General features: G+C 66.2%; 40 protein-coding genes, 2 rRNA genes and 3 pseudogenes (2 of these 45 cut by a window edge). 18 read left to right on the top strand and 27 right to left on the bottom strand.

Features of this window, described 5'->3' with window-relative positions; genetic code table 11:
• Nucleotides 1–2,554, bottom strand: partial view of an RHS repeat domain-containing protein gene (locus tag FKV23_RS01245; RefSeq protein ID WP_167284874.1) — the 5' portion only. It extends 2,204 nt beyond the left edge of the window; the window shows 2,554 of its 4,758 coding nt (coding positions 1–2,554); its start codon is at nt 2,552–2,554; its stop codon lies off the left edge, out of view.
• A 399-nt stretch (nt 2,555–2,953) separates the two neighbouring features.
• On the opposite strand from FKV23_RS01245, the gene FKV23_RS01240 reads away from it, so the two are divergent.
• On the top strand, nt 2,954–4,204 hold the full coding sequence (locus tag FKV23_RS01240) for a multifunctional CCA addition/repair protein (RefSeq protein ID WP_141622220.1): 1,251 nt from the start codon (nt 2,954–2,956) through the stop codon (nt 4,202–4,204).
• Nucleotides 4,205–4,485: 281 nt separating this feature from the next.
• On the opposite strand, the gene FKV23_RS01235 is transcribed toward FKV23_RS01240, so the two are convergent.
• The 3 genes from FKV23_RS01235 to FKV23_RS01225 form a co-directional block, all read right to left on the bottom strand.
• Nucleotides 4,486–6,981: a TonB-dependent receptor plug domain-containing protein gene (locus tag FKV23_RS01235; RefSeq protein WP_141622219.1), complete on the bottom strand. Its 2,496-nt coding sequence runs from the start codon at nt 6,979–6,981 to the stop codon at nt 4,486–4,488.
• A gap of 161 nt (nt 6,982–7,142) precedes the next feature.
• Nucleotides 7,143–7,541: a VanZ family protein gene (locus FKV23_RS01230; RefSeq protein ID WP_141622218.1), complete on the bottom strand. Its 399-nt coding sequence runs from the start codon at nt 7,539–7,541 to the stop codon at nt 7,143–7,145.
• Nucleotides 7,542–7,552: 11 nt separating this feature from the next.
• A complete protein-coding gene (locus FKV23_RS01225) occupies nt 7,553–8,749 on the bottom strand; it encodes a class I SAM-dependent methyltransferase (RefSeq protein ID WP_141622217.1) in 1,197 nt (398 codons plus the stop codon).
• A gap of 152 nt (nt 8,750–8,901) precedes the next feature.
• Here FKV23_RS01225 and FKV23_RS01220 point away from each other — a divergent pair, with 152 nt between their 5' ends.
• Nucleotides 8,902–9,654: a pteridine reductase gene (locus tag FKV23_RS01220; protein ID WP_141622216.1), complete on the top strand. Its 753-nt coding sequence runs from the start codon at nt 8,902–8,904 to the stop codon at nt 9,652–9,654.
• Nucleotides 9,655–10,216: 562 nt separating this feature from the next.
• Here FKV23_RS01220 and FKV23_RS01215 read toward each other — a convergent pair.
• From FKV23_RS01215 to tsaD, 5 genes are all read right to left on the bottom strand, one after another.
• On the bottom strand, nt 10,217–11,047 hold the full coding sequence (locus FKV23_RS01215) for a DUF6159 family protein (RefSeq protein WP_141622215.1): 831 nt from the start codon (nt 11,045–11,047) through the stop codon (nt 10,217–10,219).
• Nucleotides 11,048–11,135: 88 nt separating this feature from the next.
• Nucleotides 11,136–11,618, bottom strand: coding sequence for a 2-amino-4-hydroxy-6-hydroxymethyldihydropteridine diphosphokinase (folK, locus tag FKV23_RS01210; protein ID WP_141622214.1), 483 nt, complete (start codon nt 11,616–11,618; stop codon nt 11,136–11,138).
• A complete protein-coding gene (locus tag FKV23_RS01205; protein ID WP_244244059.1) occupies nt 11,615–12,994 on the bottom strand; it encodes a mechanosensitive ion channel family protein in 1,380 nt (459 codons plus the stop codon). Before FKV23_RS01205 ends, folK begins: the two co-directional genes overlap by 4 nt.
• A 13-nt stretch (nt 12,995–13,007) precedes the next feature.
• The gene (folB, locus tag FKV23_RS01200) at nt 13,008–13,376 is read right to left on the bottom strand and encodes a dihydroneopterin aldolase (RefSeq protein WP_141622213.1); all 369 of its coding nucleotides are present in this window, start codon (nt 13,374–13,376) and stop codon (nt 13,008–13,010) included.
• A gap of 74 nt (nt 13,377–13,450) precedes the next feature.
• Nucleotides 13,451–14,503 (bottom strand): tRNA (adenosine(37)-N6)-threonylcarbamoyltransferase complex transferase subunit TsaD, encoded by a 1,053-nt coding sequence (gene tsaD / locus FKV23_RS01195; RefSeq protein ID WP_141624973.1) that lies wholly within the window; start codon nt 14,501–14,503, stop codon nt 13,451–13,453.
• 174 nt (nt 14,504–14,677) lie between these two features.
• Here tsaD and rpsU point away from each other — a divergent pair, with 174 nt between their 5' ends.
• From rpsU to dnaG, 4 genes are all read left to right on the top strand, one after another.
• On the top strand, nt 14,678–14,893 hold the full coding sequence (rpsU, locus tag FKV23_RS01190) for a 30S ribosomal protein S21 (RefSeq protein ID WP_111267721.1): 216 nt from the start codon (nt 14,678–14,680) through the stop codon (nt 14,891–14,893).
• Between the two features lie 158 nt (nt 14,894–15,051).
• Entirely contained in the window at nt 15,052–15,498 is a 447-nt protein-coding gene (locus FKV23_RS01185; protein ID WP_141622212.1) for a GatB/YqeY domain-containing protein, read from the top strand.
• Between the two features lie 179 nt (nt 15,499–15,677).
• Nucleotides 15,678–16,613, top strand: a complete 936-nt coding sequence (locus tag FKV23_RS01180) for a YihY/virulence factor BrkB family protein (RefSeq protein ID WP_141624972.1) — start codon at nt 15,678–15,680, stop codon at nt 16,611–16,613.
• A 101-nt stretch (nt 16,614–16,714) separates the two neighbouring features.
• The gene (dnaG, locus tag FKV23_RS01175; RefSeq protein ID WP_141622211.1) at nt 16,715–18,451 is read left to right on the top strand and encodes a DNA primase; all 1,737 of its coding nucleotides are present in this window, start codon (nt 16,715–16,717) and stop codon (nt 18,449–18,451) included.
• Between the two features lie 161 nt (nt 18,452–18,612).
• Here the strand turns inward: dnaG and FKV23_RS01170 are convergent, their stop codons facing one another.
• Nucleotides 18,613–19,755: a dipeptidase gene (locus tag FKV23_RS01170; protein ID WP_141622210.1), complete on the bottom strand. Its 1,143-nt coding sequence runs from the start codon at nt 19,753–19,755 to the stop codon at nt 18,613–18,615.
• Between the two features lie 110 nt (nt 19,756–19,865).
• Between FKV23_RS01170 and FKV23_RS01165 the strand changes: the two genes are divergently transcribed.
• The 4 genes from FKV23_RS01165 to FKV23_RS01150 all read left to right on the top strand — a co-directional run bounded on the left by FKV23_RS01165 (nt 19,866) and on the right by FKV23_RS01150 (nt 25,105).
• Complete coding sequence (locus tag FKV23_RS01165; RefSeq protein WP_141622209.1) at nt 19,866–21,875, top strand: S9 family peptidase; 2,010 nt, start codon at nt 19,866–19,868, stop codon at nt 21,873–21,875.
• Nucleotides 21,876–22,070: 195 nt separating this feature from the next.
• Nucleotides 22,071–22,847: an endonuclease/exonuclease/phosphatase family protein gene (locus tag FKV23_RS01160; protein ID WP_141622208.1), complete on the top strand. Its 777-nt coding sequence runs from the start codon at nt 22,071–22,073 to the stop codon at nt 22,845–22,847.
• Nucleotides 22,844–24,043 carry a cardiolipin synthase ClsB gene (clsB, locus tag FKV23_RS01155; RefSeq protein ID WP_141622207.1) on the top strand — a complete coding sequence of 400 codons (1,200 nt, stop codon included), beginning with the start codon at nt 22,844–22,846 and terminating at the stop codon, nt 24,041–24,043. Before FKV23_RS01160 ends, clsB begins: the two co-directional genes overlap by 4 nt.
• Before the next feature lie 252 nt (nt 24,044–24,295).
• Entirely contained in the window at nt 24,296–25,105 is an 810-nt protein-coding gene (locus tag FKV23_RS01150; RefSeq protein ID WP_141622206.1) for a putative bifunctional lysylphosphatidylglycerol flippase/synthetase, read from the top strand.
• Here the strand turns inward: FKV23_RS01150 and cyoE are convergent.
• From cyoE to FKV23_RS01130, 4 genes are all read right to left on the bottom strand, one after another.
• Nucleotides 25,009–25,950 carry a heme o synthase gene (cyoE, locus tag FKV23_RS01145; protein ID WP_244244057.1) on the bottom strand — a complete coding sequence of 314 codons (942 nt, stop codon included), beginning with the start codon at nt 25,948–25,950 and terminating at the stop codon, nt 25,009–25,011. The two genes, FKV23_RS01150 and cyoE, sit on opposite strands and share 97 nt — an antisense overlap.
• A gap of 2 nt (nt 25,951–25,952) precedes the next feature.
• On the bottom strand, nt 25,953–27,104 hold the full coding sequence (locus tag FKV23_RS01140) for a COX15/CtaA family protein (protein WP_141622205.1): 1,152 nt from the start codon (nt 27,102–27,104) through the stop codon (nt 25,953–25,955).
• Nucleotides 27,105–27,148: 44 nt separating this feature from the next.
• Nucleotides 27,149–27,673 (bottom strand): hypothetical protein, encoded by a 525-nt coding sequence (locus FKV23_RS01135; RefSeq protein WP_141624970.1) that lies wholly within the window; start codon nt 27,671–27,673, stop codon nt 27,149–27,151.
• A 110-nt stretch (nt 27,674–27,783) separates the two neighbouring features.
• Complete coding sequence (locus FKV23_RS01130; protein ID WP_141622204.1) at nt 27,784–28,512, bottom strand: SURF1 family protein; 729 nt, start codon at nt 28,510–28,512, stop codon at nt 27,784–27,786.
• Nucleotides 28,513–28,593: 81 nt separating this feature from the next.
• Here FKV23_RS01130 and FKV23_RS01125 point away from each other — a divergent pair, with 81 nt between their 5' ends.
• Nucleotides 28,594–28,818 (top strand): twin transmembrane helix small protein, encoded by a 225-nt coding sequence (locus FKV23_RS01125; RefSeq protein WP_141622203.1) that lies wholly within the window; start codon nt 28,594–28,596, stop codon nt 28,816–28,818.
• Between the two features lie 163 nt (nt 28,819–28,981).
• On the opposite strand, the gene FKV23_RS01120 is transcribed toward FKV23_RS01125, so the two are convergent.
• The 5 genes and pseudogenes from FKV23_RS01120 to coxB all read right to left on the bottom strand — a co-directional run bounded on the left by FKV23_RS01120 (nt 28,982) and on the right by coxB (nt 33,344).
• Nucleotides 28,982–29,860 (bottom strand): cytochrome c oxidase subunit 3, encoded by an 879-nt coding sequence (locus FKV23_RS01120; protein WP_141622202.1) that lies wholly within the window; start codon nt 29,858–29,860, stop codon nt 28,982–28,984.
• Nucleotides 29,861–29,886: 26 nt separating this feature from the next.
• Nucleotides 29,887–30,513 carry a cytochrome c oxidase assembly protein gene (locus FKV23_RS01115; RefSeq protein WP_141622201.1) on the bottom strand — a complete coding sequence of 209 codons (627 nt, stop codon included), beginning with the start codon at nt 30,511–30,513 and terminating at the stop codon, nt 29,887–29,889.
• On the bottom strand, nt 30,510–30,644 hold the full coding sequence (locus FKV23_RS17630) for a hypothetical protein (protein ID WP_279633022.1): 135 nt from the start codon (nt 30,642–30,644) through the stop codon (nt 30,510–30,512). Before FKV23_RS17630 ends, FKV23_RS01115 begins: the two co-directional genes overlap by 4 nt.
• Nucleotides 30,645–30,722: 78 nt before the next feature.
• Nucleotides 30,723–32,336 carry a cytochrome c oxidase subunit I gene (gene ctaD, locus FKV23_RS01110; protein ID WP_141622200.1) on the bottom strand — a complete coding sequence of 538 codons (1,614 nt, stop codon included), beginning with the start codon at nt 32,334–32,336 and terminating at the stop codon, nt 30,723–30,725.
• Between the two features lie 59 nt (nt 32,337–32,395).
• Nucleotides 32,396–33,344, bottom strand: a pseudogene (gene coxB, locus FKV23_RS01105) (cytochrome c oxidase subunit II).
• A gap of 433 nt (nt 33,345–33,777) precedes the next feature.
• Between coxB and putA the strand changes: the two are divergent.
• A pseudogene (gene putA / locus FKV23_RS01100) lies at nt 33,778–37,009 on the top strand (bifunctional proline dehydrogenase/L-glutamate gamma-semialdehyde dehydrogenase PutA).
• 104 nt (nt 37,010–37,113) lie between these two features.
• On the opposite strand, the gene FKV23_RS01095 reads toward putA, so the two are convergent.
• Nucleotides 37,114–40,080 (bottom strand): TonB-dependent receptor plug domain-containing protein, encoded by a 2,967-nt coding sequence (locus FKV23_RS01095; protein ID WP_244244056.1) that lies wholly within the window; start codon nt 40,078–40,080, stop codon nt 37,114–37,116.
• Nucleotides 40,081–40,762: 682 nt separating this feature from the next.
• Nucleotides 40,763–42,112: an OmpP1/FadL family transporter gene (locus FKV23_RS01090; RefSeq protein ID WP_167284871.1), complete on the bottom strand. Its 1,350-nt coding sequence runs from the start codon at nt 42,110–42,112 to the stop codon at nt 40,763–40,765.
• A 278-nt stretch (nt 42,113–42,390) separates the two neighbouring features.
• On the opposite strand from FKV23_RS01090, the gene FKV23_RS01085 reads away from it, so the two are divergent.
• Entirely contained in the window at nt 42,391–43,062 is a 672-nt protein-coding gene (locus tag FKV23_RS01085; RefSeq protein WP_141622198.1) for a rhomboid family intramembrane serine protease, read from the top strand.
• Nucleotides 43,063–43,257: 195 nt separating this feature from the next.
• Entirely contained in the window at nt 43,258–43,782 is a 525-nt protein-coding gene (locus tag FKV23_RS01080) for a CHRD domain-containing protein (RefSeq protein ID WP_141622197.1), read from the top strand.
• Between the two features lie 44 nt (nt 43,783–43,826).
• Here the strand turns inward: FKV23_RS01080 and FKV23_RS01075 are convergent, their stop codons facing one another.
• From FKV23_RS01075 to gpmI, 3 genes are all read right to left on the bottom strand, one after another.
• On the bottom strand, nt 43,827–45,203 hold the full coding sequence (locus FKV23_RS01075) for a S41 family peptidase (protein WP_141622196.1): 1,377 nt from the start codon (nt 45,201–45,203) through the stop codon (nt 43,827–43,829).
• Nucleotides 45,204–45,329: 126 nt separating this feature from the next.
• Nucleotides 45,330–46,544 (bottom strand): murein hydrolase activator EnvC family protein, encoded by a 1,215-nt coding sequence (locus FKV23_RS01070; RefSeq protein ID WP_141622195.1) that lies wholly within the window; start codon nt 46,542–46,544, stop codon nt 45,330–45,332.
• On the bottom strand, nt 46,544–48,085 hold the full coding sequence (gene gpmI / locus FKV23_RS01065) for a 2,3-bisphosphoglycerate-independent phosphoglycerate mutase (protein ID WP_141622194.1): 1,542 nt from the start codon (nt 48,083–48,085) through the stop codon (nt 46,544–46,546). The genes FKV23_RS01070 and gpmI overlap by 1 nt, the downstream gene beginning before the upstream one ends.
• Nucleotides 48,086–48,249: 164 nt before the next feature.
• On the opposite strand from gpmI, the gene FKV23_RS01060 reads away from it, so the two are divergent.
• From FKV23_RS01060 to FKV23_RS01050, 3 genes are all read left to right on the top strand, one after another.
• Nucleotides 48,250–48,933, top strand: coding sequence for a DUF4097 family beta strand repeat-containing protein (locus tag FKV23_RS01060; protein WP_141622193.1), 684 nt, complete (start codon nt 48,250–48,252; stop codon nt 48,931–48,933).
• A gap of 438 nt (nt 48,934–49,371) precedes the next feature.
• Entirely contained in the window at nt 49,372–51,090 is a 1,719-nt protein-coding gene (locus FKV23_RS01055; protein WP_141622192.1) for a M28 family metallopeptidase, read from the top strand.
• A 165-nt stretch (nt 51,091–51,255) separates the two neighbouring features.
• Complete coding sequence (locus tag FKV23_RS01050; protein WP_141622191.1) at nt 51,256–52,002, top strand: 2OG-Fe dioxygenase family protein; 747 nt, start codon at nt 51,256–51,258, stop codon at nt 52,000–52,002.
• A gap of 118 nt (nt 52,003–52,120) precedes the next feature.
• Here FKV23_RS01050 and FKV23_RS01045 read toward each other — a convergent pair.
• Nucleotides 52,121–53,086: pseudogene (locus FKV23_RS01045) on the bottom strand (LysR substrate-binding domain-containing protein); the annotation flags it as partial.
• Nucleotides 53,087–53,746: 660 nt separating this feature from the next.
• Here FKV23_RS01045 and FKV23_RS01040 point away from each other — a divergent pair.
• Nucleotides 53,747–55,630 (top strand): S8 family peptidase, encoded by a 1,884-nt coding sequence (locus FKV23_RS01040; RefSeq protein ID WP_208543213.1) that lies wholly within the window; start codon nt 53,747–53,749, stop codon nt 55,628–55,630.
• Between the two features lie 685 nt (nt 55,631–56,315).
• Here the strand turns inward: FKV23_RS01040 and rrf are convergent.
• Nucleotides 56,316–56,430: ribosomal RNA gene (rrf, locus tag FKV23_RS01035) — 5S ribosomal RNA — on the bottom strand.
• A 190-nt stretch (nt 56,431–56,620) separates the two neighbouring features.
• A 23S ribosomal RNA gene (locus FKV23_RS01030) occupies nt 56,621–57,671 on the bottom strand (it continues 1,828 nt past the right edge of the window).

Here is a 57,671-nt window from a genome sequence, read left to right as displayed (position 1 = left end):
TGCGGGCGCCGGCCGGGTGCCGGATGGTGACAGGGCTGTCGTAGCTCGGCTGGTCGAAGGCCTGGTACCAGGTCAGGGTCTGCTGACCGCGCGGGTTGGTCACCCGGGTGTAGTAGCCGTCGGCATTGCTGAGGTACTCGATGCGGGTAACCAGTTCATCTGGAATGCCGTCCTGGTTCAGGTCCAGCTCCGAGTCCTGCTTGACGTAAGTGACCCGGTCTAAGGCGTCATAGCTAGTCTTGATGCCCTTGAGCGAGGTATCTGTCCAGTTGCCCAGCGTTCGAACTGGATAGGATTGAAACGCGAGCCGTCCGGCGGCGTCGTAGCGCTTGACCACGATGCTACGAGTGCTGGCGGAATTGCCATTGTCGTAGCTTTCCTCCACGACGGGGCGCCACAGCGCGTCGTAGCGTGTGATTTTGTAACCGCTACCGGTACGTTCAAGCCGGCGCCAATGATTGGGCAGGCCGTACACTCCCGCCTTGACCGAGAAATCAAGCGTGGTCGCATTCCAGGTGGTGGCGTCGCAGACGCCGCTGGACGATTCCGATGGATAGGTGATATTGCTCAGCCGCCCCATCGCGTCGTAGGCGTAGCAGGTCTTGTAGCCGTTCTCGTCGGTGACCGAGGCGATCGTGCCGTCGTTGTTGACCACCGCCGACTGGGTCTTGCCGTCGGCGTAGGTGATCTTCTGTGGGATGCCGCGTTTCCAGTTCGCCAGAGTGGTGACATTGCCCAGACCGTCGGTGATGCTCTTGAGCATGCCGTCGGTGGTGCTATAGCTGAAGGTCTGCTTGAGGAGCGTGAACTCGTAGGCTTTCCACGGCAAAGACTTCCAATCATAGTCGGTCTGGCTGACAACCTTGCCGGTTTCGACATTGGTCACCGACTTGACCTGTCCAATAATCCATTCTGATGGACTATTGTGGTAATCGATCCTGTCGCTTCGGCTGTACCCGATCGAGCTGTTACGCGTGATAGACATCAACTGCCCATATGCATTGGGTGATGAGCCCACTCTGGTAAAGGCGTCCGAACCCAGCCGAGTAATCACCTTGCTCTGCCAGAGACGATCAGTGGAGAGTATGTGTTGATAGCCAATGGTCAGGCGGTAGTCCCCGGAATAGGAACTCGTTTTCCATTCGGTTTCCACATTGCGCAACAAGGTCGCGTAATTGCTGCCACCGAAGGTCTCGTGCTTTACAAGCGCGAGCTGCCTTGCGTCCACTCGATTCGTATCGCTTTTCCATACGTCATAGCAAACATGATGATAGACATCCTGGGCTTGAGGCCCCGTCACCCTGGTAACAATGTAATGCTTGCCCGACTCGTTGGCATCCTGATTCCACGACGTGGAATAATCCTGCGTCAACACATTGCTTGAGCCATCAGCCACGCTTCTCTTCAGAACCGCCGGATGTTTTTCGACATAGGGGGCTCCCGGCGAATTACTCCCAGGCCCAAGCCTTGTTCCGGACATAACCCCGATTATTTTTTTACATTCATCCGAGTTGAGTGACGCAAGCAACTCGTACTCATATGAAATTACAGCCCCTGAAGGAATAGTGACACTTCGAATAACATCCAGTCCATGCTCACTTCCCAACGGATAGTAGTTGTACTCCCAAAATCGGCCATCGGCATCGGTTACACGATGCAGTTGCGGCTGACCACTATCTCCAGATCTGTATGCGTAACTTACAGTCCTGTTTCCGGAAGTGATTGACTTCAGATGACGACCGCTCCCAGGCTTTCCCGTCTGTCCGTGATCGTCAACGTGATAGTCGAGCGTCACCCTGCGACCATCACTAGCACTGACCTCCTGCAAGCGCAGGACCCAGCCACGCCAGTTATCTGATCGCTTCTCGTAATGAAAAGTCAGGTGATTTCCAAAGCGATCCTCAATGTCCGTTACATAGTGAGAAGCCACCCTATCCACCACATTACCCCAACTCGGATCATCCGGATCCTTGGGCCCTGGTATGGACTTGGTTTCACTTGAAAAGTAGGCAAAGTGGTATTTGACTCCATCCGGAGAAACCAATGTAATGGCGCTATTTGTACTCTTGGGAAGCGGCTGACCCAACTCATCGATGCTGTTCGACCGAGTCGTCAGGCTCTGACCGCAGTACATCAGCCAATTATTATTGAATTGAGCATGCGGAGATTTTGATGAAAGCTTCGGGTAGTTGATCGAAGCATTCATGGCAATGGGCCTGAAATCACCCTCGCCATTGACCATTACATTGACTTGCTTCGCTGTTGTAATACAGCCAAGGGATTCGAGCTTGTGATCATTCAACCCGTAAATTGAGTGAGACATTGCAATCCTGGGAACACTCAACTCCCAGTTGTACATGTCCCCTCTCCAGTTATCGTACAAGCCGCCAACAGGTAGACGGTGACTGCGACTAACTTCAATAGGCAATCCATTTCCAGGAATCACCATGTCAGTCACATTCCATTGCACCTTGCGGTCCACGAGACTGATCGACTCGCCCGCAATTTCCATGGCCTTTACTGCAGAATTCTGCGTCACGATCTTGTAGGCCATCTTCGGATCATATTCCTGAGCCGCGGCGATACTCGATGCAAAATAATACGCGGACAGTAGCAGTACCCACCCTAGAAGCTTCGGCTTCGCGGAATACCGATAGCTCAAGGGTGAAAGGGGAACGGAGGTAATTAAGCCTCGCACACCTCTCTGAGGCGCTTCCCCAACTCCCCGGTCTGCGCGCCCAAGCTGAAAACCCGCGCCGCAGTCAGCACCGCGACAATCGTCCATCGGCCGGCTTGTTCCCATTGATCTTCTTCCTGTTGCCGCCCGTTGCGGGCCGCATTCCGTGAATGTCCTGTTCCCTTCCCCTGCCGCCCTATGTCTCCCCAGACCTGTAGACGACAGACAAGGGCGTGTTATATCCCCATTTCCTAGATGCCCGCAACGCTTCCCAGTATGTCGCCCAGTCCCAACCCTCCCACCCCCACCACCTACCTCGTCGGCGGCGCGGTCCGCGACCGCCTGCTCGGTTTGACGCCGGGTGATCGCGACTGGGTGGTGGTCGGCTCGACGCCGGAGGCGATGCGGGCCGCCGGCTTCCAGCAGGTCGGCCGCGATTTCCCGGTGTTCCTGCACCCGGACACCGGCGAGGAGCACGCACTCGCGCGCACCGAGCGCAAGAGCGGGCGCGGGCATGGCGGCTTCGTCGCCCACGCCGATCCGTCGGTGACGCTGGAGCAGGACCTGGCGCGGCGCGACTTCACCATCAATGCGATCGCCGAGGACGCGGACGGTCATCTGGTCGATCCGTTCGGCGGTGCGCGCGACATCGAGGCGCGGGTGCTGCGCCATGTCGGCCCGGCGTTCGCCGAGGATCCGCTGCGAGTGTTGCGCGCGGCGCGCTTCATGGCGCGGCTGGCGCCGCTGGGCTTCAACGTCGCGCCGGAAACCGTCCAGCTGATGCGCGAGATGGCAGCCAGTGGCGAGCTGGCCGAGCTGACCGCCGAGCGGGTGTGGCAGGAACTGCGTCGCGCACTGGTCGCGGCCATGCCGTCGGCGTTCCTGCGCACGCTGCACGACTGCGGTGCGCTGGCCGTGGTGCTGCCCGAGGTCGACGCTTTGTACGGCGTGCCGCAACGCGCCGAATACCACCCCGAGGTCGATACCGGCGTCCACATCGAACTGGTCTGCGACATGGCCGCGCGGCTTGCACCCGGCGACGACATGATCGGTTTCGCAGCGTTGACGCATGACCTGGGCAAGGCGCTGACGCCGGCCGGTAAACTGCCCGCCCACGTCGGTCACGAGCACGCCGGCCTGAAGCCGCTGCAGGCGCTGTGCGAACGGCTCAAGGTGCCGAACGAGCACCGTGCGCTGGCCGAAATCGCCTGCCGTGAGCACCTCAACGTGCATCGCTTCAACGAACTGCGCGCGACCACCGTGCACGACCTGATCGCGCGCTGTGATGGTTTCCGCAAGCCGGAACGCATTGGCCGCCTCGCCACCGTCTGCGAGGCCGACAAACGCGGCCGTGCCGGTCGTGGCGAAGACGCCTACCCGCAGGCCGACGCATTGCGTACCGCCCACGCCGCCGCGCTGGCGGTGAAGGCGCAGGACGTGGCGAAGGGACTCAACGGCCCCGCCATCGGCGAAGCGTTGCGCAAGGCACGGATCGCGGCAATAGCGGCAACAAGGCAAGACGGATAGCCGGTCCGACGGGGTCCAGAAAAAGCGATGCCGGGCGGTCTCCCCACCGCCCGGCATCTCTCCCCCCTGTCGCTTGAACGCAGCGCGGGCGATCCCCCAATCATTCCGTCAGCCGGCGTTCAGGCCGAAATGTAGCGTTTCCTGAACAAATTGCAATCCCCGTCCGGGGCATGGTGCGGTCCGGCTGCCGGATTCACGCACCGCGTCCCACTTCGACCGCGGTCGGCATGGCCGATCCGGAACGGGCACCGGACCGCGACGGCGATCCGATGCCCGCGCGCTCAGAACCGGTAATCGATCCGGGCGTAGTAGCTGCCGCCATTCATGCCGAACGGCATCGTCTCCCAGCCGTACTTGAAGCCCAGCTGCGGGAACGGGAAGCCGTCCTGCTCGTCCCACTTGTCCGGGTACTCGTCGAAGATGTTGTTGCCACCGACGGTGACCGAGAGCGCGTCGGAGAACGCGTAGCGCACGCTCAGGTCGAACAGGGTCTTGCCGCCCCAGGTCTGCTTGACCCCCGGGGTGAAGCCCTCGCCGGCGACCTTGCCGTAGTAGTTGGCGCGACCGGTGACCTGCCAGGCATCCTGGCGCCAGATCGCCTGCAAGGAGTGTTGCTGGCGCGGCTGGCCTTCCTCCAGAAGGGTCACCTGGGTGTCGTCGAACAGCGCTTCCGGCGACAGGATCGCCGACTGCGACCGGCGCGCGGTCACCTCGGTCTTGTTGAAGTGCAGCAGCGCGGTCAGGTCGAGGGTGGAGCCGCCGGCGAATTCGGTGCTGTGGTTGGCGACGACATCGACGCCGGTGGTGCGGGTGTCGATCGCGTTGGTGAAGAACAGCACCTGGCCGACGCCGACCGGATCGAGGATCGCGCGGATCGGGCAGTTGGCATTGTCGACCGCGCACGGGTTGCCGTCGGTCCCGACCGCCTCGGGCTGGATGTTGCTGGAGAAGATGATGCGGTCGTCGATGTCGACGCGGAACATGTCCACGGTCAGCGAGAAGCGCTCGTTGGGCCGGATCACCACGCCGAGCGAACCGCTCCTCGAGGTTTCCTCCTGCAGCGGCTCGATGCCGAACGCACGGGTCACCTCGCTGTCCTGGCGTGCGGTCAGGGTGTCGGTCAGCACGCCTTCGGCATTGAGGTTGGTCGAGCGCTGGCTGTAGAACAGCTGCTGCACGCCCGGTGCGCGGAAGCCGCTGGCAAGCGTGCCGCGCACCGCGAATGTCTCGGTCGCGTCGAAGCGCGCCGACAGCTTGCCGGTGGTGGTGTTGCCGAAGTCGGAGTAGTCCTCGAAACGGACCGCGGCACCGACCAGGAACTTCTCGCTCAGGTTGGTTTCCGCATCGAGATAGACGGCGATGTTGTGGCGGCCCTTGTCGACTGCCTCCATCGGCGAGAAGCCGGGGAAGCCCTGGATGCCCGGCTGCGCCGTCTCGCCGGCCTGGCCGATGATCTCGATGTCGCGGTTGTTGGTGCGGCCGTAGGTGTAGGACACCGGGTCGCCGGCGCGGATCGCGTAGTTCTCGCGGCGGTATTCCAGGCCGGTGCCGAGGTAGACCGGTTCGCCGTTGAAGCCGCCGACGCTGCCGCGGAAATCGAGGTTGAAGGTGGTCTGGTCGTATTCCAGGGTGCCGGTGTCGGCCGAGGTCGGCGAGGCGGCGTGGATGCCGGCGGCTGGATTGGCCGGATCGATCGGCTCGTACCACCAGCTGACGTTGACCGAATTGCTCTCCTCGAAGCCGAACTTGCTGCGGCCGTGGTTGACCGAGATGTCCCAGTCCCAGTTGTCGCCGATCGGCGCGCGGAAACCGACCGCGAGCGAGCCGTCCTCGACCGTGGTCAGGATGTTGGGCAGGAAGCCGTCCGGGTACAGCTCCGGCACGGTGCGGTTGTCGCCGGCACTGCGGAAGAAGCCCGACGAATCGCCCTCGCGCCGCGACAGGCCACCGAACGCGTACAGCTCGCCAGCGCCGGCCGGGATGCCACTGTTGAACCACAGGTAGTAGTCCTTGGCGTCGGCGTCGCCGAGCCGCTGGGTCACCCGCGGCGGGTCGACGCGCAGGCTGTCGGGACCGGCGCGGTTGGTCTCGTTGCGGTTGCGCGCTTCGGCCGACAGGTTGATGAAGCCGTCGCCGCCGAGCTTGAAGCCGGTGTTGACCGAGCCGTGCAGCATCTCGCCGTCGCCGGCGTAGTACTGCGAACCTTGAACCATGAGCTCGGTGTGGTCGGTCTGTTTCTTCAGGATGATGTTGATCACGCCGCTGATCGCGTCCGAGCCGTACTGCGCGGCGGCGCCGTCGCGCAGCACTTCGATGCGCTCGATCGCCGAGACCGGGATCGCGTTGATGTCGGTGCCGGCCGAGCCGCGGCCGATGGTCTGCTGCACGTTGACAAGCGCCTGCTGGTGGCGGCGCTTGCCGTTGACCAGCACCAGGACCTGGTCCGGACCCAGCGCGCGCAGGGTGGCCGGGCGCAGGATGTCGGTGCCGTCGGACACGAAGGTGCGCGAGAAATTGAACGAGGGCTCGAGCATCTGCAGGATCTGGCCGACCTCCATCGCGCCGGTGGCGGCGATCTCCTCGCGGCCGATGATGTCGACCGGGGCTGCGGTGTCCTCGGCGGTGCGGCCGGGCACGCGCGAGCCGACTACCTCGATGCGGTCGAGGGTGGTGGCGGACTCCTGGGCCTGGGCGGACCCGAACCCGACGGGCGTGACGCTGGCGGCGAGAGTGGCGGTTACGGCCAGGGCCAGGCGATGGTGACGAATAACGGACATGAACTCGATTCCTTGCGCAGTGACAGACGGGGCCCGCTACGATGGGGCCGGAATCGAGGCTTACCCTTTCTTAACTTTTTCGCAATCGGCGGGAATCTCTTGCTCAATCTGCCTTCGTGACACTGATCACGCAATTGCATTTTTGTTGCAATACCGCACGGTCAGGGCAGGCGCGCGTCGACCTTCTGCAACCAGAAGCGCAAGCGGGTCCACCCCAGTGCCCAGCCGGCCAGCACACCCAGCAGATTGGCCAGCGCGTCGGCCACCGAGGCCGTACGCGCCGCGGTCAGCGCACCCTGGGCGAACTCCAGACCGACGCCAAGCCCGATCAACGCGATCGCCAGCGCGGCATGCATCCCTCGCCGCTGGAACAGCATCACCGCCCCGGCCGCGAGCACGGCGTAGGCGAGGAAGTGTTCGATCTTGTCGACGTTCTCGAACGGCGCCGGCGGCAGATTGCCCGCCGGCATCAGCGAAGCCGCGACCACCAGCGCGACCAGCGCCAGCCAGCCGCCGAACCACAGCCACGGCCGGCGGAACGGCCGCAGTGCACGGCTCACGGATGGCCCCGTCAAAGCCTGAAACTCAGGTCGCCGGCCAGGAAGGCGGCGCCGAACTCGACATCCTTCTCGAACCCCATGACCTGGAAGCGTTCGCCCATCGCGCTGGGCAGGGTCAGCTTCTTGACCTCCTCGGTGCGACGCAGGCGCTCGCCGTCGTCGGCGATGCGCTCGATCCGTTCGAGCACGCCGGCAAGACCATTCCCCACCAGGAAACTGGCCTGCGAGCAGTAGCCGGCAAAGTCGAAGCCGGCGCCGACCCCGGCCTCGGCCAGGGCGGTGAAATCGACCGAGGCGGTGATGTCCTGCAGGCCCGGCCACAACAGCGGATCGGCGTGCATGTGCTGGCGATGGAACGCGCGCAGGGTTCCGTCGCTGCGTTCGGGCAGGTAGTACTCGCCGCGTGGATAGCCATAGTCGACGAACAGCATCGCGCCGCGCTTCATCCCGCCCGAAACCGCCTGGATCCAGTACGGCAGTTGCGGCAGCAGTTCGGAGCGGTAGCCATCGGGCAGTTTCCGTTCGAGTTTCTGTTCGATGTGGTGCACGGCGTTGGCCAGGAAGCCGTCGGCCGGGCGGGTGATGCGGGCGAAACCGTCGCCGCCAGCCACCGCCTCGCTGTCGACAACCACGAACTCCTCGTGCACTTCGCCGTCGACGATCGCGAAGCGCGGCGTCGGCAACGCATCGATCACCTCGTTGGCGAACAGCACGCCTTGCCAGTCATGCTGGAACGGCCCGTCCAGCCATTCGACCAGGTCGAACAGCGGCGGCGGCAGGCGCTCCTGCAAGCGTTCGCGCTGGCGCTGGCGCAGCTGCGCGCTGGGTTCGAGGATCGCGTAGCGGTCCGGCAGCGCATCGAGCTCGGTCAGCCGCTTGAGCACCACCTCGGCGAACGCGCCGGTGCCGCCGCCCAGCTCCAGGAACAGCCCGTCCGGCCCCACCTGCTGCATCACCGGCGCCAGCGCCTCGGCCACGCAGGCGGCGAATACCGGGCCGAGCTCGGGCGCGGTGACGAAGTCGCCGGCCTCGCCGAACTTGCTCGCGCCGGCGCTGTAGTAGCCCAGGCCGGGCGCGTACAGCGCCAGCTCCATGAAGCGCGAGAACGGGATCGCACCGTCGTTGTGCTCGATCTCGGCGCGCAGGTGGGCGCTCAGGCGGGCGCTGTGGGCGAGCGCATCGGTATCGGGGGCGGGGAGTGTCTGCATGCGCGGATTATCGCAGGCTCGGAACGCGTAGCCCGGAGATTCGAGACGCCCTCCCGGGTGCGGCTTCGCCTTACCCGGGCTACTTGTTGCACGATGGCGGAACAGCAGCTCCCTCGCTACGCTCGGGATGACGACTCCTACTGATGCCGACCATGCCCACCCAACGCCCCGTCGCCCTTGTCACCGGCGCCGCCCGCCGTATCGGTGCCGCCATCGTCCGCCGGCTGCACGCGGCCGGTCATGACATCGCCCTGCACTACCGCGGCTCGGCGACCGAGGCCGAAGCGCTGGCGGGCGAGCTCGAAGCCATGCGCGAAGGCAGCGTGCTGCTTCTGCAGGCCGACCTGGCCGAATTCGATCGCCTGCCCGAACTGGTCGCGCAGGCCATCGGCCGCTTCGGCCGCCTCGACGCACTGGTCAACAACGCTTCGGCTTTCGAACCGACGCCCATCGGCACCACCACGCCAGCGCAGTGGGACCGGCTGTTCGCGAGCAACGCGCACGCACCGTTCTTCCTCGCCCAGGCCGCGGCACCGCACCTCAAGGCCGCAGGCGGCGCGATCGTCAATCTGACCGACATCTACGCCGATCGCCCACTGCGTGAACACACTGTCTACTGCATGGCCAAGGCCGCGCTGCTGGCGATGACCCGTTCACTGGCGGTCGAATTGGCCCCGGAAGTGCGGGTCAACGCGGTCGCGCCGGGCGCGATCCTGTGGCCTGAGGCCCAGGACGGCGGCGACAGCTGCAGCACGGCGCAGGTGGCCATGCTCGCGCGCACTCCGCTCGGTCGCACCGGCACCCCGGAGGAAGTCGCCGAAGCGGTGCGCTGGCTGCTCATGGACGCCCGCTACTGCACCGGCCAGGTGCTGCATCTGGACGGTGGACGAATGCTGTCGACCTGAGGCGATGCCCGGGCTGTGGCCGGGCATTGCCAAAGTTTGGTTCTTCTCCCAAGTGAGGGGGCTCGCTTTCAGCGAAGGCGTGGACGCTGCCGCTTGCGTTCGATCGCCGGTTCTCGCCGCTGTCTGGCTGTCCCGACGCGACCTGCCGGCCTGGACGGCGAATGTCCCCCGGCCGACGCCCGTGGCGGCGGCCTCCTCCTTGATTTCGCCGTCCAGGCCGGCAGGTCGCGTCGGGATCGCGCGGCCACGCTGGAACGCGAAGCAGACCCTCCCTGGGAGTGCGCTTCTGGAGCCACCGGTCATGTCGGAACGCCGGGGGTGAAGGCCCTTGGGTGCGAAATCAAGGAGGAGGCGCCGGCCTTGGCCGGCGCCGGGGGACATTCGCATCCAAGGGCCTTCGCTCCCGGCGCCCCGGTCATCCAACAGATCCGGCGCTTTTCCCTCAATTGGGCGAAGAACCAAACATCTGGGCCTCGCCCTGCACCGCCACACCCCCATTCGCGCCTGCGACGCGAATCGCCCCCTGGCTCAGGGGCTGGGGTCCAGCAATCGCTGTTGCGGGTTACTTCGCGGCGAAGGCCTGCTCGAGATGGATGTTCTCGAAGCCTGCCGGCGTTTCGCCACGGGTGACGTACTGGTACAGCGCCGCCGAATACACCCCGCTCAGCGCGGCCTGGAAGATACCCAGCGTCAGAACCGCGAGCGCGAACAGCACCACCACCGCGACCATCAGCCCCGTCGACACCTGCGCGGCCAGGAAGGCGCACAGGAGGCCGACCAGGATCACGCCGAAAATGATCAGCCCGAATGCCATGCCGATGCCGACCTGGCCGATCGCGTTCTCGCCCCAGGTCCGCCTGAGCAGGTTGACACTGCTCTTGAGCGCATCGACCGGGCCGACGTCGGTGCTGACCAGCACCGGCACCACCAGGAAGGTCGCCAGCGTCCACATCGCGCCCAGGCCGCTGCCGATCAGGCGCACGATGAAATTGTTGTCGCGGTTCTTCAGCGCCTTGAGCAGCACGCCGACAGTGGCGGCGATGGCCGCATAGCCGAGGATCGCACCGAGCCTCGACTTCGCCGCGTTGAGACCATCGGCCAGAGTTGGATCGCCGCCTTCGAGCCGGATCAGCGCGGCACCGACCAGGGCGCAATTGAAAAAGATGATCACCGTGTACTGGCAGAAGTAGAACAGGAACGCCCAGAACGCGCCGATCACGCCGAAGCCGTCCTCGAATACGCGCAGCGCGAAGGTCGGTATCGCAAAGGTCGCCAGCACCAGCAGCGTCGCGGCGCCGGAAACCAGCGGAAACAGCATCAGTTCCTTGTCGGAGCGCAACACCGATGCGCTGGCCTTCACCAGCTGCCAACTGCGCGAGAACTTCTCGAACATGGTCGTCCGCCTCCCCGGGATCAGGGGCGGATTATGCCCGGAGTCGATGTCGCTTGCGCGACCGCAGTCGCATCATGCGAACGGGCTCTCAAAGCGGGACGACGTCCATCGGCAGATGCCGGTCCGGATGCGCATTCCACAGCTCGGCCAGGCTGCGGCCATCGCCGGGCACCACCATGTCAGGCACGATCTCGGCCAACGGCCGCAATACGAAGGCATGCCTGAGTTCGGGCCTGGGAATCCGCAGGTGACCGGGCCCGTCGAGGATGCGGTCGTCGAACAGCACGATATCGATGTCGAGGCTGCGGTCGCCGTAGCGCGGACCGCTGCGGTCGCGACCGTGCGCGTCCTCCAGCGCATGCAGCCAGGCATTGAGCGCATGTGGATCCATGTCGGTCTCGATCGCTGCGGCCGCATTGAGGAAGTCGTGTCCATCGAAGCCGACCGCGCGGGTGCGGTACGCCGACGACAACAGGATCTCGCCGAAGCGTTCGCGCAACGCCTCGATACCGCTGCGCAGGTTGGTCTCGGCGTCGAGATTGCTGCCCAGGCTCAGGCAGGCACGGCTCATGTTTCGGGCTGCCCGGCCGGCACGTCGCCACGCAGCGCCGACAGCCCGGCCATCAGGTCGGCTCCACCCGGCTGCTGGAACAGGCGCAGGCCGAACTCGGGCAGGATCGCCAGCAGGTGGTCGAAGATGTCGGCCTGGATGCCCTCGTAGGCGCCCCACTCGGTGGTCGCGGCGAAGCAATAGATCTCCAGCGGCAGTCCGGTCGGCCCCGGCGCCAACTGTCGCACCATCAGGGTCTTGCCGTGATCGATCTTCGGGTGCGACTCCAGGTAGGCGGTGACATAGGCGCGGAAACAACCGAGGTTGGTCAGCCGGCGGGTGTTGACCGGATCGGCATGGCGTTCGGTCATTTCCGCGTTCCACTCGCCCAGCTCTTCCCGCTTGCGCTTGAAGTGGCGCTCCAGCAGCACGAAGCGCTGCAGTCGCCGGTACTGGTCGTCATCGAGGAAACGCACCGCAGCCTGGTCGAGGTGCAGCGCGCGCTTGATCCGGCGCCCGCCCGACTCGCTCATGCCACGCCAGTTCTTGACGCTGTCCTCAATCAATCGGTGGGTCGGCACGGTGACGATGGTCTTGTCGAAGTTCTGCACCTTGACCGTGTGCAGGGCGACATCGACCACGTCGCCGTCCACCCCCTGCGAGGGCATCTCGATCCAGTCGCCGACCCGGACCATGTCGTTGGACGCGATCTGCACGCTGGCCACGAGCGACAGGATGGTGTCCTTGAACACCAGCATCAGCACCGCGCCCATCGCACCCAGGCCGGCCAGCATCGTCAACGGCGAACGGCTGATCAGCACCGAGACGATGATCACCAGCGCCACCGTGTAGACGACGATCTTGACCAGCTGGACATAGCCCTTGATCGGCCGGCTGTGCGCACGCGGACGGCGCTCGTAGAGGTCGTTGAGCGCGGACAGGAAGGCGCTGATCGCCATCGCGATGTTGAGCACGATGTAGACCTGCGCCGCCTTGCCGACCCACACCACCAGCGCGCTGTGGATGTTGGGAACGAGCGCGATGCCGTAATAGATCACCAGCGCCGGCACCACATGCGCGAGCCGTTTGAGCACGCCGCGCGCAAGGATCAGGTCATCGATCTGGGTCGGCGTGGCCTTGACCGCCCTGACCACCAGCGGCCGCAGGATGCGCTGGGTCAGCAAGTCGACGACCAGGGCGATGCCCAGCAGGATGCCGACGAACATCAGCGTATGGGTCCAGTCGCCGCTGGAACCGGCTTCGACCAGCGGATCGAGCACCGGATCGAGCATCTTCTGCAGCGACTCGGCGACGGGGCTGGCAGGCGGAGACGGAGATTCGGTAACGGACATGTTCTGGATGATGGAATTCTGGACGACGAACAACGGGGCAGGCATGCAGGGTTGGGGCTCAGGCCCCGTTGAGCGGCTGGCGCTCGCGCTCGATCACCACCCCGACCGCGCGCGCGCCGCGCACCGCGCCGGGCTTGCTGAGCTTGAGCCGCAGCCTGTGCACGCCGAACTCATCGAGGATGATCGCTGCGACCCGCTCGGCCAATGTCTCGACCAGACCGAAGTCGGATTGCCGCACGTACTCGATCACGCGCTTGCTGACCGCTTTGTAGTTGAGTGTGTCGGCGATGTCGTCGCTGGCCGCGGGCACGCGGTTGTCGAACGCCATCTCGATGTCGAACACCAGCGCCTGCCGCACCCGCCGCTCCCAATCGTAGATGCCGATCAGGGCGTCGATCTCGAGGCCTTCGATGAAAACGTGATCCATGGGGGGCGAGTGAGAGTGGAGAGGAGTGAGGAACGAGTAACAGCCAGGCATGCTAGTCCGCTTTCACTCTTTTCTCACGCCTCCGCACTCTGCACTGGCTGCAAAGCAGCCATGTCCCAGCGTGGCGCGACCCGCACCGATGCATCGTCATGCTGCCCGGCCTGCAGGCGCAGGGCACCGGCGAAGGCGATCATCGCGCCGTTGTCGGTGCAGAACTCCGGCCGCGGGAAGCTGACCCGGCCGCCGCGCTCGCGCGCCATCTCTTCCAGCCGCACGCGCAGGCGCTTGTTGGCGCCGACGCCACCGGCAACGACCAAGGTGCCGCAGCCGGCTGCATCGAGCGCGCGGCCGCACTTGATCGCCAGCGTCTCGACCACCGCGTCCTCGAAGCCGCGGGCGATGTCGGCGCGGGTTTCGTCGCTCTGGTCGCTGTTCCGCCAGGCCAGCAGCACCTGGGTCTTCAGTCCGCTGAAGCTGAAATCGAGCCCGGGCCGGTCGGTCATCGGTCGCGAGAACCTGAACGCGCCCGGGTGTCCCGGCAGCTTGTCGGACCGCTCCGCCAAGGCGGCCAGCTGCGGCCCGCCCGGGTACGGCAGGCCCATCAGCTTGGCGGTCTTGTCGAAGGCCTCGCCAGCGGCGTCGTCGAGGGTCTCGCCGAGCAGGCGGTAGCGGCCGATCGCCTCCACGTGGACCAGTTGGGTATGTCCGCCAGACACCAGCAGGGCCACGAACGGCGGCTCGGGCCGTCCTTGCGGGTCATTCTCCAGCAATGGCGCCAGCAGATGGCCCTCCATGTGATGGACGCCGATCGCCGGCACCTCCAGCGCCCAGGCCAGCGCCCGTGCCACCCCGGCCCCGACCAGCAGCGCCCCGACCAGGCCCGGACCGGCGGTGTAGGCGACGCCGTCCAGATCGCCGGTCGCCAGCCCGGCCTCGGCCAGGGTCTGGCGGATCAGTGGCAGCAGCTTGCGGACGTGGTCGCGGCTGGCCAGCTCGGGCACCACCCCGCCGTACTCGGCGTGCAGGGCGATCTGGCTGTACAGCGCGTGCGCGCGCAGCCCAGCGTCGGTGTCGTAGACCGCCACACCGGTTTCGTCGCAACTGGTTTCGATACCGAGGACTTTCATCGGGCGGACCTGGGCGGAGCGGCGGAAAGAGGAGTCCATGATGTCGGGGCGGCGGCCGGATTTCACCAGCCCGGGCGCCAGTTCAGGCGGCCGCTTGCATCGCCCCACAGGGGGCCGCTATCATACGCGGCTCTCCCGGCTCCAGCCGGGCCGGAACCCGAATAGAGATAACACATGCCCAGCGTCAAAGTCCGCGAAAACGAGCCTTTCGAGTTTGCCCTGCGCCGCTTCAAGCGCACCTGCGAGAAGGCCGGCGTCCTCGCCGAGACCCGCAAGCGCGAGTACTACGAGAAGCCGACCCAGGAGCGCAAGCGCAAGGCTGCCGCGGCGGTGAAGCGTCAGGCCCGTCGCGCTTCGCGCGATGTGACCAAGCGTCAGCGGTTGTACTGATCCGTTTTACTGATCGCACGTCCTGCGCAAGAGCCCGGCCATCCATGGCCGGACTTTTCTCAGGAAGGCATTCAGCAAGCCGCTCGCAGCAACAAGCCGGCCGCGCCTCTGCGCCGCCGGCTTTTTGTGTTCCTGAATGACGTTCCAGGAGTCCGCACATGACCCTCAAGCAACGACTGACCGATGACATGAAGACGGCCATGAAGGCCGGCGACAAGCACAGCCTCGGCGTGATCCGGCTGGTCAACGCCGCGATCAAGCAGAAGGAGGTCGACGAGCGCATCGAACTCGACGACACCGCGGTGATCGCCGTGCTCGACAAGATGGTCAAGCAGCGCAAGGACTCGGTCCAGCAGTACCAGGCCGCCGGCCGCGACGACCTGGCCGATATCGAGCAGGCCGAGATCGGGGTGATCGAGCGCTACCTGCCAGCCAAGCTGGGCGAGGCCGAGATCCTGGCCGCGATCGACACCGCCATCGCACAGACCGGCGCGACAGGCCCGGCCGACATCGGCAAGCTGATGGGCGCGCTGAAGCCGCAACTGGCCGGCCAGGCCGACATGGGTCTGGTCTCGAAGCTGGTCAAACAGCGGCTGGCGGGCTGACCGCCACTCGATCAGATCGAACGCCGCCCCCGGGCGGCGTTTTTCGTGGCGATCACCCCTGCAACGCGATACTGCAGGCAGTCCCGGTCGATGAAGAGCCCGGCTTGAGCGAACGCCAACCTCCAACCCGATCCCCCATCCAGCCGAACACCCCGGCATCCACGGGTGCCCGTCCCGACCTGCGGAGCCGCTGGAATGCCGTCCAGCAATATGTCTCCGACAGCGCCCCCGCCCGGTTCATCCGGCGCTTCTTCGAGTACGAGATTCTCGCGCTGTCCGCTGCGCTGTCCTTCTACACCCTGCTGTCGCTGGCGCCGCTGGTGATGCTGCTGCTGTGGCTGACCACGACCCTGTACCCGACAGCCCAGGGCGAATTCTTCCGCCAGATCGGGCTGCTCGCCGGCCCGCAGGTGGAATCGACTGCCCGCCTGATCATCGCCAACGCCGAGCGCGACCCGGGCACCGGGTCGATGGCCGCGTTGCTTGGCACCGGGGCCCTGCTGGCAGGGGCATCGGTGGTGTTCGGGCAGTTGCAGGTGGCGCTCAACCGGGTGTTCCATTCCGATGCAAGTCGGCTGGGCGGCAGGTTCGCATGGCTGCGCAAGCGGCTGCTGTCGTTCGGCATGGTGCTGGGGGTGGGGTTCCTGCTGGTGGTGTCGATGGCGGTACAGGCCGCGCTCTCGCTGCTGATGGCGTGGCTGCCCGAGCTGTTGCCGGTGTTCGCCGCCACCGTCTCGTTCCTGCTGTACAGCCTCGTGTTCGCGTTGATGTACCGATGGCTGCCGGACCGGCCGGTATCGCGCAGGCGCTCGCTGCTGGGTGGCGCACTGACCGCGGCGATGTTCATGCTGGGCCGCTGGGCGATCGGCCTGTACCTGGGCCAGGCCAGCCTGGGCAGCGCGTACGGACCTGCCGGTGGCCTGGTAGTGATGCTGGTATGGCTTTACTACTGTGCGGTGGTGTTCCTGGCCGGGGCACTGATCACCGCGATGCTGGATGAGGCGGCCCGCGCAAGGCGTCTGGCTAAGGCCCTGGCCAGACTTGGCGGCGCGCCTGCGATGGCGGTCTCCGCTCAGGCGGATGAACGCCGGGCCGGACCGGGATCTCCACGCTGAAAGGCCGGGTCGAAGAGCCCGCACCAGACCCCGTGTGGCGCTGCGCATGGCATCCTAGCGGACCGCTACTCCACTCCCGCTGTCCGTAGCGGACAGGACGCATGGCCCGCATCCCCGACGCATTCATCGACGACCTGCTCGCGCGCACCGACATTGTCGAGGTGATCAACGCGCGCGTGCCGCTCAAGCGCCAGGGCAAGGAGTACTCCGCGCGCTGCCCGTTCCACGACGAGCGCTCGCCCAGCTTCACCGTCTCGCCGAACAAGCAGTTCTATCACTGCTTCGGCTGCGGCGCGCACGGCACCGCGCTCAAGTTCCTGATGGAGTACGACCGGCTCGAATTCCTCGACGCGGTCGAGGAGCTGGCCCGCGCCGCGGGCATGGAAGTGCCGCGCGAGACCCGGCAACACAACATCAACCCGGACACCCAGGCCACCTACGACATCCTCGACGCCTCGGCGCGCTTCTTCCGCAAGCAGCTCGAAACGAGCCCGCAGGCGCAGGCCTACCTCGACGGCCGTGGGGTCGATGCCGGCACCCGCGAACGCTTCGGCATCGGCTACGCACCGGCCGGCTTCAATGCCCTGCGCGATGCGCTCGGCAGCGACGAGCGCCGGCTCAAGCTGCTCGAACGCGGCGGCATGATGTCGCGCAACGACAGCGGCCGGGTCTACGACAAGTTCCGCGACCGGGTGATGTTCCCGATCCTCGACCGCCGCGGCCGCACGATCGCCTTCGGCGGCCGGGTGATGGGCGCCGACGACGGGCCGAAGTACCTCAACTCGCCCGAAACCCCGCTGTTCCACAAGGGTCGCGAACTCTACGGCCTGTGGCAGGTGCGGCAGGCACACAACAAGATTCCGCACATCGTCGTGGTCGAGGGCTACATGGACGTGGTCGCGCTGTTCCAGCACGGCGTCGACACCGCGGTGGCGACCCTCGGCACCGCGACCACGCCCGACCACGCAGAACTGCTGTTCCGCAACGCGCCCGACGTGTACTTCTGCTTCGACGGCGACCGCGCCGGACGCGCCGCGGCGTGGAAGGCGGTCGAATCGGTGCTGCCGCGGATGAAGGACGGCCGCCAGGCCTTCTTCCTGTTCCTGCCCGACGGCGAGGATCCGGATTCACTGGTCCGCCAGGAAGGCGCCGACGGCTTCAACGCACGGCTGAAGGAGGCGACACCGCTGTCGCAGTTCCTGTTCGACTCGCTCGCTGTCGACGTCAACCTTGGCACGCTGGAAGGCAAGGGCCGGCTGGCCGAGCGCGCCAAGCCGCTGCTGGCGCAGATTCCCGACGGCGCCTTCGCCGACCTGATGCGCCAGCGCCTGACCGAGCTGACCGGCGTCGGCGCCCGTGCCAGCGCGCCCGATACGCACGTGCCCACCCAGCGCGCCCACACCCGCGGCGGCCAACATCCGGCCAAGCGCAGCCTGGTCCGCGGCGTGATCGCCCTGCTGCTGCAGTCGCCCGCGCTCGGCCTGGAACTGCTGCCGCCCTACCGCTTCGCCCAGCTGCGTCAGCCCGGCGTCGACCTGCTTTGCGAGCTGCTGCAACTCGTCTACGAGCGCCCCGGGATCGGCATCGGCAGCCTGATCGAGCATTTTGCGGGCCGCGAAGAGCAGGCCGCGTTGCAGAAACTCGCCGCACAGTCACTGCCCGGCGAGGAAGCCGCCTGGCGCACCGAGTTTCACGAAGCCATCGCCCGCCTTGAACACCAGACCCTGCTGCAGCGTGTCGAGGAGCTTCAACAGCGCCTGCGCGAAGGCGGCCATGCCGCGCTGACCGCGCAGGAGAGAACCGAGCTCGGCGAAACGCTGGCGAGTCTGCGCCGATAACTGCAGGCGGGCATTTCGTGTCCACCAGCGAGAATCGCACGCCTGCGAGACTGCGCGCCAACCCATTGTGTAGCCCGGGTAAGCGGAGCGCACCCGGGGCACCGCCAAACCCCGGGTGCGCTCCGCTTACCCGGGCTACGTGTTCGCTTGACGGTCGTCCGCTAGCCCCACACGTCCCGCATGACCCGGGCGAAATTGCCGCCGAGGATCCCGGCAATCCTGCGATCGGAATGTCCGCGTCGCGACAACAGCATCGCGAGCGTGTCGAAACGATCGGCGGTGTTGAGATCGGGGATGAAGGTGTAAAGATCGTCCGGCCGGTGTCGGGCGAAGATGCCCTGCTCCTTCATGCCTCGCATGAACTCGCGATTGTTGCGTTCGAACTCTTCCGTGCGCTCCACCGCCGCGATCGGAATGTCGGTGCCGATGCCCACGTGTTCTTCCCCACATACATTGACCGCGTGTTCGATGTGGTGGACCACGTCGATCGCCATCGGCTGGGTGTCGGTACGCAGGTAAGGCCAGAAGATGATGCCGGCCACGCCACCGCGCTCGGCCATGGCGCGCAGTTCCTCGTCCCCGGTGTTGCGCGGCAGGTCCGCCAGCGCACGACAGCCCGTGTGACTGATCAGCACTGGCGCCTGCGACGCTTCGATGCCTTCCCGCATGGTGCGCTGCGAACCGTGCGCGAGATCGACCACAATGCGCTCGGCATTGAGCCGCTCCACGACCTGCCGCCCATAGTTGCTCAGTCCCGCGTTGCCAGGCTCCATGCAGCCGTCGCCGACCAGGTTGCGTCGGTTGTGGGTCAACTGGATCACACGTACGCCCATGTCACGGAACAGGGGAATGCGGTCGACGTCCTCACCAAGCGGCTCGGTGCCCTGGAATCCGAAGATCACGCCCAGGCGACGCGAGGCCCGGGCCTGGACAAGGTCGTCATGCCTTCGCACCAGCGACAGATGATCGGGATACCGGTCGATGATGCCCTGCCACTTGCGGATGTTGGCCCGGGTCGCCTCAAAAGCCGCATCGTTCAACCAGAACCGGCCGGAAGGCGCCACCGTCAACAGGGTGGCGGTCAGGCCCGAGGCCCTGCCGGCCTGCAGTTCGGCTTCGATCGCCGGATCGCCCTCCTCCATGTAGACGATCTGCAATCCGGAAGCGCCATCGATCGCCATCGTATCGGCATACGGTGGCCATGCCGTCGAGGGGCCCGCCATTGCGCCGAGCAGGGGCGTCGCCGCGATCGGCGCCGCCGCACTCCAGGTCACCTGTTTCAGGAACTCGCGCCTGCCGCGCATGCATCCTCTCCGTGCGGGAGTTCCGCGCCACTGTATCCCAGCCCGCCCCTCGACTCACGCCAACCGTGATCCCCGGCTAAGCTTCGGGTTCGTCTCAAGGGGAGAACATCATGTCTCTGCGTCGTACCTGCCTGCTGGCCGTGCTTTCGCTGGCCTGGGCCGCCACTTCCGCCCAAACCCGCCCTGCCCCCGAGGTGACGAGGGAGGAACAGGGCAACCGCATCAGCGAGAACATCCCGGCGATTCCCGCCGCCTTGATCGAGCAGCTCAACCGCTACCAGAACACCCGCGGCGCGAATGTCGCCGGATGGAGCGGCGGCGACTGCCTGCTGGTCTCGACCCGCTTCGCCGAGACCGCGCAGGCGCACCGCGTCTGCGCACCGATGGGCATGCGCGAGCAGCTGACCTTCTACCCGGAGCCGATCGCCGGCATGGTGCCTTCACCAGCCGCCGCCTGGCGCAGCGGGTTCGTGTTTGCCAAGGACACCGGCGGCGACGAGTTCACCCAGTTGTACTGGTTCGATGACGAAACCCGTTCCACTACTTTGCTCACCGACGGCGGCCGCACCCAGAACAACGGCGTGGTGGTCAGCCGCGACGGCGGCCTGATGGCGTACAGCAGCACCGCCCGCAACGGCACCGACTACGACATTCTGGTCCGCGACACCCGTAGCGGCGAGTCGCGCACGGTGGTCGCCGAAGGTGGCCGCTGGCAGGCGCTGGACTTCTCGCCGGACGGCAAGCGCCTGCTGGTCAGCCGCTACGTCTCGATCGCCGAATCGTATCCAGGCGAGGTCGACCTGCAGACCGGCGAGCTGCGCCTGTTCCCGGTCGATGGCGGCACCGCCGCGTTCGGCCGCTTCGCCTATGCACCCGATGGCCGGTCGGTCTACTACGTATCCGATGAGCCGGTCGACGGCCAGGCCGAGCAGTTCCGTACCCTGCGCCACCACGATCCCGCCAGCGGCAAGGTCGAGATCCTCAGTCGCGCCATACCGTGGGACGTCAGCGACTTCATCCTTGCCGACGACGGCCGCCACCTCGCCTTCGTCACCAACGAGGACGGCATCGGCAAGCTGCATGTGCTGTCGCTGCCACGACATCGTCCGGTCGCGCTGCCGGAGTTGCCGGTCGGCCTGATCGGCGGCATCGCGTTCTCGCCCGACGGCAAGCGGCTGGCACTGACTCTCAACAGCGCGACCTCGCCCAGCGATGCCTACGTGATCGACCTGGCCGGCCGCAAGCTGGAACGCTGGACCCGCAGCGAAGTCGGCGGACTCGACGCCGACACCTTTGTCGCACCAACTCTCGTGCACTACCCGACCTTCGATCAGGTGGACGGCGACCCTGCGGGTGAAAGCCGACGGATGATCCCGGCGTTCTACTACCGCCCCGCCAACGTCCCGGCCGGCAAGAAACTGCCGGTGGTGATCCAGATCCACGGCGGCCCGGAAGCGCAGTCACGACCCGGCTTCAGCCCGTTCGCCCAGTTCCTGGTCAACGAGCTGGGTATCGCGCTGCTGGTGCCGAACGTGCGCGGTTCGGCCGGCTACGGCAAGACGTACCTGTCGCTCGACAACGCCGAAAAGCGCGAGGACTCGGTGCGCGACATCGGCGCCCTGCTCGACTGGATCGCCACCCAGCCGGACCTCGACTTAGACCGCGTCGGTGTCTACGGCGGCAGCTACGGCGGCTACATGGTGCTGGCGACGATGACGAACTACCCCGAGCGGATCCGCGCCGGCGTCGACATCGTCGGCATCTCCCACTTCGGCACCTTCCTCAAGAACACCGAGGACTATCGCCGCGACCTGCGCCGCGCCGAGTACGGCGACGAGCGCGACCCGGAGATGGCGGCGTTCTTCGACCGCATCTCGCCACTCAACAACGCCGCGAAGATCAGCGCGCCACTGTTCGTCGCGCAAGGCAAGAACGACCCGCGGGTGCCGTGGACCGAGGCCGAGCAGATCGTCGAGGCCGTGCGCGGCAACGGCCAACCAGTCTGGTACGTGCTGTTCAACGACGAAGGCCACGGCTTCCGCAAGAAAACCAACAGCGACTACTTCACCGCGGCGACGATGCTGTTCTGGCAGCAGCACCTGCTCGGCGCAGCTGAGTGAACCTGCTCCTGACATCGGTTCATCCAGGAGTAGCGCCCCGATTTTCCCGGAACGCCGGCTGGCGTTCCGGGACATGTCTCCCTGCCTGAAGGCCTCTCCGTATCCGGCGCTAAGGCCATGTGAACCGCTCCATCACCTTGTTTGAACCCGACCCCATGCGATGGTGGCCGCGTGGATGGCCGACACGGTCTTTGGATGCTCGCGCTCAATCTGCTCACCGCCAACATCCATATGGGTTTCAGCTTCTCGCGACGCCGGTTCGTGCTGCCCGAGTTGCGCGATGCGATACGCGAGGTCTCCGCCGACCTCGTGTTCCTCCAGGAAGTCCTGGGTGCGCACAGCGGACACTCGCAGCGCCAGGCACGGTGGCCTGAGGCGCCTCACTACGAGTTTCTCGCCGACAGCCTCTGGCCACAGTTCGCCTACGGCCGCAACGCGGCGTATCCGGCCGGACATCATGGCAACGCACTGCTTTCCAAGTTTCCGATCGTGCGGCAGCGGAACCGCGATGTGTCGATCGCCGGACACGAGAATCGCGGCCTGCTGCATTGCGTGCTCGAGATACCGGGCACCTCCACGGAGGTACACACGTTGTGCGTGCATCTCGGGCTGCGTGCGAGCCACCGCCACCGGCAACTGAACCTGCTGTGCGACATCGTCGATGAGGAGATCCCGCCCTCCGCACCGCTGGTGGTGGCGGGCGACTTCAACGATTGGACTTGCCGCGGCCATGCCCTGTTGTCGAGGTGCGGCCTGCACGAAGTCTTCCTCACCGGCCAGGGACGGCTTGCCCGTACCTTTCCTGCGCGATTCCCATTGCTGCCGCTCGACCGCATCTACCTGCGCAATGCGCATGCGCGCGAGATGTCGGTGCTGTCGTCGCGGCCCTGGTCGCACCTGTCCGATCATGCAGCCCTGTTCGCCCGCATCGAGGCGCAGGTCCCTGCCCCACCGTCCGGAGGGCAGTCATGAGCCGCGACGGCCCCTGGCGCGCGGCCAACCGCGTCACCTTGCTCGAGAACGGCGAGGCATTCTTCGCACGTGCGTTCAGTACGATCGCGGCGGCTGACCATGAGGTCCTGCTGGAGACTTTCATCTTCTTCGAGGACAAGGTGGGAATGGAGTTGAAACGCGAGCTGGTGAACGCGGCGCGCCGGGGAGTGCGTGTCGAAGTCACCGTCGACGGCTACGGGTCGCCCGCTTTCTCGCCCGAGTTCCTCGAGGACATGGCCGAAGCCGGGGTGACCTTCCGCGTCTTCGATCCCCATCGTCCGCTGCTCGGCCTGCGCCTGCACATCTTCCGACGCCTGCACCGCAAGTTGCTGGTGGTGGACGGAAAACGAGCGTTCGTCGGCGGCATCAACTTCGCTGCCGACCATCTCGGTGATTTCGGACCGTGCTCCAAGCAGGATTACGCGGTGGAGCTGGAGGGACCGATCGTGGCCGATATCCACGACTTCGTCGCCTCCGCCATGGGCAACGATGGCTCGCACTGGTCGCATCCACGCTCAGGCGAGGTCGGCACCGACGGGCCCGGCGATGCGGAGGCGCTTTTCCTGGTACGCGACAACGGCTCGCACTCGAACGACATCGAGCGCCGCTATCGCGCTGCCATACGCGCGGCGCAGCGCGAGATCATCATCGCCAACGCCTATTTCTTCCCGGGCTACGGCCTGTTGCGCGATCTGCGCCATGCCGCGCGGCGCGGGGTCCGGGTATCGCTGATCGTCCAGGGCGAGCCCGACATGCCGTTTGCGATGTTGGCGGCACGCACGCTGTACCGACACCTGATCGCCGACGGCGTGCTCATCCACGAATACTGCACGCGTCCGTTCCACGGCAAGGTCGCGGTGTTCGACGATGAGTGGGCCACGATCGGCTCCAGCAACCTCGACCCGCTCAGCCTTTCGCTGAACCTGGAAGCCAATGTCTTCATCCGGGACCGGGCCTTCAACAGCGAACTGCGCGAGCGGCTTCAGACCCTGCGTGACGAGCATTGCCAGGCGATCGATCCACGCAGCCTCCCCAGGCGCCGGATGTGGCACGTGCCGGCGCCCTTGCTGTACCACGCGCTGCGCCGCTTTCCCGCCTGGGCCGGCTTGTTGCCGGCGCATACTCCCCGCGTCGTGCAACTGGCACCGCCGGCCGAAGATTCGCTCGAGCAATGATGAATCGCCGCTTGCGCCATCGCCTCGTACACGGGATCACGCTGGCGCTCACGGCTCTGGTTGTCGCACTCCTTGCCCGCTATGCGCTGTCGGTGGACTGGCCGGCCGTCGGAGACGCCATGTCGGCATATCGCGGGCCTGCACTTGTCTGGTGCAGTGCATTGGCAGCGACCAGCTACCTGCTGTATTGCGGCTACGAACTGGCGGCACGTTGCTACACCGGGCACGATCTGCCGAAAACAAAAGTGATGCTTGTCGGCTTCACCAGCTACGCGCTCGGCTTCAACCTGGGGCGGGCTGCTCGGCGGCGGCGGCGCGCGCCTGCGCCTGTATTCACATGCCGGCCTTCGGCTCGGCACCATCAGCCGCATCGTCACGTTCGTGTTTGCCACAAATTGGCTGGGATATGGTGTTCTGGCCGGAACCCTGCTCGTCTCCGGGCTGGCGCCATTGCCAGGCGGAATGACGGCCACCGTGGGGCTGGTCGTGGGTCTTGCGATGCTGGCGACGGTGGTTTCCTACCTGTTGGCCACTGTCCGCTGGCGCCATCGCACATGGCAGCTGCGCGGACATACGTTCGAGCTGCCTTCCCCGCGCCTGGCGCTGCTGCAGCTGTCCCTGTCGGTGCCGAACTGGCTGGCGATCGCCGCGATCCTGTTCGTGCTTCTGCGCTATCAGGTCGACTATCCGACGCTGCTCGGGGTGGTCCTGCTCGGCGCCGTCGCAGCCGCCATCACGCATATTCCGGCCGGACTGGGTGCGCTGGAGGTCATCTTCCTGACCCTGCTGGGAGATCGCCTGTCGCAGGCGGAACTGCTCGCGGCGCTGTTGGCCTATCGCGCGATCTACTACCTCGCCCCCCCTGGCATTGGCCGTGGCCAGCTACTTTGCCCTCACCGTCGGCACCCGGGATGGGCGGCGCCAGTCCTGACCACACATGACCGGCATCGACTGGAGCAGCCCGGTCACCCCACCGGCTGCATTCCGATCCCGGCTGCCGGCCGCAGCCACGGCAACAGCCAATGGTCGACCAGCAGGAAGGCGAACAGCACCATCAGGTAGACGATGGAGTAGTTGAACACCTTCATCGCGTAGAGCTCGTCCGGCGGGTCCATCAGCCTCCAGGCGTACCCGAGGAACACCAGGCCGAGCACCAACGCGCCGCCGAGGTAGAACAGCCCGCTCATGCCGAACACCACCGGCAGCACGCTGACCACCACCAGCAGCACGGTGTAGAACAGGATCTGCCAGCGGGTGTATTCGACGCCATGCGTCACCGGCAGCATCGGCACCAGCGCGCGCGCGTAGTCCTCGCGGCGGAAGATCGCCAGCGCCCAGAAGTGCGGCGGCGTCCAGACGAAGATGATCAGCACCAGCAGCAAGGCATGCGGCCAGTCCCACTCGCCCTGCATGCCGGTCACCGCGGCCCAGCCCAGCAGCGGCGGCGCCGCGCCGGCGATGCCGCCGATGACGATGTTCTGCGGCGTCGCGCGCTTGAGGAACACGGTGTAGACGATCGCGTAGCCGATCAGCGAGGCGAAGGTCAGCACCGCGGTGATCGTGTTGACCCACAGCACCAGCACCGCCATCGACAATGCCGCCAGCGCCAGCGCGAATACCAGCGCCCTGGCCGGGGTGATCTGGCCGACCACGATCGGCCGCCACGCGGTGCGCGCCATCTTGGCGTCGATGCGCGAGTCGAGCAGCTGGTTGATCGCCGCCGCGCTCGACGCCGCCAGCCAGATGCCGAGGAAGCCGAGCACCGATTCGCGCAGCGGTGGCAAACCGGGCACGGCGAGGAACATGCCGACCAGCGCGGTGAACACGATCAACGCGACCACCCGCGGCTTGGTCAGGTCCCAGTACTGCTTCGCGACAATGGCGAAGCCTTGGCCGGCTGCGCCCACCGTCAGTGCTCCGGTGCCTTCAGCCGCGCCAGCAGCGATACCAGCACGAACAGCAGCAGCACCGCGCCGGCGTTGTGCAATACCGCCACCGAAAGCGGCAGGCCAAGCTTGACGTTGGCGATGCCGAGGCCGACCTGCAGCAGCAGCGCCACCAGCACGAACACGCCCCAGCCGCGCATGCCCGGCAACCTCATCAGCCGCAGCGCGCACGCGAGCAGCCAGGCGAACACGGCCACGGCCATGATCCGGTGCGCGAGCTGGATCGCGATGCGCGACTCGCCGTCGAGGATACCGCCTTCATAGTCGCCGCCGATCCCGCGCCAGAGCACGAAGCCTTCGCGGAAGTTGGTGCCAGGCCACCACTGGCCGACGCAGGTTGGAAAATCATTGCCACAGGCCAGCGCGGCATAGTTGGCACTGACCCAGCCGCCCAGCGCGATCTGCACGCCAACCAGGACCAGCGCCACGACCACCCAACGGTGCAACTGCGGCGCATCGGCCAGGCGGATCGGTGCGCCGGTCGCGCGCCAGGCCATCCACAACAGCAGCGAAAACGTGAGCAGGCCACCAAGCAGATGCCCCATCACCACGATCGGCTTGAGCAGCCAGGTGACCGTCCACATCCCGAGCAAGGCCTGGAAAATGATCACCGCGAGCGTGAACGCGGCTACCCGCGAAAGATCCTTGTTGCTCCAGCGCAGCGCAGCGAACAACAGGATCGCCTCGCCAGAGATCGCCAGCAGCGCAGCCGTCACGTGCTCGCCGTGCATGTAGAGCGGGATCGCGGCCGCGACCAGGCCGGACGCGGCCAGCACCTGTGTCATGCCGAGACGGCGCTTGCGCACCGCCAGCAGGGTCAGCGCGAGCACCAGCAGGCCGAGGATCGCGGCGAGGTGGCGGTGGACCTGCTCGCGCCAGGCCTTGTGGGATTCGAACGGGCGGATCGCACTCGCCGCATGGTCTGCCGCCTCCACGTGCGCGCCTGGCCAGGTCGCGCGGCCATAGCAGGTCGGCCAGTCGGGGCAGCTCAGGCCGGCATCGGACAGGCGAACGAAGGCGCCGAACACGATCACGCACGCCGTCAGCGCCACCGCCAGCCAGGCGATGCGGTGCAGATGCTTGGAAAAGGCCGCGGCCTTGAAAGGAGTATTCATCAGTGTTCTGGTTATGAGGGTTTCCGCATCCTGCCCTTGCCGGCTCAGCGGAGCTTGAGCAGCCTGGCCACGTCCTTGCGCAGACCGGCCGGATCGAAGCCCGGAGCGTAACGCAGAACCACGAAGCCGTTCGGGTCCAGCACGTAGACCGGGGTGCCGGCCGTCACGTCAGCCTGTGGCAGGCGCCCACGCAGGGCGTCGTCTGCCGCGATCTCGACCAGGCTGTCCGGACGCTTCACGCCATCCGGATATCCGCCCAGCCACAGCACGTCGACCCGGTCCGCATCCTTGCCGAACAGCTCCCAGACCACCTCGACATCGCGCGCGATCTGTCGGCATGCGTCATCGCACTGCGCCGGCGGCGCGGCGAGGATGCGCCAGGTCCGTTCGACCGGTCGCCAATGATATTCGTTGCCGTCCAGCATCCGTGGAACCACATCGCGCGTATCGATCGGCGGCTGCAACAACTCGCCATGATTCTGCATGCCCTGCGGACGCCAGCCCGAGAAGCGCAGCAGGCCGGCCACCAGCATGCTGCCGAGGAACAGCGCGGCGATCGCGACCAGCATGACGCGATTGCGATTGCGGCGGGCGGTATCGGACGTGGTTCTACCAAGCGAGGTGTTGTCGTTCATCGTCTTGACCTTCTGGTCATGTTGATCGGGCATGTACCGTCGATTCACTTGAACCGCCGGAACGTCAGCACCAGCGCGGTGGCCAGTACCGCCAGTGCCAGCGCGAACCATTGCACGGCATAGCCACGATGCTTGTCCGGCGGCAGCGTGTTGGGCAACAACTCCAGATCGCGCGCATGACCCAGTGGCAATGCCGGATCCAGCCGCAGCACCCGGGCTGCCGGAGGCGCCTGCAGTGCCAGAGATTCGGCGATCGTAGCCAACTCGACCCGGGTCAGCAGCCAGGCCTCACCATCGACGGTCGCCGTCCTTGCCATGGCCGGGCCAATCGCCAGCCCCGGCGAAGGCGGTGGCGCCAACAGTCCGCGCACCGCGATGCGTCCGTCCGCGCGCGGCACCGCCGGCATCCGGCGGTCGCCGGGCAACGGCAACCAGCCCAGGTCGACCAGCAGCAGGCCACCATCGTCGTCGGCGAACAGCCGGTAGGCCCGCACGCCGGCGCGCCCGTCATGTCGCTGGTTGTCGAGCAGCAGGGCTGGCGTATCGACGAATTCGCCCATCCCCTGCGCCCAGTCATACCCATGTGCCCGTGCCGGATCGGACGCAATCGCCAAGGCACGCGGACTGCGCTGCTCCAGCACCGCGTTCGCGGCATCGAGCATGGCCTGCTTCTCCACCGCCCGTCGCGACTGCCATAGGCCAAGGTTGGCAAACAGCACGATCGCCAGCAGCGCCAGCGTCCAGCCAGTCCACAGGGAGCGTCGACGGCTCACCACGCAAGCACCCGCGACGGCCACGCCCCGGCCTGCGATAATCGCCTATCTGTACCGTCCAGGCACAGGCCGGAGGCCACCATGAGCGACTCACTGAAGACCCTGCTGGTCATTGCCTTCCTGATCGTCATTCTCTGGAACCTCGGTGCCGGCCTCTACTACATGCTCGTCGACAAGGGCGGAAGCAAGCGCACCGTCAACGCACTGACCCGCCGCATCGCCCTGTCCATCGCCCTGATCCTGCTGGTCGTGCTGGCCAACTACATGGGCTGGATCCAGTTCCACGGGGTCGGGCGGAATCCCTGAAGCGGCCTGTCGCACGCTGTGAAACCGGCCGCCGTGCCCGCCTTTAAACGGTAAAGGGTGAAGGCGTCGGCGCTTCACCCTTTACCTTTCATCGCTACGATTTACGCAGCGGCTGGTCTCAGTCTTTCCCGACCGCGACCGCGCTGGCGGCGGGCTTCACCGCTTACAGCACGTACACGAACAGGAACAGGCCCAGCCAGACCACATCGACGAAGTGCCAGTACCAGGCCACTGCCTCGAACGCGAAGTGATCGTCCTTGCTGAAATGACCCTTCAGGCAACGGAACCAGATCACCGCCAGCATGATCGTGCCGAGGGTGACGTGCAGGCCGTGGAAGCCGGTCAACATGAAGAAGGTCGAGCCGTAGATGCCCGAACCCAGGGTCAGGTTCAGATCCCTGTAGGCGTGGATGTACTCTTCGGCCTGGAAGAACAGGAACACGCAGCCCAGCAGCACGGTCAGGCCCAGGAACAGCAGCAGCTGGCCACGGTGGTTGGCCTTGATCGCATGGTGGGCAATGGTGACGGTAACGCCCGAGGTCAGCAGGATCAGGGTGTTGAGCAACGGCAGACCCCAGGCGGGGATGGTCTCGAAGCTGCCACCGACCGCGCCCGGGCCGCTGGTCGGCCAGGCATTGCTGAAACTCTCCCACAGCAGGCTGTGGGTCATCATCCCGTCGCCCTCGCCACCCAGCCACGGCAGCGCGAACTGGCGGGCGTAGAACAGCGCGCCGAAGAAGGCCGCGAAGAACATCACCTCGGAGAAGATGAACCACACCATGCCCATCCGGAACGAGGTGTCGACCTGCTTGTTGTAGTGGCCGCCGATCGACTCGCGGATCACGTCGCCGAACCAGCCGAACAGCACGCCGATCATCAACGCGGCGCCGAACAGGAATACCGGGCCGCCCCAGCCGGCGTCGTTCATCCAGCTGGCGAGGCCGATCATGGTCACGAACAGCGCGATCGAGCCGAGGAACGGCCAGCGGCTGCTGTGCGGGACGAAGTAGACGTTGGCGTCTGGCGAGTGGGCTTGGGCCATGGTGGCGGTTCCGTTCAGAGCTTGTATCAGGGTGCCGAACGCGGAGCGGAGGCAGCGTTCCCGTGGGGGGAGGCTGCCAGCTGCTGCGTGGTCGGCACGTCATTGTTGGAGAGAGCCAGACGTTCCGTAAGAACGTCGTTCTTGAAAAACGTGTACGACAGCGTGACCGTGCTGACATCGGCCGGCAGCGCCGGATCGATGATGAAACGCACCGGCATGTCGCGGGTCTCGCCGGCATGCAGGGTCTGCGCGGTGAAGCAGAAGCACTCTGTCTTGTTGAAGTAGCCCGAGGCCCGCGCCGGCGCCACCGACGGCACCGCACTGCCGACGATGATGCGATCGCTGTCGTTGTGCGCGTAGTAGGTGGTGTCGTAGGGCTGGCCGACCTGGACCCGCATCGTGGTCTGGTTGGGCCTGAACGACCACGGCAGCTTGGAGTTGACGCCGCCGTCGAACTCGACCGTGACCCAACGCTCCTCGACCGGAAGAGCTGCGACCTGCCCCTCGACGGCGGAACGCTCCAGGCGGATGCCGAACACTTTCTCGCAGGCGATCCGGTACAGCGGCACCAGCGCGAACGAGAACGCGAACGCGCACAGGCCGACACCGACCATGATCACGGTCATGCGGCCGGTCGAGCCGGAAGCGCTCATCGCCCGATCACCCCGCTGAGCAGGAACGCCACGTAGACCCCCACCGCGATCAGCGCCACCCACACGGCCGTGCGACGCGCCGCCTTGCGGCGGGCGTCGAGGTCGTTACGCGGGTCAGTGGATGCGGCCATGTTGAATGGAGAAGCGCCTTCTTCAGTTAACGGTCCGCACACGGATGTGCGGGGGTTTGCGAACGGACTCGCGAAAACTTAATGCGTGACGTCGCCGTGGGCGAGGTCGCCATCCTTGATCTTCGGCGGGGTGCTGAAGGTATGGTGCGGGGCCGGGCTCGGCACGGTCCACTCCAGGCCCTTCGCGCTGCCCCAGGCACGCGCCTCGGCCCTGGCGCCGGCCTTCAGCGAGCGCCACAGGATGAAGCCCATCATGAATGGCGTGACGAACATGCCGAACGCGCCGATCGAGCTGATCAGGTTCCAGTCGGCAAACACCACGTTGTAGTCCGGGATGCGGCGCGGCATGCCGGCCAGGCCCAGGAAGTGCTGCGGGAAGAACAGCAGGTTGACGAAGATCATCGTCCACCAGAAGTGGAACTTGGCCATGCCCTCGTTGTACATGCGGCCGGTCCACTTCGGCCACCAGTAGTAGACCGCGGCGATGATCGCGAACAGCGCGCCGGTCACCAGCACGTAGTGGAAATGCGCGACCACGAAATAGGTGTCGTGGTACTGGAAGTCGGCCGGGACGATCGCCAGCATCAGCCCCGAGAAACCGCCGATGGTGAACAGGATCACGAACGAGATGGCCCACAGCATCGGCGCCTCGAAGCTGATCGAGCCGCGCCACATGGTGGTGACCCAGTTGAACACCTTCACCCCGGTCGGCACCGCGATCAGCATGGTCGCGAACATGAAGTAGATCTCGCCACCAAGCGGCATGCCGACGGTGAACATGTGGTGCGCCCACACGATGAACGAGAGGAACGCGATCGACGCGGTCGCATACACCATGGCCTGGTAGCCGAACAGCGGCTTGCGGCTGAAGGTCGGGATGATCTCCGACACGATGCCGAACGCCGGCAGGATCATGATGTAGACCTCGGGATGGCCGAAGAACCAGAAGATGTGCTGGTACATCACCGGATCGCCGCCGCCGGCCGCGTTGAAGAACGAGGTCATGAAGAACTTGTCGGTCAGCAGCATGGTGACCGCACCGGCGAGCACCGGCATCACCGCGATCAGCAGGAAGGCGGTGATCAGCCAGGTCCAGCAGAAGATCGGCATCTTGAGCAGGTCGATGCCCGGCGCGCGCATGTTGAGGATGGTGGCGATGACGTTGATCGCGCCCATGATCGAACTGATGCCCATCATGTGGATCGCGAAGATCACGAACGCCACGCTGTTGCCGCCCTGCAGCGACAGCGGCGGGTACAGGGTCCAGCCGCTGGCCGGGCCGCCGCCTTCCATGAACAGCGTCATCAGCAGCAGGGTGAAGGCGAACGGCAGGATCCAGAACGACCAGTTGTTCATGCGCGGCAGCGCCATGTCCGGCGCGCCGATCTGCAGCGGGATCATCCAGTTGGCCAGGCCGACGAAGGCCGGCATCACGCCACCGAAGATCATGACCAGCGCATGCATGGTGGTCATGGTGTTGAAGAACTCGGGACTGACATGCTGCAGGCCCGGCTGCGCCAGCTCGGTGCGGATGACCACGCTCATCGCCGCGCCGATGATGAACATGATGAAGCTGAACACCAGGTACAGCGTTCCGATGTCCTTGTGGTTGGTCGAGAAGAACCAACGCTCGATGAAGCCCTGCTTGTGGGCGTGGTCGTCGTGGTGGTGATCAACTTGGGTGACGGCCATGGCCTAACCTCGAAGGAACGTGTTTCCGGAAACCAGGTTTTCGGAAAGCAAGGGAATGGTCAGCCGGCGACTGCCGCGTCGGCGACGTCGGCAGCGGCGGTGGCTTCGGTATCGTGTGCATCGGCATCGGCCGGTGCGGCTTCATCGGCAGGCGCGGCTTCTGCAGGCACGGCTTCAACCGGAGCGGGTGCCGGCTTCTGCGCGGCCAGCCACTGCTGGTACTCGTCCTTCGGCACCGCCTTGACCACGATCGGCATGAAGCCGTGGTCCTTGCCGCACAACTCGGCGCACTGGCCGCGGTAGATGCCCGGCTCGTCGATCTTGGTCCAGGCCTCGTTGACGATGCCCGGGATCGCGTCCTGCTTCCAGCCCAGTGCCGGCACCCACCAGGCGTGGATGACGTCGTCGGCGGTGATCACGAAGCGGATCTTGGTGTCGGTCGGCAGCACCAGGACGTTGTCGACGTCGAGCAGGTAGTGCTCATGCGCGTACAACTCTTCCTGGGTCGCCTTGCGGTTCTGGCGCAGCGCCTCCGCTGCGGCGGTCCAGGCGGCTGGTGAACTCCACGCCTTCGCCCAGGTACTCGTACTTCCACATCCACTGGAAGCCGGTGACCTTGACGGTCATCTCCGACTCGGTGGTGTCGTACATGTTGATCAGCTTGCTGGTGGCCGGGAACGCCATCAGCACCAGCAACGCGACCGGGACCACGGTCCACAGGATCTCGAGCTTGGTGCTGTGGGTGAATTCGGTATCCGGCTTGGCGCCCTTGGAGTGGCGGAAGCGGACCATCGCCACCGCCATCGCGCCGAACACCAGGATGCCGATGGCGACGCAGATCCACAGCGCCAGCATGTGGGCCTCGTAGGCATTCTGCGACAGGTGGGTCACGCCACGGCCCATGTTGAGCTGCCACGGCTTGGGATCCGCCGCCTGCGCTTGTGCAAGCATCGGCAGCGCCATCACGGCGATGCCTGTTGCCCACTGCTTGAAACAACCGGCTTTCATCCAGTTTCGAGCCCCAGAAATCGAATCGTTCATTGGTGTATGGGTTGCTCCGCGGGCTGCCCGGCCCGGCCCGGTTCGCGCATGCGTGCCAGGGGCAAGCCGCGCGGAAGTCGGTCCGATTACAGGTGGCTGGCGAGCCCATCCCGCCATGCGGGGGCCCATCACGCCGCGTCCGGCGCTACGGAAAAACCGGGAAATGGTAGCGAGCGGGGGGCTCTGCGACAAGCTGCCCGCACCGGACGGGCACGCGGATGGGCCGGCAAGCAACTGAAAACGCTCGGGTTTAGCCCGATCCTTGCAGTTCCTCGCCAGACCCCACAATGCGGCTCGTCGTCTGTCGACGCGCGTACTCCGCGACAAGTCGCACCCGTACGGGTGCGATCCGGCGCAAGGCCCTACACTAACGGGCTTTCCCGGCCGTCCAGTGGTCCAGATGCCCGTCAACTCCCCCGTCCCCGCCGTCGACCCCGACGGCCCGCTGTCTTCCCGCCCGATCCTGTCCCCCGAACTGCCACCGGCTCCGGCCTCCCCACGCGCCGCGATCACCGCCGGCTGGGATCGGGACGAGGCCGCCCACGTCCGCGACCTGCTCGAAGCCGCGCGCCTGCCCGAGGCCGATTGCGCCGCCGCCCCAGACCGTCGCCGCCGACCTGGTCACCCGGGTTCGCGCCCGCGTCCACGACCAGGGCGCGATCGAGGCCTTCATGCGCCAGTACGACCTCGGCAGCGAGGAAGGCGTACTGCTGATGTGCGTGGCCGAGGCGCTGCTGCGCATTCCCGACCAGGACACCGCCGACAAGCTGATCCGCGACAAGCTCGGCGAAGCCGACTGGAAGCGCCACATGGGCCAGTCCGAGTCGGTGCTGGTCAATGCCTCGACCTGGGGCCTGATGCTGACCGGCCACCTGGTCGACCTGAACGACGACACCAAGCGCGACGTGCACGGCGCGTTCAAGCGCCTGGTCGGCCGCCTCGGCGAACCGGTGATCCGGCTCGCGGTGCGCCAGGCGATGCGGATCATGGGCCACCAGTTCGTGATGGGTCGGACCATCGGCGAAGCTCTTTCCCGCTCGCGGAAGGGCGCCAATGCCGCTTACCGCTATTCGTTCGACATGCTCGGCGAGGGCGCGCTGACGACCAAGGACGCGCTGCGCTACCTGCAGGCCTACCGCGATGCGATCCATGCGATCGGCAAGAGCGTCAAGCCCGGCGACTTCAGCGGCAGCGACGTCTTTTCCGCTCCCAGCATCTCGGTCAAGCTGTCCGCACTGCACCCGCGCTACGAGCACGCCAAGCGCGCGCGGGTGATGGGCGAGCTGGTGCCGCGGGTGCTGGAACTGGCGCAGCTGGCGAAGTCGTATTCGATCGGCTTCACCATCGATGCCGAGGAGGCCGACCGGCTCGAACTCTCGCTCGACGTGATCGCCGCCGCCTACGCCGACCCGTCGCTGGATGGCTGGGAGGGCTATGGCCTTGCGATCCAGGCCTACCAGAAGCGCGCGCCGGAGGTGATCGACTTCATCGCCGACCTCGCCCGTCGCCACGGCCGCCGCATCCCGGTACGACTGGTCAAGGGCGCCTACTGGGACAGCGAGGTCAAGAAGGCCCAGGTCGACGGCCACCCCGGCTTCCCGGTGTTCACCCGCAAGCCGAACACCGACGTCAGCTATCTGGCCAATGCGCGTCGCATGCTCGAGGCCGGCGATGCGATCTACCCGATGTTCGCCACCCACAACGCGCAGACCATCGCCGCGGTGTGGCAGCGCGCGAAGCTGCTCGGCCAGGAGAAGCAGTTCGAATTCCAGAAGCTGCACGGCATGGGCGATGACCTTTACGCCGAGGTGATCCCGGCCGACCGCCTCGACGTGCCGTGCCGCATGTACGCGCCGGTCGGCTCGCACGAGGACCTGCTTCCGTACCTGGTCCGTCGCCTGCTCGAGAATGGCGCCAACTCCAGCTTCGTCAACCGCATCACCGACGAGGACATCGCAATCGACGACCTGGTCGCCGACCCGATCGAAACGGTGTCCGCGTTCGATCCCATTCCCCACCCCCGCATTCCGCTGCCGGTCGACCTGTACCGCAGCTACAGTCTCGAAAGGAGCAACTCCATGGGCGTCAACCTGGCCAACGACGATCAGCTGCGCGCGCTCGCCGAACAGGTCAACGCCGCCACGCAATCCTGGCGCGCCACCCCGTTGGTGCCGGGCGCGAAGCCGACCGGCGCGGACGTCGCCGTGACCAGTCCGGCCGACCGCCGTGAGGTCGTCGGCCACTGGCAGGCCGCCGACAGCGATACCGTCGAGCAGGCGCTGGCCAATGCCGTCGCCGCTCATGACGGCTGGAACGAGACCCCGGCCGCCGGCCGCGCGGCGATCCTCGAACACGCCGCCGATCTGCTGGAGGCGCGCATGCCGCAGTACATCGCGCTGTGCACGAAGGAAGCCGGCAAGACGATTCCCGACGGCGTCGCCGAGGTGCGCGAGGCGGTCGATTTCCTGCGCTACTACGCCGGCCAGGCGCGCCAACTGTTCACGCCCGAGGCCCTGCCCGGCCCGACCGGCGAGTCCAACACCCTGCAGCTGTCCGGCCGCGGCGTGTTCGTCTGCATCAGCCCGTGGAACTTCCCGCTGGCGATCTTCACCGGCCAGGTCGCCGCGGCGCTGGCCGCCGGCAACAGCGTGATCGCCAAGCCAGCCGAGCAGACCAGCCTGATCGGCTACTACGCGGTCAAGCTGCTGCACGAGGCCGGCGTGCCCGAGGCGGCGCTGCAACTCCTGCCTGGCGATGGCGCCACCGTCGGTGCGGCACTGACCCGCGATCCGCGCGTGGCCGGCGTCGCCTTCACCGGCTCGACCGAGACCGCGCGCGCGATCAATCGCGCACTGGCCGCGCGCGATGCCGCCATCGGTGTGCTGATCGCCGAGACCGGCGGCCAGAACGCGCTGATCGCCGACTCCTCCTCGCTGCCCGAGCAGCTGGTCAAGGATGCGATCGGTTCGGCGTTCACCTCCGCCGGCCAGCGCTGCTCGGCCGCGCGCGTGCTGTTCGTGCAGGAAGACATCGCCGACAAGGTGATCGCCATGCTGGCCGGTGCGATGGCCGAGCTGAAGGTCGGCGATCCCGGCCTGCTGTCGACCGACGTCGGCCCGGTGATCGATGAGGACGCGCACCGGATCCTCGTCGAGCACGCCGCGCGCATGGACAAGGAAGCAGTGAGGATCGCCGAGGTGTCGCTCGATACCGATACCGCAAACGGCTGCTTCTTCGCTCCGCGCGCCTACGAACTCAAGTCGCTCGACCAGTTGCACCGCGAGGTGTTCGGCCCTGTCCTGCACGTGATCCGCTGGAAGGCCAGCCAGCTCGACGCGGTGATCGACGCGATCAACGCCACCGGCTACGGCCTGACCCTCGGCATCCATTCGCGCATCGACGAGACGGTCGAGAAGATCGTGGCCCGGGCGAAAGTCGGCAACTGCTACGTCAACCGCAACCAGATCGGCGCGGTGGTCGGGGTGCAGCCCTTCGGCGGCCAGAACCTGTCGGGCACCGGTCCCAAGGCCGGCGGCCCGCACTACCTGCCACGCTTCACCACCGAGAAGACGGTCACCATCAACACGACCGCTGCCGGCGGCAACGCCTCGCTGCTGACACTGGGGGACTGAGGCCGCGACCAATCGCAGCCCACAGAAAAATGGGGCTTCTCCCAAGTGAGGGGGAGCCCCACCTTCAGCGAAGGCGGGGGGCTGCCGCTTGCCGGTTCTCGCCGCTACCTGGCTGTCCCGACGCGACCTGCCGGCCTTGACGGCGAATGTCCCCCGGCCGCCGCCCGTGGCGGCGGCCTCCTCCTTGATTTCGCCGTCAAGGCCGGCAGGCCACGTCGGGTCGCGCGGTTAGGCTGGAACGCGAAGCAAGCCCATCCCAGGAGTGCGCTTCCAGGACCATCAGTCATGTCGGAACGTCGGGAGCGAAGGCCCTTGGGTGCGAAATCAAGGCGGAGGCGCCGGCCCTGGCCGGTGCCGGGGGACATTCGCATCCAAGGGCCTTCGCTCCCGGTGCCCCGGTCATCCAACAGGTCTGGTGCTTTCCCCTCAGCTGGACGAACAACCAAAAAACCCCGCTTCCGCGGGGTTTTTTGTGGCTCCGTGCAGGCCGGGCTCAGAAATTGAAACCCACCCGCGCGTAGTAGAAGCCGCCGTTGAAGCCGTACGGCGTGTGCACCGGATACTTCGCGCCCGCGACCGGGGCGCCCCACGGATTCTCGTCCGGGGTCTTGTCGAGCAGGTTCTGCGCGCCAACGTTGAAAGTAGAAGCCGGAGGCGAACTTCCAGCCCACGTCCACGTCCACCGTGAGCGCGCTGCCGCCGTAGATCGGCAGATCGCCTTCACCGTCCAAGTGATCCTCGTAGAACGAGCTGTAGTAGTTCAGGCGCAGGTTGGCGCTCCAGATCTCGCGCTGGTGGTTGAGGGTGAGGTAGCCCTTGGTCTTCGGCAGCGAGTCCTCCAGCTTCTTCACCCTCGCTTCGCTGATGATGCCTGGAGTGAAGTCGTCGACCTTGGTGCGGTTCCAGTTGGCCGCCAGCGAGTAGGTGGTCTCGCCGCCGAAGTGATCGCTCTTGTAGCTGGTCACCAGGTCCACACCGGTGGTGGTGGTATCGAAATCGTTGACGAAGAAGGCGACCTGGTTCAGCGAGGGCGACACCGAATGCCCCGCCGCGATCAGCGCCGCACGGTCCTCGGCGGTGATCTCGAAGTCCGCGCTGCGCGCGATGCGGTCCTTCACCTTGATCCGGTACCAGTCCAGCGTGGTCAGCCAGTCGCCGGTGTTCCATACCAGGCCCATCGAGGCGTTGCGCGACTTCTCTGGCGTCAGCGCCCGGGCGCCGTAGAACTCGGCGACGGGATCGGTCGGCGGCAACGTGGCGGTGTCCTGCAGACGACCGTCGATGAAGGCGGTGGTGATCTGGCTGACGTTGGCCTGACCCGGCGTCGGCGCACGGAAGCCGGTGCTGTACGCCGCGCGCGCGGCGAAAGTGTCGGTGAAGTCGAAGCGGCCGGTCAGCTTCCAGTTGGTGGTGCCGCCGAAGTCGTCGAAATCCTCATGGCGCACCGCCGCCGCCAGCAGCAGCTGTTCGGTGAAGTTCGCCTCGGCATCCACGTACACCGCCCAGTTGTCGCGGTCATGCTTGCCGGCGGTGTCGGGGTGGAAACCGGGGAAGCCGTTCGAGCCGATGCTGAAGCCCTGCTCGGTCAGCGGTCCGATGGCCGTCGAAGCGGCATCGCCGGCGACGATCTCGAAGCTTTCGCGACGCCATTCCACGCCCGTCGCCACGTTCATCGGCCCATGGGTGAAGCCGGTATCGAAACCCTTGCTCAGATCGAAGTTGAAGCTGTACTCGGTCTGCGTGTTGCCACCCGGGGAGAAACGGAATCCGGCGGGCTGGTTGGCGCCCAACGAGGCGTTGACCGTGTTGTACATGTAGAAGTCGATCTCGTTGCGCCCGTAGGTGGCGCTCAGATCCCAGTACAGGTTGTCGGCCCACACGCCCTTCACCCCGGCCGTGATCCCGCTGTCCTCCATCTCGCCGCCAAAGCGCGGAGTGAAACCACCCGGGAACAACGACAGGAAGGTGAAGCAATCACCGGGCAGGGCCGCGAGCTGGGCGTTGACCGTGGCGTACGGCAGCAGGTTGCCGTCGGCGTCGCGCAGCAGGATCGGGAGGCCGCAATCGGCGCCGCTCGGCGAACCGACCAGCAGCGTCTCGCCGCCATCGTTGGAAAACACGCCGCCGCGCGTGGTCGAGTTGCGGTAGTAGAAACCGCCGTCGACATCGCGTTTGGCATAGTTGCCGAACAGGTAGAAGTCGGCGCTCTCGCCGGAGATGCCGAGGTTGGCGACGAACTTGAAGTCCTCCTTGACCTCGGGCGAACCCCAGATCTGCGCCGGATCGGGCACGCCGGGATAGCCGGCGGCCGCCACTTCCGCCGCGTCGTCGCGCTGCACGCTGCGCGAGGTCGGGTCGGCCGAGCGCCACTCCGCGGTGAAGGTGGCAAAGCCCCTTTCGGTCAGCGGCAGGCCGATCTGCGCGGCGTACTGCTGGGTAAAGCCATCGCCCTTGTAGTACTCGCCGGCGAACGCCTCGACGGCGCCGCCCTCGCGCGACCGCTTCAGGCCGAAGTTGATCACGCCGGCGATGGCGTCGGAGCCGTACTGGGCCGCCGCGCCGTCGCGCAGCACTTCCACCTGTTCCAGCGCCAGCGACGGGTAGACCGACACGTCGGGACCCTGCGCGCCGTCCGAGAGGCCGTGGCCGAGGAAGGTGATGACCGCGGCGCGGTGGCGACGCTTGCCGTTGACCAGGATCAGGGTGTTGTCCGGCGGCAGGCCGCGCAGGTTGGCCGGGCGCACCAGGGTCGCGCCGTCATCGATCGGGATGGTGCTGACGTTGAACGAGGGGACCAGCACGCGCAGCTGGTCGAGCACGTCGGTGGCGCCCTGGTTGTGGAATTCCTCGCCGCTGATGATGTCGATCGGCACCGCCGAATAGGCCTCCGAGCGCGGCTGGCTGCGCGTGCCCAGCACCGAGACCGTGTCGAGGGTGGTGGCCTGCTCTTCCGCGGTCTGCGCCGCCGCCACACCGCCGGTGGCGAGGAGGGTCGCCACCAGGGCCGCCTTCACCCCGGATGCCAGCGGGTTGGCCACAAACTCACGGTGGATCTTTCGCTGTCTGCTCATCTGGAACTCGCTCATTTGAAGCACGCCTCGTTCGTATCTGTGGATGGGTGGAAGGCATCCGTTCCAGGTCTGCCGGTGCACGACTCGTCGAGAGCCTGTGCACAACTTTTAACGACAAATGAACGAGTTGACAACAAACAAGGCAAATAATTACGACTAAAGGTGCAAACACGTTATTTCCCGTGCCTTGGAAGAAGAGCCAAGAAAGAAGGTTCTTCGCTCAATCGAGGCGAAAGCGCCGGGTCTGTTCGGTGACCGGGGCGCCGGGGGCGAAGGCCCTTGGATGCGAATGTCCCCCGGCACCGGCCAGGGCCGGTGCCTCCGCCTTGATTTCGCACCCAAGGGCCTTCGCCCCCGGCGTTCGGACATGACTGGTGGTTCCAGAAGCGGAATCCCGGGGAGGACCGGCTTCGCATTCCACAGCGTGGCCGCGCGATCCGGCGTGGCCTGCCGGCCTTGACGGCGAAATCAAGGAGGAGGCCGCCGCCGCGGGCGGCGGCCGGGGGACATTCGCCGTCAAGGCCGGCAGGTCGCGTCGGGACAGCCAGGTAGCGACAAAACCAGAGATCGAGCGCAAGCGGAAACGCTTTCGCTGAAGGCGAGCGCCCCTCACTTGGGAGAAGAACCAGAAAAAACCCCGCCAGCGGCGGGGTTTTTCGTCAAACATCGGGCGGGATCGCGGTCAGAAGCGGTACTGACCCGAAACGCCGAACAGATGGGCGTCACCCTTGAAGTCGCCGAACAGACGATGGCCGCCTTCCTGCGGCGGAGTGATCAGGCCGATCTTCGGAGTGTCCGGATCGATGTAGGTGTAGGCGAAGTTCACCTCGAGCGCATCGCTGAGGGTCCAGGTCGCGCCCAGCGAGTACCAGCGGCGATCCTCGTCCGGCAGGCGCGGGGTGCGGGTCGCGAACGTGGTCGGGGTCTCGTCGTAGGCATAGCCGGCACGCAGGGTCCACGCCTCGTTGAGCTTGTAATCGACGCCGACCGACCAGAACCGGGTGTCGCCCCAGTTGAAGTCTTCGACCGAATCCGCATCCGGACCGTCGAAGTTGATGCGCACTTCGCGCAGCGAGCTCCAGTCGGTCTCGGTGTAGCTGGCACCGATCGACAGTGCGTCGGTGGCCTGGTAGCGCACGTCCAGCGCCATGATCGACGGCGTGGTCAGCTTGGCGTTGACGCCGCCGTCCTGGAACAGCGCGGCGGCACCCACCGCGTCGAAGGTCGCGCGCACATTGCCCGGCACGGTCCAGTCCACGCTGCCGGTCAGCTCGTAGTCGATCTCCGAGCGGTACGACAGACCGATGGCCAGCTTGTCGGTCGGGCGGAGGTTCGCGCCGATCAGCCAGCCGAAGCTGGTGTCGTCGCCCTGCACCTTGGCGAAGCCGTCGGCGGCCTGCGGCTGCGCGAACGGCAGCGGCACGCCCTGGCCCATCAGGATGGTGCCGAAGTCGACCGCCTTGGACAGGGTCACGTCGGCATGCGAGAAGATCGCGCCGATGCCGACCGAGAAGTGGTCGGTGATGTCGACCGCGCCGGACAGGGTCAGGTCGACGATCTTCACGTCCGAGGTGGCGGCGTAGTAGCGGCCGACCCAGTCGCGGTCGTATTCGGTCTTCAGGCCGAACGGCGCGCTGATCATGGCGCCGATCGCGGTGCCGTTGTCGAACTTGTGCACGACCGAGAAAGCCGGCACCGGGGTCACGTCGCCGGCCTGGCCGCCATCGCCGCCGGTCAGCGGTCGGCCGAGGACGTCGTAGCCTTCCAGATCGCCGGCCTTGTAGTTCAGGTCGATGACGGTGACGTCGGCCTGCACAGTGGTGCCCGAGAACTGGGTCATGGTGGCCGGGTTGTTGACGACCACCGAAGCATCGTCGGTGCGGACACCGGCGCCTGCGAATGCGCTGCCCATCGACTTGACGCTGTTTTCCTTCAGCTGGAAGCCCGAAGCATGGGCCTGGCCGAGAGCCAGCGCGCCGGTAATGCCCAGCGCGAGCGCCGACAGGCGCGTGATGCGGTGTACGTGTTGCATGCGTGTAGTCTCCATTGGAGTGTTATTAGGTCTTCCGGGTCGTGCGCGGCACCGTTGACAGTTCCACATGCCGGAAACCCCTCCCGACATACGACGCCGTATGCACTATAACGCGGGGATTAACCGGGCGCTAACAATCCTCCGCCACATTTCGCCCCACGGAGGCGAACAGCACCGCCACGGATGCCTTATCGTCCACAGGCCGGCCGGCCCCCAGTCCCACAGGTCATGGCCGCCCGGCAATCCGTCCCAGAGCCCGCATCCGACCCGCCACACCGATGTTCATTGCCGTCCCTTCCCGCAAGAAACAGCCATTGCGCTGGGCCACGCCCCTGCTGCTGGCGAGCCTGTGGCTGTGCTTCGCCTGGGTGACCCTGCAGCCGGCCAGCGACCAGCACCATCTGCTGCTGGAATGGGGGGCGTTGTCGGGCGGGCTGGCGGCATCCTCCGGCGGCGGCTGGCAGCGCCTGTTCACGGCCCTGTTCCTGCATGCGGACTGGGTCCATCTGCTCGGCAACCTGGTGTTCCTGCTGATTTTCGGGTTGCCGGCCGAACGCAGCATGGGAGCGTGGCGACTGCTGCTGGTGTTCTTCCTCGGCGGTGCGGTCGCCAACCTGGCCGCGACGATCGCGATCCACACGCCGGACGGGCTGATCATCGGCGCCAGTGGCGCGGTCTCGGCCCTGATCGGCGCCTATCTGGCGCTGTTCCCGAACGCCAAGCTCGGAGTGGTGCTGCCGCTCGGCCTGTATCTGCAATTCGTACGGGTGCCGGCGCCGCTGCTGATCGGCATCTGGGCGGTGATGCAGATCCTGTTCACCTGGTTCGGCCCGGCCTTCGGCGCGGTGGCGTGGTCGGCGCACCTGGCCGGCTTCGCCTTCGGCGGCGTGTTCGCGCTGGTCAGCCGGGCCGGAATCGCCCGGCGGATGCGGCGACGCAGCGGTTACTGATCAAGCCTCCACTTGTCGCGAACTCCCGCCATCCCGACAGCCGGATGGTCGGGCCGTGTTTTTTCACTGCCTTGCAACGGCCGTAGCGCTAAGGTCACGGGCCTTCGCTTCGAGCCTGCTCGCGGGCTGCGCGATGACAACCTGAGCAGGCTCTGGGTTCCCGCGGCCGCAAGGCCACTTCCTGGAGGCCATGCCATGAAACATGTCACCTGTTGCCTGCCCATCCTGCTGGCGGGCGCGCTGTACGGGCTGCCCGTACAGGCGCAAACCGTACATACCGACCTGCGCGGTTATGAGGAAGTCCCGACCCTCTCCACCTCCGCGAGCGGTGCGTTCCGCGCGCATATCGACGTGAAGGGCCAGCAGATCCATTTCGAGCTGAGCTATGACGGCCTGACCGGCGAGGTGCGCCAGGCCCATATCCACCTGGGCATGCGCGGAGTCAATGGCGGGGTGATGGTGTTCCTGTGCCAGACCGCCGCCAACCCCGACCCGACCGGGTTGTCACCGATGTGTCCGGCCTCGGGCACGGTCAGCGGCACGATCACGTCAGCCGGCGTGCTCGGGCCGGCCGGCCAGGGCGTACCAGCCGGCGGATTCGACGACCTGGTCGCCGCAATCCGGGCCAGCGCGGCCTATGTCAACGTGCACACCAGCGCCTACCCGGCTGGTGAATTGCGCGGACAGCTGGGCGATCCACGCAATCCGCGCGGGTTCTGAGTGGACCCGGCAGAGCCTGTCGATGCGGAGGGCGGGACAGGCTCTCAGCGCCGGGCCGGCTGCGCCGGCACCGGCGACACCGCAACGTTCTTCTTCAGCTCGGCCAGCGCGGAGTCGATATGGCGGTCGCCCTCCAGCACCTCGCTGGGGCGGTCTTCGTCTGCGACTTCCTCGTCGCTGCCGGACAGGTGGCCCGGCAGGGTCGCTTCGACATAGCGGGCGCGGCCGCCGTTGGTCGCGCCCGCGTCCGGATGCAGCAGCACGTCAGGAACGATGCCGGCGGCCTGGATCGAGCGTCCGCTCGGGGTGTAGTAGCGCGCGGTGGTCAGCTTGACCGAATCGCCGTTGTCCAGCGGCAACAAGGTCTGCACCGAACCCTTGCCGAAGGTCCGGCTGCCGACCACACGGGCACGGCCGTTGTCGCGCAGGGCACCGGCCAGCACCTCGGAAGCACTGGCCGAACCGGCATCGACCAGCACCACCACCGGTGCGCCGTCGAGGCGGTCGCCCGGAGTGGCGGAGAACTCGGCATCGCTGATCGCCAGCCGCCCGCGGGTGCTGACGATCACGCCCTCTTCGAGCAGATCGTCGGCGATCTGCACCGCCGAGGTCAGCAGCCCGCCCGGATTGCTGCGCAGGTCGATGACCAGACCGCGCAGGCGTCCGCCGGCCTGCTCCTTGAGTTCACCCAGCTGCTTTTCGAAGTCGGCCGCGGTGCTGGCCTGGAAAGCGCTGATGCGGACGTAGCCGTAGCCCGGTTCGAGCATGTTTCCGCGCACGCTGGTGATGCGGATGACCTCGCGCTGGAGTGTCACGTCGAACGGTTTGTCGCGGCCTTCGCGGACGATGGTGAGGGTCAGTTCGCTGCCCGCCGGCCCGCGCAGCGGCGCCGAGGTGTCGCCCTCGTCGGGCTTGAAGCTCTTGCCGTCGATGGCGGTGATCAGATCGCCCGAACGCAGGCCGGCACGCTGGGCCGGGGTGTCGTCGATCGGTGCGATCACCTGCAAGGTGCCGTCGGGCAGCCGCATCAACTCGACGCCAATCCCCTCGTAGGCGCCGCGCGACTGCTCGTCGAAGTCCTCGGCCCGGCTCTTCTCGAAATAGACGCTGTGCGGATCCAGGTCGAACAGCAGACCGCGGATCGCCGACTGCATCAGGTCGCCGTCCTTGACCGGCTCGACATAGGCCTGCTTGATCGCGCTGTATACGGCGACATAGCGGCGGATCTCGTCAAGCGGGATGGCCGAGCTTGCCGCTTCACCGGCGTCAGCCTCGCTGGCGGCCTCGTCGCTGACACCATCCTCGGCTTCCTGTTCCTCGATCGTGGGCGGCGCCTCCGTGTCCTGGGCGTGGACGGCGCCAAGACACTGCGCGATGACGAGCAGGAGGGCAGCAAGCGGGATTGGAAAACGAACCTTCATGCACGGACCTCGGGTGCGATTGCGATCTGGCCGCTGCCGATGCCGGCAACGCCGTCTTGAATATGAACACGTTAGGCGGTGGCAGCGGAAGCTTTCGTTAACGCTGCCGATGATGCGAGCACGTGTTCAGCGCTTCAACCACACGCTCGGATTGACCGGCTGGCCGTTGCGGCGCAGCTCGAAATACAGCGCCGGGCGACCGTGGCCGCCGGAGTTGCCGACGGTGGCCACCGTGTCGCCGCGCCTGATGCGGTCGCCGGCCTCCTTGAGCAGTGCATCGTTGTGGGCGTACAGGCTCATGTAGCCGCTGCCGTGGTCGACGATCAGCAACAGGCCGTAGCCGGTCATCCATTCGGCATAGACGACCTGGCCATCGGCCACTGCCTTGACCGCGGTACCGGCGTTGGCGCCGAGCAGCAGACCATCGCTCTTGCGGCCATCGGGCATCCGCGCACCGTAGCCGGCAAGCAGGGCGCCAGTGAGCGGCCAGCCGACACCGCCGACCTGCGGCCCGCCCAGCGCGACGGTGGCCGGTGTCGGTGCCGGCCTGCCATCGGCACGTGCGGCGCGTTCGGCGGCGGCGCGGCGCTCGGCCTCGGCACGGGCCGCGGCAGCGCGCAACCGGGTCAACAACTGTTCCAGTCCCTTGGCATCACGCCCGAGCGCCTGCTCGCGCGCGCGGCGGTCGCGGTAGCGCGAATCGAGACCGGCCACCAGTTCGGCGCGCTGTCTGCGGTCGGCCTGCAACTGCACGAGCTGTTTGTCCAATGCCTCCCGCGAGGCCTGCAACTGCTGCTGGCGCGCGGTGATATCGCGCTCCACCGCGTCCAGTTCCTCCAGCCCGGCAGTCAGTTCGCGCACCCGCGCGACCCGGTCCTGCTGCAGGTAGCGATGCCAGGTCAGCACCCGCTGGGCCTCGGCCACGCTGTCCTGCGACAGCAGCACCTTCAACGGCGCCTCGCCGCCCTGGGCATGGGCTGCGCGCAGCAGCACGGCCAATTCCTCGCGCTGTCCCTGCATCGCCTGCTGCATGTCGGCCCGGCGCGCATGCAGGGATTCCAGCGAGGCCTGTTCGTCGGCCAGCTGCAACTCGATCTCGCGCAGGCGGCGACTGGACGCGGCGACCTTCTCGTCGGCCGCACGCAATTCGCGATTGGCCGCGCCGCGCTCGCCCTCGATCTTGCGGCGCTCAGCGGCAACCGATTGCAGTTCACGCTTGATCTGCTGCAGCTTGCGCTCGGTTTCGCGGCTGTTCTGCGCGGCGGCCGGCAGCACGCCGGCCAGCTGCGTCGCGCATGCGAGCGCGATCGCCACCAGCACCATCGCGCAGGGCCGGCGCATCAGCCCTCCAGCAGGCTCTGCCCGCTCATCTCGTCCGGTTTCGGCAGGCCGAGCAGGTCGAGGATGGTCGGGGCAACGTCGCGCAGGGCGCCGCCGCTGCGCAGCGTGGCCTTGCGCGGGCCGTCATAGGCGAACGGCACCGGGCCGACCGTATGCGCGGTGTGCGGTTGACCGGTCTCGGGGTCGCGCATCATTTCCAGATTGCCGTGGTCGGCGGTAACCAGCAGTGCGCCGCCGGCCTCGTGCACCGCCGCGCGAATCGAGCCGATCGCGGTGTCGACCGCCTCGGCGGCCTTGACCGCGGCCTCGAATACGCCGGTGTGGCCGACCATGTCGGGGTTGGCGATGTTGCAGATGACGATGTCGAAACGGCTGGAGCGGATCGCATCGACCAGCTTCGCGGTCAGCTCCGGGCAGCTCATCTCCGGCTGCAGGTCGTAGGTGGCGACCTGCGGGCTCGGGATCAGGATCCGCTCTTCGCCCGCGTACGGCAGCTCGCGGCCACCGCTGAAGAAGAAGGTCACGTGCGCGTATTTCTCGGTCTCGGCAATGCGCAGCTGGGCCATGCCGTTCTTCTCCAGCACCTCGCCAAGGGTATTGCGCAGGTCCTCGGGCGGGAATGCGACCGGTGCCGGCAGGCTGGCGTCGTACTCGCTCAGGCAGACGAAGCGCGAAAGCGCGGGGCGACGGACATCGAAGCCGTCGAAACCAGGCGCGACGAAGGCCGCGCTCAGCTGGCGTGCGCGGTCGGCGCGGAAGTTCATGAACACCACCGCATCGCCATCATGCACCGGAGCACCGTCGCCAATCACGGTCGGGGTGACGAACTCGTCGTTCTCATCGCGTGCGTAGGCCTCGGCCAGGGCGGCGGCCGCATCCGGCGCACGGTATTGACCGGTCGCCTCGACGATCGCATCCCATGCCTTGCGCACGCGGTCCCATCGCTTGTCGCGGTCCATCGCGTAGTAGCGGCCGCCAAGGCTGGCGATGCGCGCGTTGCCTGCGGCCTCGCAGGCGGCCTGCAGGGCCCGGATGCTGGCTGCGGCCGAGCGTGGCGGCGTGTCGCGGCCATCCAGGAAACCGTGCACGGCGACCTTCGGCACGCCCTCGCGGCGGGCGAGCTCGATCATCGCAAGAAGATGCAACTCGTGACTGTGCACGCCGCCGGGCGAGAGCAGGCCCATCAAGTGCAGGGTGCCGCCGCCGGCCTTGGCCGCGGCACAGGCCGCCAGCAGCTCCGCGTTCTTCTCGAAGCTGCCGTCCTCGATCGCGGCATCGATCCGGGTCAGGTCCTGGTAGACGATGCGGCCGGCGCCGAGGTTCATGTGGCCGACCTCTGAATTGCCCATCTGCCCGTCCGGCAGGCCGACATGCCGGCCTTCGGTATGGATCAGGGTGTGCGGCGCCGCCGCGAGCAGGGCGTCCCAGTTCGGCAGATGGGCCGCGGCCAGCGCGTTGTCGGCCGGATCGTCGCGATGTCCCCAGCCATCGAGGATCAGCAGCACGACCGGGCGGATGGCGGAGGCAGGATTTTCGGGCACGTCGATGGTCCTAGTGACTTAGGGCAGAGGGCCGGAAGGCATGAGAATGCGATTGTATCGGAGGGTCGGCAGCCACCGTGGATGAAGTTTCCCCGGCAACCACTAAACCCTTGCCTGCGCCGCCGCATCCCAGCAGTCAGCCCCAACACAGGACGGACACCGCCATGACAACACGCCACCGCTTCCACGCCCTTCCACTGGCCCTGATCCTCGCCCTTGCCCCGGCTTCGGCGGCATTCGCCCAGCAGAGCATCAGCAAGGTCAACGGCAGCATCACCGCCGAGGCCGGGCAGGAATACGGCTCACTGGAAACGGTCAACGGCAGCATCCGGATCGGCGCCGGTGCCCGGGTCCGCAACGCCGAAACCGTCAACGGCAGCATCAAGGCTGGAAACTCGGCCCGTACCGGCAGCCTGGAAACCGTCAACGGCAGCATCAGGCTGGAGGAGCAGGTCGAGGTCGACGGTGACCTGGAAACCGTCAACGGCAGCATCTTCGTCGGCCGTGACGGCCGCATCGCCGAAGGCATCGAAACCGTGAATGGCGCCATCGGCCTGGTCGCCGCGCGTGTCGGCGGCGACATCGAAACCGTCACCGGCGACCTCACCGTCGGCGCCGGCTCGCACGTGCGCGGCGGCATCCGCTACCACAAGCCGAGCATGGTCCGGTTCAACGTCGGCAAGAAGCAGCGACCGCCGCGGGTCATCATCGGCCCGAACGCGGTGGTCGAGGGTCCGCTGGTATTCGAACGCGAGGTCAAGCTGTACGTGCATACGAGCGCCCGCATCGGCGCGATCACCGGCGCCACCGCGATCCGCTACGACACCGACCGCGCACCAGCCGAATAACAAAAGCAATCCAGAACCCAATAACCGCAGCCCCCTGAGTCAGGGGGCGATTCGCGCCACAGGCGCGAATGGGGGTGTGGAAGCGCATTGACGGGGCCCATAATCTGCGTAGCAGGTTTTGGGGTTTACCAAGCACAGCTTGGTGAACGTCCCCCCTGAGTCAGGGGGCGATTCGCGCCACAGGCGCGAATGGGGGTGTGGAAGTGCATTGACGGGGCCCAAAATCTGCGTAGCAGGTTCTGGGGTTTACCAAGCACAGCTTGGTGAACGTCCCCCCTGAGTCAGGGGGCGATTCGCGCCACAGGCGCGAATGGGGGTGTGGAAGTGCATTGACGGGGCCCAAAACCTGCTCAGCAGGTTTTGGGGTTTACCAAGCAGGGCTTGGTAAACGTCGTATCATCGAGCCTTCGTCCTGCAATTTCGCACCACGGAGGCTCCATGTCCCGAACTCCCCTTTCCGCCGCGACCTCCCTGGTCGCCGCCGCGCTGGTGCTGTCGGCGTGCAGCCCGACGCCCCCGGAAACCTCCACCGACATCGCAACGGCCGCCGACAGCAGCCCGCACGCATTCAGCGCCGACATCAACGTCGCCGACTTCGCCGAGCGGGTGAAGACGCTGGCTTCCGACGAATTCGAGGGCCGTGCCCCGGGCAGCATCGGCGAGTCGCGCACCCTGGCCTACCTCAAGGGCCAGTTCGAGGCGATGGGCCTGCAGCCCGGCCATGACGGCAGCTGGTTCCAGACCGTGCCGATGGTCGAGACCACCGCCGACGAGGCGCAGACCACGCTCACCCTCGACGTGAAGGGCGAGAGCCGCGCGCTGGCGTTCGGCGACGACATGGTCATCGGCACCCGCAGTGGCCAGCCGGAAGTGAAGATCGACGCCAGCGACCTGGTCTTCGTCGGCTACGGCGTGAACGCCCCCGAACGCGACTGGAACGACTACGAAGGCATCGACGTCACCGGCAAGACCGTGGTCATGTTCGTCAACGATCCCGGCTTCCATGCCAACGACGAGTCGCTGTTCGATGGCAAGCGGATGACCTACTACGGCCGCTGGACCTACAAGTACGAGGAAGCCGCGCGCCAGGGCGCCGCCGCCGCGATCATCATCCACGACGACGCCGGCGCTTCCTACGGCTGGGGCGTGGTCAAGAACTCCTGGTCGGGGGCGCAATTCGACCTCAAGGCCGAGGATGACCCGGAACCGCGCCTGGCCGCCCAGGGCTGGATCACCGGCGACGTCGCCCGCAGCCTGCTGGCCGATCTCGACCATGACCTCGACGCGCTGTACACCGCGGCCAACAAGCCCGGCTTCAGGCCGATCCCGCTCGACGCCCGCATGTCGCTGGAGCTGAAGAGCACGATCGCCGAGAAGGAGTCGAAGAACGTGGTCGCGATGCTGCCCGGCAGCAGCCGTCCCGACGAGGCGGTCGTCTACATGGCGCACTGGGACCACCTCGGCAACCATGCCGACAGCGCGACCGGAGGCGAGGATCACATCTACAACGGCGCGGTCGACAACGCGACCGGCGTGGCCGGCATCATGGAGATCGCCGAGGCCTTCGCCGCCCAGGAGCCGGCACCGGAACGCTCGCTGCTGTTCATCGCGGTGACCCTGGAGGAGTCCGGCCTGCTCGGCTCCAAGTACTACGTCGCCCACCCGAGCATCCCGCTGGCCAACACCGTCGGGGTGATCAATCTCGACGCGATGCCGGTGATCGGCCCCTCGCGCGACATGAGCGTGGTCGGCCTGGGCAACTCCGAGCTGGAGGACATCCTCAAGACCCACGCCGATGCCCAGGGCCGCGTGCTCGTGCCCGAAGGCGCGGTGGAGGCCGGCTACTACTTCCGCTCCGACCACTTCAACTTCGCCAAGGCCGGCGTGCCGGCGCTGTACGCCAAGGGTGGCGACGACCTGGTCGACGGCGGCGTCGAAGCCGGTCAGGCCGCCCAGCGCGACTATCGCGACAACCGTTATCACAAGCCGGCCGACGAGTTCAGCGCTGACTGGAACATGGACGGCGTGATGCAGGACCTGGAGGCGTTGTACGGCGTCGGCCGCGACCTTGCCGGCAGCGACCGCTGGCCGCGCTGGTACGAGGGCAATGCCTTCCGTGCGGCGCAGGACAAGCTGATCGAAGTCCGCTCCCGGTAGGCGTTCCGTCCCCGCTCCATGCACGACGGCGCCCAGGTGGCGCCGTCGTTGTTTTCGAGTCATCGCTTTCAGTACGACAACGCGCAGGCACCTGCTTTTCAGCTACGCTGCGCTGCTCCCGGTATGTCCCGACACCGGGCTTGGCCAACTGCCCATCCCGCGCCCATGACGTCTTCCACAGATCCCGGCACCCGGCACGCGGACCGCCTCCGCCAGCAGGGCTTCGACTTCATCGAGTCCGGTGCGATGCGCGACTGGCTGGCCGCGACCGGTCCGCTCGACGACTGGCCGCGTTTCGCGGCGAGCTGGGGTGACCTGGCCCCCGACACCTACCTCGCGAAACTGGGCCGGCATCGCCGCCGGCGGCATGCGGTGTTCTCGCTCGATGGCATTGGCCATCCCGCTCCGGCGATCCGTCGCGAACCCCACCAGCCGCACTACCAGAGCCTCGACTACAACCCGCTGCAGGGCGACATCGAGCGCTGGTTCGAACCGATCGAGGCCGCGGCGGGCGATAGTCGCAGCCTGCACACCGTGCTCCGCTGCTGCCAGCAGTTCTTCGGCGCACTGTCGCCACAGGTCCCGCGCTGGCATGCCGAGGTTCACCAGTTCCGCATCGAAGCCCGCGCCGACGCGCCGGGACAGCCGACGCCGGAAGGCATGCACCGCGACGGCGTCGACCACGTACTGGTGCTGCTGATCGAGCGCCAGAACATCGCCAGCGGCACCACCCGCATCCACGCGTTGGACGGTCGCGAGCTCGGTCACTTCACCCTGACCGCCCCGTTCGATGCCGCCCTGGTCGACGACCACCGCGTTCTCCACGGCGTCACCGCAGTCGAACCGCTCGACCCCGCGCAGCCGGCCCATCGCGACGTCCTCGTCGTCACCCTGCGCGCCGCAGCGGTGTAGACCGCGAGTCCATCAGCGCATCATGCGCGCGCTATGACAGGCAGGCCGGCGGTATCCTCGCGCCGTCGGTCCCGCGCATCGTCACCTTGGCCACGGTCTCCGGCGCCGGCCAGGCATCGAGGCCCCACCAGGGTCGCGGCCGTGGCCACGCCGGCCGCGCCGTGCCGTCCAGAGCCTGGCGAATTTCGCCCAGGTCCAGCTGCGGCGCCAGCAGCTTGATCAAGTCCAGGGTGTAGTCGCGCGCCACGCAGCCCGGTGGCAGCAGCGCCCAGGCCACGCACTCCGGCAAGGCCGGGGCGGCCTCGAGCACGGCGAAGTTCTCGCGGTCGGCCTGCTCGACCGCCAGCTCGCCGAGCAGGCCCACGCCCAGCCCGGCGCGCACATAGACCTTGATCAGATCCGCGTCCTGCGCCGAGCACGCAAAGCGGGCTTCCAGGCCTGCCTGGGCCAGCGCCCGCCTCAAGGACGAGTCCTGCCGCCGCGAAGAGTCGTAGGTCACCAGCGCCTCGCAGGCCATTTCCTCCAGGGTCAGCGGCCGCCGCAGACCGGCGAAACGGTGGGCACGTGGTACCAGCACCACCCGCTTCCAGCAGAACAGCGGTATCGCAACCCCGGGCGGCACCCGCTCACCGGCGGTACTGACCAGCACGATGTCGCTGCCTCCCTGCAACTGCCGCTCGGCCGAGTCGCCCTCGCCCAGGGTCTGGATGCGAACGTTCAGGCGTGGATAGCGCTTGACCAGTTCCGCCAGCACCGGCGGCAATACGTGACGGGCGTAGGTCTGCGGCGTGGTCAACAGCAGCTCGCCACTGCCCTCGCCGCGGATGTTGGCCGCGTAACTGCGGATGCTGGCGGCATCGTTGACGATCCGCCGCGCGATCCGGATCACTTCGTGGCCGGCCGGCGTCACCCCGGTCAGGCTGCGGCCATGGCGAAAGAACAGCCGGAAGCCGAGCTCTTCCTCCAGCAACTTGAGGTGGCGTGAAAGACTGGGCTGCGTCGCGTGCATGAGCTGAGCTGCCGCACTGATGTTCAACTCGGCATCGACAATCGCCAGCAGACAGCGGAGTTCTTTGAGTGTCATCGCATCATCCCTGCAAAGTCCAACAAGCCCAAAAAGCCCGAAACCGGCCACGCCTCACCCACGGCGCGACCGTCCCATCTCGACTTGCCCCTGCGGACGCCGTTCCGACGGCGCCCTTCCATCCGCAGAAGAGCACATGGGTATAGCACTCCAGCCAGCACGGGTAAACCGGATGCACTTGACAAAACGCCGACCCGGTCGTTCACCCCCCTTTCTCAGTTCCACTGATCCAGTTTTTTGCAACGCAGATCAAATTTCTGGATACCCCGGCCGGCCGGCAACGGGGCCACAAGCGGTTTCCGCCCTGCACTCAAACACTTGCGAAGCCGGTCGCAGTCGGCGCATGCATGAATGCGGCCGTCATCCGCCGCCGGCAGTACCTGCAAAGCGTATTGCTGCATAAGTTCATCTGATTTCGGTATTGGACGCCCTCCGGCGACCGAGCTTGACTCGTGGAGCCGGCGGGGAAACAGGGCGCATCAGGGGATGCGTCGAACACGCAGCGGCCTTTGCCCGAAACAGGTTTTCCCGTCCGGCTACCGACGCATGTCGACGGCCGGTCCCCCCGACACACAGGGACGTCGATATACGCCTGACGGTCCACAGCACCGCGGCACGCCTGCGTCGCGGTTCCCATGTACAGCCATGAGGGGTAGTCACGTGATCCGCAAACCAACCATGCTCGCCACCGGTATAGGTGGCGTATTGATGCTCGGAATGGGCATTGCCAGCGCAGCCGATGCAGAGCTGCGCATCGCCAAGCAGCCGGTCGAAGGCCGCTATATCGTCGTACTCAAGGAGGATGCCGCCGCCTTGTCCGGCGAAGTCCAGACCGCCACCGGTCGTAGCAAGCCCAGCGTCGCCACCGTCGCCCGCGAGTTCGCCGCCAGCCGCGGCAAGGGCAAGAGCCGCGCCAACGTCGTCCACACCTACAACAAGGTGCTGCGTGGCTTCGTCGTCGAGGCCGATGACGATGCGCTGGCCGCACTGCTCGCCGACGATCGCGTCGCCTATGTCGAGGAAGACGGCGTCGTCGAGGCCTGGGCCACCCAGAACAACGCCACCTGGGGCCTGGACCGCATCGACCAGCGCGACCTCCCGCTCAACAGCACTTACGTCTACGACACCACCGCATCGAACGTGCATGCCTACATCATCGATACCGGCATCCGCTCCAGCCACAACGATTTTGGCGGCCGGGTCGGCAGCGGCTATACCGCGATCAATGACGGCAATGGCACCAACGACTGCCACGGCCATGGCACCCATGTCGCCGGCACCGTCGGTGGCACCACCTGGGGCGTGGCCAAGCAGGTCAGCCTTTATCCGGTCCGCGTGCTGGGCTGCAACGGCTCGGGCACCAATTCCGGCGTGATCGCCGGCATGGACTGGGTGGCCAGCAATCACACCAAACCGGCCGTGGCCAACATGAGTCTGGGCGGCGGTGCCTCCACCTCGACCGACGATGCGGTCACCCGCATGCGCAATGCCGGTGTCACCGTGGTCGTGGCCGCGGGCAACGACAACTCCAGCGCCTGCAACTACTCGCCGGCACGCTCCACCTCGGCGATCACCGTCGGCTCGACCACCTCCAGTGACGCGCGTTCGTCGTTCTCCAACTATGGTTCCTGCCTGGACATCTTCGCCCCCGGCTCGTCGATCACCTCGGCCTGGAGCAGCAGCAACACCGCCACCAACACCATCAGCGGCACCTCGATGGCCTCGCCGCACGTGGCCGGCGTGGCGGCGCTGTATCTGGCGGGCAACCCCGGCGCCACCCCGAGCCAGGTGACCAGCGCCATCATCAACAGCTCGACCCCCAACAAGGTCACCAGCCCCGGCAGCGGCTCGCCGAACCGGCTGCTGTACAGCCGCTTCGATGGCACCGACCCGGATCCGGATCCCGATCCCACCCCCGGTGAACTGCAAAACGGTGTGCCGGTCACGATTTCCGGCGCCAGCGGCTCGGAAACCCGCTACACCTTCACCGTCCCGTCCGGCGCCAGCGGCTTGACCATCGCCACCAGCGGCGGCAGCGGCGACGCCGATCTGTATGTCCGCTACGGCTCGGCACCGACCACCGGCAGCTACGATTGCCGACCCTACCTCAACGGCAACAATGAGACCTGCTCGTTCAACAACCCGCAGGCTGGGACCTGGCATGTGATGGTGCGCGGGTACACGGCCTACTCGGGGGTCAGCCTGGTCGCCAGCTACGAATCGAGCAGCGGCGCCCCATGCACCGGCTGCACCAAGTACAGCGGCTCGCTGTCCGGCAGCGGCAACTCCCAGGTCCAGCCGAACGGCACCTACTACCAGGCCGCCGCCGGGACTCACCAGGGCTGGCTGAAAGGACCGAGCAACGCCGACTTCGATCTCGAGCTGTATCGCTGGAACGGCTCTTCCTGGAGCCGGGTCGCGCGTTCGATCGGCTCCACCAGCGAGGAGCACATCTCCTACAACGGAACCTCGGGCTACTACTACTGGCGGATCCTGTCCTACTCCGGTAGTGGCAGCTACGACTTCTGGCTGAAAACCCCGTAATTAGAAGACCCAGTCATCCGCAATAATCAAACCGGCATTTTCAACTGCGGCACGTTCCGCATCGAAGAGCCCGGCGCGTCCGGGGCTCTTTTTTGATTCTTCGCCCAATCGAGGGGAAAGCGCCGGGTCTGTTGGATGACCGGGGCGCGGGGGGCAAAGGCCCTTGGATGCGAATGTCCCCCGGCACCGGCCCTGGCCGGCGCCTCCTCCTTGATTTCGCACCCAAGGGCCTTTGCCCCCCGCGTTCCGACATGGCCGGTGGTTCCAGACAGGGAATCCCGGGGAGGACGGCTTCGCGTTCCAGCTTGACCGCGCGATCCGACGAGGCCTGCCGGCCTTGACGGCGAAATCAAGGAGGCCGCCGCCGCCACGGGCGGCGGCCGGGGGACATTCGCCGTCAAGGCTGGCAGGTCGCGTCGGGACAGCCAGGTAACGGCGAAACCGGCGATCGAACGCAGGCAGCGGCGTCTACGCCAACGCCTTCGTCGAAGGCGAGTTCCTTCTCAATTGGGAGAAGAATCTCTTTGGGCGACCCGACGTCCGTCGAGCGCCGAAATCGAGCCGCCGGAGGTCCTGCTGTTGCGGTGTCTGCTTGACGGGGACGCTTACGATGGCGGCTGGGTATTTTTGATTGGCGCAAAAGAAGAAGGCCGCCCCTGATGAGGGGGCGGCCTTCGGTGTAAATGTTCAGCGATGACCTACTCTTGCATGGCTTAGGCCACACTACCATCGGCGCAGCTGCGTTTCACTTCCGAGTTCGGAATGGGATCGGGTGGTACCACAGCGCTATGGTCGCTGAACAAGCTGGTGAAGCGGCGCAGGGAGACAGAAGTACCTTGCGTCCAGCTTGCATGGGGTGGGAAGTAGCGAGTGTGAGATGAATGCCATCGACGTATCGTCGAGGATAAAGCACTTTTTTGAAGAGTCCGCACAGGGATGTGCGGGACATTCGCGAATGGACGCGCAAACAAAAAAGCCACTTGAGGTTATATGGTCAAGCCGCACGGATCATTAGTATCAGTTAGCTCAACGCATTGCTGCGCTTACACACCTGACCTATCAACCACGTAGTCTTCATGGTTCCTTTAGGGGACTTGTGTCCCGGGAGATCTCATCTTGAGGCGCGCTTCCCGCTTAGATGCTTTCAGCGGTTATCGCTTCCGAACATAGCTACCCGGCAGTGCCACTGGCGTGACAACCGGAACACCAGAGGTTCGTCCACTCCGGTCCTCTCGTACTAGGAGCAGCCCCTCTCAAATCTCCAACGCCCATGGCAGATAGGGACCGAACTGTCTCACGACGTTCTGAACCCAGCTCGCGTACCACTTTAAATGGCGAACAGCCATACCCTTGGGACCGACTACAGCCCCAGGATGTGATGAGCCGACATCGAGGTGCCAAACACCGCCGTCGATATGAACTCTTGGGCGGTATCAGCCTGTTATCCCCGGAGTACCTTTTATCCGTTGAGCGATGGCCCTTCCATACAGAACCACCGGATCACTAAGACCTACTTTCGTACCTGCTTGATCCGTCGATCTTGCAGTCAAGCACGCTTATGCCTTTGCACACAGTGCGCGATGTCCGACCGCGCTGAGCGTACCTTCGTGCTCCTCCGTTACTCTTTGGGAGGAGACCGCCCCAGTCAAACTACCCACCATACACGGTCCCCGACCCGGATTACGGGCCCAGGTTAGAACGTCAAGCACGACAGGGTGGTATTTCAAGGTTGGCTCCACCACAACTGGCGTCATGGTTTCAAAGCCTCCCACCTATCCTACACAGACGAACTCAACGTTCAGTGTAAAGCTATAGTAAAGGTTCACGGGGTCTTTCCGTCTTGCCACGGGAACGCTGCATCTTCACAGCGATTTCAATTTCACTGAGTCTCGGGTGGAGACAGCGCCGCTGTCGTTACGCCATTCGTGCAGGTCGGAACTTACCCGACAAGGAATTTCGCTACCTTAGGACCGTTATAGTTACGGCCGCCGTTTACCGGGGCTTCGATCAAGAGCTTCGCCTTGCGGCTGACCCCATCAAT

This window comes from Lysobacter alkalisoli (assembly GCF_006547045.1).
Taxonomy (GTDB): Bacteria; Pseudomonadota; Gammaproteobacteria; order Xanthomonadales; family Xanthomonadaceae; genus Marilutibacter; species Marilutibacter alkalisoli.
The sequence above is the reverse complement of the archived record's forward strand: the minus strand, read 5'-3'. Positions and strand labels throughout refer to the sequence as shown.

Excerpts from the sequence above, each read along its gene's own strand:
- dnaG (WP_141622211.1), top strand. The coding sequence starts at position 16,715 with ATGGCCCGCATCCCCGACGCATTCATCGACGACCTGCTCGCGCGCACC.
- FKV23_RS01085 (WP_141622198.1), top strand. The coding sequence starts at position 42,391 with ATGTTCATTGCCGTCCCTTCCCGCAAGAAACAGCCATTGCGCTGGGCC.
- FKV23_RS01070 (WP_141622195.1), bottom strand. The coding sequence starts at position 46,544 with ATGCGCCGGCCCTGCGCGATGGTGCTGGTGGCGATCGCGCTCGCATGC.
- FKV23_RS01185 (WP_141622212.1), top strand. The coding sequence starts at position 15,052 with ATGACCCTCAAGCAACGACTGACCGATGACATGAAGACGGCCATGAAG.
- ctaD (WP_141622200.1), bottom strand. The coding sequence starts at position 32,336 with ATGGCCGTCACCCAAGTTGATCACCACCACGACGACCACGCCCACAAG.
- folB (WP_141622213.1), bottom strand. The coding sequence starts at position 13,376 with ATGGATCACGTTTTCATCGAAGGCCTCGAGATCGACGCCCTGATCGGC.
- FKV23_RS01080 (WP_141622197.1), top strand. The coding sequence starts at position 43,258 with ATGAAACATGTCACCTGTTGCCTGCCCATCCTGCTGGCGGGCGCGCTG.
- FKV23_RS01165 (WP_141622209.1), top strand. The coding sequence starts at position 19,866 with ATGTCTCTGCGTCGTACCTGCCTGCTGGCCGTGCTTTCGCTGGCCTGG.
- FKV23_RS01055 (WP_141622192.1), top strand. The coding sequence starts at position 49,372 with ATGTCCCGAACTCCCCTTTCCGCCGCGACCTCCCTGGTCGCCGCCGCG.
- FKV23_RS01075 (WP_141622196.1), bottom strand. The coding sequence starts at position 45,203 with ATGAAGGTTCGTTTTCCAATCCCGCTTGCTGCCCTCCTGCTCGTCATC.
- FKV23_RS01120 (WP_141622202.1), bottom strand. The coding sequence starts at position 29,860 with ATGGCCCAAGCCCACTCGCCAGACGCCAACGTCTACTTCGTCCCGCAC.
- FKV23_RS01050 (WP_141622191.1), top strand. The coding sequence starts at position 51,256 with ATGACGTCTTCCACAGATCCCGGCACCCGGCACGCGGACCGCCTCCGC.
- FKV23_RS17630 (WP_279633022.1), bottom strand. The coding sequence starts at position 30,644 with ATGGCCGCATCCACTGACCCGCGTAACGACCTCGACGCCCGCCGCAAG.
- FKV23_RS01095 (WP_244244056.1), bottom strand. The coding sequence starts at position 40,080 with ATGAGCAGACAGCGAAAGATCCACCGTGAGTTTGTGGCCAACCCGCTG.
- folK (WP_141622214.1), bottom strand. The coding sequence starts at position 11,618 with ATGAGCCGTGCCTGCCTGAGCCTGGGCAGCAATCTCGACGCCGAGACC.
- tsaD (WP_141624973.1), bottom strand. The coding sequence starts at position 14,503 with ATGAAAGTCCTCGGTATCGAAACCAGTTGCGACGAAACCGGTGTGGCG.
- FKV23_RS01220 (WP_141622216.1), top strand. The coding sequence starts at position 8,902 with ATGCCCACCCAACGCCCCGTCGCCCTTGTCACCGGCGCCGCCCGCCGT.
- FKV23_RS01170 (WP_141622210.1), bottom strand. The coding sequence starts at position 19,755 with ATGCGCGGCAGGCGCGAGTTCCTGAAACAGGTGACCTGGAGTGCGGCG.
- FKV23_RS01060 (WP_141622193.1), top strand. The coding sequence starts at position 48,250 with ATGACAACACGCCACCGCTTCCACGCCCTTCCACTGGCCCTGATCCTC.
- FKV23_RS01115 (WP_141622201.1), bottom strand. The coding sequence starts at position 30,513 with ATGAGCGCTTCCGGCTCGACCGGCCGCATGACCGTGATCATGGTCGGT.
- rpsU (WP_111267721.1), top strand. The coding sequence starts at position 14,678 with ATGCCCAGCGTCAAAGTCCGCGAAAACGAGCCTTTCGAGTTTGCCCTG.
- FKV23_RS01125 (WP_141622203.1), top strand. The coding sequence starts at position 28,594 with ATGAGCGACTCACTGAAGACCCTGCTGGTCATTGCCTTCCTGATCGTC.
- FKV23_RS01205 (WP_244244059.1), bottom strand. The coding sequence starts at position 12,994 with ATGCCTGCCCCGTTGTTCGTCGTCCAGAATTCCATCATCCAGAACATG.
- FKV23_RS01135 (WP_141624970.1), bottom strand. The coding sequence starts at position 27,673 with ATGCTGGTCGCGATCGCCGCGCTGTTCCTCGGCAGCATGCTGGTGGCC.
- FKV23_RS01160 (WP_141622208.1), top strand. The coding sequence starts at position 22,071 with ATGCTCGCGCTCAATCTGCTCACCGCCAACATCCATATGGGTTTCAGC.
- FKV23_RS01235 (WP_141622219.1), bottom strand. The coding sequence starts at position 6,981 with ATGTCCGTTATTCGTCACCATCGCCTGGCCCTGGCCGTAACCGCCACT.
- FKV23_RS01240 (WP_141622220.1), top strand. The coding sequence starts at position 2,954 with ATGTCGCCCAGTCCCAACCCTCCCACCCCCACCACCTACCTCGTCGGC.
- FKV23_RS01140 (WP_141622205.1), bottom strand. The coding sequence starts at position 27,104 with ATGAATACTCCTTTCAAGGCCGCGGCCTTTTCCAAGCATCTGCACCGC.
- clsB (WP_141622207.1), top strand. The coding sequence starts at position 22,844 with ATGAGCCGCGACGGCCCCTGGCGCGCGGCCAACCGCGTCACCTTGCTC.
- FKV23_RS01225 (WP_141622217.1), bottom strand. The coding sequence starts at position 8,749 with ATGCAGACACTCCCCGCCCCCGATACCGATGCGCTCGCCCACAGCGCC.
- FKV23_RS01215 (WP_141622215.1), bottom strand. The coding sequence starts at position 11,047 with ATGTTCGAGAAGTTCTCGCGCAGTTGGCAGCTGGTGAAGGCCAGCGCA.
- FKV23_RS01090 (WP_167284871.1), bottom strand. The coding sequence starts at position 42,112 with ATGCAACACGTACACCGCATCACGCGCCTGTCGGCGCTCGCGCTGGGC.